Source organism: Streptomyces phaeofaciens (assembly GCF_014648915.1).
Taxonomy (GTDB): domain Bacteria; phylum Actinomycetota; class Actinomycetes; order Streptomycetales; family Streptomycetaceae; genus Streptomyces; species Streptomyces phaeofaciens.
On the sequence record NZ_BMSA01000005.1, the window covers coordinates 57672 to 114125 of the forward strand.

The following is a 56454-nucleotide window of genomic DNA, read 5'->3' on the forward strand; positions in this document are numbered from 1 at the left end:
CGCCGGCCGTCAGCCGGATCTCCCGGCCGCCCGCCCGCAGCCGCCCCACGCACCGGCCGGCCTGCACGAACCGTTTCCCCTCCAGCGTGAGCCGCCCGCCGCGCCGCTGCTGATGGTGCGGCTCCCACAGCGCCGGGAAGTCCGCCGACCAGTGGATGTCGTACGACAGCCCGTCGGGGTCGTCCGGATCCGCCGCGCAGCTCAGGACGAAGTCCCGCAGCGGGCGTTCCACCCGGATGCGCAGGGGGCCGACCTCCAGGCGCATCCGGTCGTCGCCGAGGGCGTCTGAGGCGCGGACGGCGTACAGGGTGTCGCCGAGGCGGAGGGTGGCGTACGCGTCGATCACGCCGAGGTTGGGGTAGACCCCGAGTCCGGCGATCAGCAGGGCGCGGCCCTCGTGGTCGAGGACGTGGAAGATGCAGCGGTCGTAGGCGTTGCGGTCCCCGGTCGCGACGTGCTTCATCGACAGGGGCGCCTGGTGGACGGGGTACTCGTCGAGCGGCACGGGGCGGTCGTCGACCACGGTCACACCTCCCTGGGAGCAAGGAATTTGACGGTACGTCAGTCATTGTCCGGCGGCCAGATGCGTGACCGGCCCAAGCCTGCGCGGGCCGCCGGTCCCCGGCCGGCACCGAACACCGGGGCCCGCCGGGGGCCGGGCTCGGCGGGGCCGGGCGGTCCGCCGCCGCGGCCCGGCGCCACGCCGGCGCGTCCACCGCACCGGGCACACCCCGAACGCACGCCCGACGACCCGAGCCGTGACCTGCCGTCGCACCCCCGCGTTGCCCCGGTATGACCCCCACGTACTCCGCGACGACCACACGGCCCCGGCAGCTCTTCGTCCCCGTGCGCACGGAGGCACCCCGGGCAGAATCGGTTCCGCTGGCCCCACCGGTCCCGCAGGACCCGCCCATCTACCGTGCTCTGCTGCGCACCTGGGCCGAGCGGGGCCGCACCCTGCCGGGCCGGGACGACCCGGAGTGGGTGCGGCTGGTGGCGCCGCAGGTGCGGCCGGGGCAGTTCAGCGGGTCTCCGGACCCAGCAGGTGACGGGCGATGACCATCCGCTGGATCTGGTTCGTGCCCTCGACGATCTGGAGGACCTTGGCCTCGCGCAGATAACGCTCGACGGGGAAGTCGGCGGTGTAGCCGTACCCGCCGAGCACCTGGACGGCGTCGACGGCGACCTGCATCGCGGCGTCGGTGCAGTGGAGTTTGGCCATGGCGGCCTGCCGGACGAAGGGCCGCCCGGCGTCCCGCAGCCGGGCGGCCGCCAGGTACAGGGCGCGGCCGGACTCGATCCGGGTGGCCATGTCGGCGAGCAGGAAGCGCAGCCCCTGGAAGTCGGCGATCGGCCGTCCGAACTGCCGTCGCCGCAGGGCGTACGCGACCGCCTCGTCCAGGGCGGCCCGGGCGAGGCCCACCGCGCAGGCGGCGATGCCGAGCCGTCCGGAGTCCAGCGCGGCCAGGGCGATGGCGAAGCCCTGCCCCTCCTCACCGAGGCGGCGCGTGTCGGGGATCCGCACGCCGTCGAGGTGGATCTGGGCGGTGGGCGAGCCCTTCAGCCCCATCTTCCGCTCCGGCGGCGCGGCCGTCAGCCCCTCGGCGTCGCCCGGCACCAGGAAGGCGGTGATGCCGCGCGGGCCCTCGCCGCCGGTGCGGGCCATGACGGTGTAGAAGTCGGCGATCCCGCCGTGCGTGATCCAGGCCTTGGTCCCGCCGATCACCCATGTGTCGCCGTCCCGCACCGCCCTGGTCCGCAGCGAGGCCGCGTCCGACCCGGAGGACGGCTCGGAGAGGCAGTACGCGCCGAGCAGCCCGCCGCCGAGCATCGCGGGCAGGTGGACGGCCCGCTGTTCCTCGGTGCCGTAGGCCGCGAGCGGGTAGGCGGCCAGGGTGTGGACGCTGACGCCGAGCCCGACCGTGAGACGGGCCGAGGCGAGTTCCTCGAGGACCTGGAGATAGACCTCGTAGGGCTGGTCGCCGCCGCCGTGGGCGGAGGCGTACGGCAGACCCAGCAGGCCGGCCTGCGACAGCAGGGTGAACAGCGCGCGGGGGAAGCGTCCGGCGGCCTCCTCCTCGGCGGCGGCCGGGGCGATCTCGCGCCGCGCGATGTCCCGGACGAGCGTCATGAGGTGCCGGGCCTCGTCCGTGGGCAGGGCGCGGTCCACCGGTGTCGGCGCACGGTCGGGCATGGCGGCGCTCTCCTCCCTGACGGACCAGGGCTTCGCGCTGTGAGTATGCCCCGGGGGCGCCCTCCCCGCACGGGCGGAGCGGCCCCCCACCGCCGCCCCACCGCCCTGCTCCCCACCCCTCGAATTGGTCCGAACCATTGACCCGACTGGTCTAGTCCTCCTACGGTTTCGGACCAACGCCTCCCCGCGTTCATGCCGATCGGCGTGCGTTCGCCTCCCCTTCCCCTGCGAGGAGACACTCCGATGCACACCCCGTCCCGCCCCCGCACCCGGTTCCGGGCGCTGCTCGCCGCCGGATGCTGTGCCGCCCTCGGCGCCGCCCTGCTCGCCGGCGCCGGCCCCGCCACGGCGAACGAGCCCGCCCGCGCCCAGCCCCACGCCAAGAACTCGAAGGTCGTCGGCTACTTCACCGACTGGGGCATCTACGGCCGCCAGTACTTCGTCAAGAACATCGAGACGTCCGGCTCCGCCGACCGGCTCACGCACATCAACTACGCCTTCGGCAACGTCACCGACGGCAAGTGCGCCCTCGGCGACCCCTGGGCCGACACCGACAAGCCGTTCACCGCCGAGGAGTCCGTGGACGGTGTCGCCGACACCGCGGACCAGCCGCTCAGCGGCAACTTCAACCAGCTGCGCAAGCTGAAGAAGCTCCACCCCGGCCTCAAGGTCATCTGGTCCTTCGGCGGCTGGAGCTGGTCCGGCGGCTTCGGCGAGGCCGCCAAGGACCCGGCGGCCTTCGCCAGGTCCTGCCACGACCTGGTCGAGAACCCCCGGTGGGCGGACGTCTTCGACGGCATCGACATCGACTGGGAGTACCCCAACGCCTGCGGCCTCACCTGCGACACCAGCGGCCGCGAGGCGTTCCGGGACGTCATGAAGGCACTGCGCACCACGTTCGGCAGGCGCGAGCTGGTCACCGCGGCGATCACCGCCGACGCTTCCGCCGGCGGCCGCATCGACGCGGCGGACTACGCCGGCGCGGCCCGGTACATCGACTGGTACAACCCGATGACGTACGACTACTTCGGCACCTGGGCGGCCACCGGACCCACGGCACCGCACTCGCCGCTGACCTCCTACCGCGGGATCCCGCAACAGGGCAACGACACCGCCACCACGATCGCCAAGCTCAAGAGCCTCGGCATCCCCGCCCACAAGCTGCTGCTCGGCATCGGCTTCTACGGGCGCGGCTGGACCGGCGTCACCCAGGCGAAGCCCGGCGGCACGGCCACCGGCCCGGCGCCGGGGACGTACGAGGCCGGCAACGAGGACTACAAGGTCCTCAAGGAGAGGTGCCCGGCGACCGGCACGGCCGGCGGCACCGCCTACGCCAAGTGCGGCTCGGAGTGGTGGAGTTACGACACCCCGAGGACCATCGCGACCAAGATGAGGTACAAGGACCGGCAGGGGCTGGGCGGGACCTTCTTCTGGGAGCTGAGCGGGGACACCGCCGACGGTGAGCTGATCGACGCCATCAAGTAGCCCGGCTCATGGGGCATTCGGGGCGGGGGACCACGAGCCTCCGCCCCGGTGCCGGGTCAGTGGTCCCGGCGGGCCGGCTCCGGGGCCGGGAAGGCCGGGTCGATCTCCTCGATGGCGCGCAGGGTGCCGCCCAGGGTCTTCACCAGCAGGTCGCACATGGTGGCGCGGGAGAGTTCGGGGCGGTCGATCCAGTCGAGGGTGGCCCCCTCCACGGCGCACACCCAGGCGAGCAGGCCCATCCGGGGCAGCGGGGGGACGTCACCGCGGCCGTAGGCGCCCTCGGCGATGGTCGCCACGATCGCCGCGCGCACACCGTCCCGGATGGCGTGCACCTCGGTGTCGAAGCCGACACCGCCGCTGACGATCGTGCGGAAGGCGGCCTGGTTGTGCTCGGCGTAGCGCAGATAGCCGTCGATGGTGCGCTGCACCCGGTCCGCCTGCGGCAGTTCGAGTCCGCTCGCGGCGAAGGAGACCAGATCGGCGACGGAGTCCTGGACGATGGCCAGGTAGTACCCGCGCTTGGACTGGAAGTAGTAGTAGATCAGCCCCTTCGCGACATGTGCCTGCCGCGCGATGTCGTCCATCGAGAGCGCGTCGTAGGACGTGTCGGCGAACAACTTGCGCCCGATGGTGATGAGTTCGGCGCGGCGCGCGAGTGAGCGCTCGGTTCCCCGCGCCCGGGGGCGGGCGGTGTCGCGCGGTTGGCTGATATTCACTTTCGACCTGGTCTCCAACGGCCGGTGGGACGACGTCAGTATGTCAGGTCGAACCATGGATCAGGTCACATCGGTCATACCGCGGCAGACAGTGGTCCAGTCCGCTGTCAGAGCAGTCCCAGCTGGGTCACCAGCATCGCGACGACCACGACGAGGACCCAGCCCATGAGGTGCTCGACGACCTTCGGCCCGTCGTTGCGGGGGCCGCCGGTGTCGGTGCGGGCGGCGGTGGCTGCGTGTGCGGTCATGGTGTCTCGCTGAGGTCGGCGGAGCGGGTCGCGTTCTGTCCACCTTGCCACCGTTCAGGGCCTTTACGGCCGAGAGCTTGCTCACAGACCATCGGTCACCGGGACCGCCGCCCCGGTGCACCTTCGGCCGCGCTCCCACGCCTATGCGCGCACCCCCACCACCTCCAGCGCCACGCGCTGCCGGGCCGTCGGACGTGCCGGGAAGTAGAGGTAGCAGACTCCGCCGGTCCCGGAGACGACCGTGCCGCTCGCGTTGTACCGCTTGGTCCGCAGCCAGACGTTCTCGAACTCCCGCCGCCGGTACACGCGCCGCACCGACGCGTCGTCGGCCGCGTTCGGGTCGTTGGCGATCACATCGCCGTCGGCGGTGAAGCCGATCACGGTCATCAGGTGCCCGGCCGTGCCGTATCCGGCGCCGGTCAGCTCCTCCTTGAGGAAGGACTGGGAGGTCATCGCGGGGATACCGGCCGCGATCAGCGTCTCCAGATCGGTGAGGGAGGCGAGCCGGGTGACCACGCCCTGGAGATCCTTGAAGGTGGCCGCGTAGGCCGCGTTGAACGGCCAGTTGCCGCAGCCGCCGTACTGGTGGTCGTACGTGTGGCGGGCCGCGTGGCACACCTGCGGGTCGGAGTAGGCCGGGTCGACCCACTTCAGCTGCGCGGGGGTCAGCCGGCCGCCCCAGTACTCGATGATCATCTGCGAGGAGGTGGGGCTGCACCAGGCTTCGCCGCCGTTGTCGTACTCCGGGTAGCGGCCCTTGTGGATCTCCTGCGAGTAGCGCGGCACGGCCAGCTCCCGGGCGAGGCCGGGCACCGAGGCGGGGACGGTGAAGCGGTCCGGGACGTCCGAGCCCATCACGCCGGCCCGCCACACGGTCGGGGTGAGCCCGGTGCCGGGCCGGCGGTGGAGGGTCAGCCGGATCCGGTACGACACCAGCCGCAGGCCCGTCGCGGTGTCGTCGATCGCGAGGGTGTCCGTCCAGACCGTGCTGCGGCCGTCGGTCTGGCCGTCGACGGAGGTCCGCCTGATGTCCTGGTCGCCGGCCGCCCAGCGGCCCATCACGTACCAGGGGGTGTCCGTGCCGTCGGAGTACGTGCCCGTCAGCTCGATCTGGAGCCAGGTGCCGGCCGGGGTGCTCGCGTTCCAGGAGACGATCGCCTCGGTCGCGGGGACGGCGAGCCGGTGGACGGAGGACGTCCAGGTCGCGTACTCCCAGGCGGCGGTGGTCTTCGTGTGCGGGTCGGTGTGGTCGAGGGTGCCGAGCGGGGCGTCGACGGCCAGCCCCGGCCGGGCTCCCGCGACGGCCCGGGTGCCCTGGGCGGTGCCGGTGATCCAGTCGGCGTACGTGACCCAGGAGCGGTGGTCGACCGGGCGGGCCCGGGCCGCGTCGCCGTCCACGGTCTCGGCGGTCTCATCGGTGCCGGCGGCCACCGCCGCGCCCGTGCCGCCGGCCACGGCCGCGGCCACGGCGGCGGCGAGGACGCTTCTGCGGGACGGCTGTTCTGCCCTGCTCATGAGCGGAGGACCCCCAGGGTGTCCGGTGCGCGGCTGGTGCGGCTGTGCGGCTGTGCGGCTGTGCGGCTGTGCGGCTGTGCGGCTGTGCGGCTGTGCGGCTGTGCGGCTGTGCGGCCACTATGGACGCGGGTGCCCCCGCCCGCCAGCACCTTCGCCCGGGAGCGCCCGTCGTGTCGCACTAGACTGGTCCGCCGCACACCGCCCCGCCCGCTTCCGTCCCCGGGACCCGCCATCCGCCAGCTCGCCGCCCGGCTCCGCCGCCTCCCCCCGTCCTGCGGCCCGGTCCGCCTGGTCGGTATCGACGGGCACGCGGGCTCCGGGAAGTCCACGTTCGCCGGGCGACTGGCCGAGGCCCTCGACGGTGCGCCCGTGCTGCGCCTCGACGACATCGCCAGCCACGACGAGCTGTTCGGCTGGACCGAGCGGCTGCTCACCCAGGTCATCGAGCCCTTCGGCCGCGGCACGACGGCGCACTACTCCCCCTACGACTGGCGGACGCGCCGCTTCGGTCCGCCCCGCGCGCTGCCCCCGGCTCCCGTCGTCCTGATCGAGGGGGTCGGCGCGGGCCGTCGCGCCGTGCGGCCCCACCTGGCGTGCCTGCTGTGGCTGGACCTGCCGCCCGAGACGGCCTGGGCGCGCGGGCGCTCGCGGGACGGGGAGGAGCAACGGGAGTTCTGGGACGGGTGGGTACCGGCCGAGGAAGACCACTTTTCCCGGGATCCGTCAAAACCGTATGCCGACGTTCTGGTACGGCAGTTGGAGGAGGGGTACGAGGTGCTGGCGGGGCCCGTGGGAGACCTTCGACCGCACCAGGATGTCACCCACCGTGAGGGCCCGGCCGCGATGTGGTGAACCTGTGAAGGGCCGTGCGCTCGAACTTCGCCAACTGCTTCAACTGCGCTTGACCGGGGGCCCGGACAGGACTTACGTTCTGAATGTGCGGCAATCGCAGCCGCCCTCAGTCGCGAAGCCCCCGGTTGTTCCCCCGTGATCGGGGGCTTCGTTCTGCCCCGGGCCCGTCTCCCGGACGCCGCGCGCGCCGATCCGCTCACCCTCGGTCACCACCCGCCCGTGCGCCCCGCCCGCTCCCACCTCGTCAAACGGCCTGTGCGGCACCCTTCGGTGCGCACTGCCCCGCAGGTACGATGCCCTCGGTGCGACCTGTCGACAGCTGCTGCGCGCACCTTGCAACTCCGGTCCGCGGCACAGCGGTTCGACCAAGGCAGCCGACGGGCGACGGCCCGGTGGCCGACCGACGGGGGCACGGTTTGTGGGGGACGTGATGGACTTCGGCACGCGGGGCCCCGAGGCTCCGGCCGACCTCGCCTGGCTGCGAGGCGTGGACGCCTACACCATGGGCGCGTATCCACAGGCGGAGGAGGAGTTCCGCACCGCGGTGCGGATCGATCCCGGGATGGCCGACGGCTGGCTCGGGCTGCACGCGCTGCGTGTGGACACGACGACCGCGCTGCTGCGGATGTTCCGGCACCGCGACCGCTTCGGCGAACAGCGGGCCCGGCACCGCCGTCCGCTCAACTCCTGGTACTGGCTGGGCTGGTGGGTGCAGCCGGTCCTGGAGAGCCCGCGCGACCTCTTACTGGCCCATGCCTCGCACTGGCTGGACGGCCGCCATGTGCCCGAGCTGGACCGGGCGCTGGCCGGGCTGCCGCCCGTCGACACCGACCACCAGGTCCGCTTCCTGCACGCCTGCCGCGCCTACCTGGTCAAGGACTGGGAGCAGCTGATCCGGCACACCGACCCGCTGCTGAACGACCCGCTGCTGGGCATCGAGGCCGGACTCTTCGGCGGCATGGCCCGGGTCCGGCTGGAGATGTACGGGCAGGCCGACCCGCTGCTGGCCGCGGCCCTGATGCGCTGCCGCAGCGAGCAGCCGCAGCGCAAGGAACTGCGCTACTGGCTGGCCCGGGCCCACGAGGGAACCGGCCGCTCGGCGGCCGCCTTCCCCCTGTACCGGGCGGTGCACCGCGTCGACCCCGCCTTCATGGACACCTCCGCCCGGCTCGCCGCGATCTCCGAGGGCGACGGGTACGACGATCCCGCCGGCCTCGCGGCGATCACCCTCACCGGTATCGGGCAGGACGCCGTGGACGGGCCCGACGGACTCGACCCGCTGTTCGGCACCGAGGGCCGGGACCTGAAGCTGACCGAACCGGCCGATCTGCCGCCGGTCGGCCCGCTGCCCTCGGCGGCCGACCCCGCGGTGCGGGAGAAGCAGGCGGTGCCCTCGCCACTGCCCGCGGGCCCGACGGACCCCGTGCTCTTGGAGGAGGCGCTCGCCGAACTGGAGCGCATGGTGGGGCTGGAACCGGTGAAACGCCAGGTCAAGGCGTTGTCGGCGCAGCTGAACATGGCGCGGCTGCGCGCCGGGCAGGGCCTTCCGGTGCAGCCTCCCAAACGGCACTTCGTCTTCTCCGGCCCCTCCGGCACCGGCAAGACCACGGTGGCCCGCATCCTGGGCCGTGTCTTCTACGCCCTCGGTCTGCTCGGCGGCGACCATCTGGTGGAGGCCCAGCGGGCCGATCTGGTCGGCGAGTACCTCGGCCAGACGGCGGTGAAGGCCAACGAGCTGATCGACTCCGCCCTCGGCGGCGTGCTCTTCGTCGACGAGGCCTACTCCCTGTCCAACTCCGGCTACGGCAAGGGCGACGCGTACGGCGACGAGGCGTTGCAGGTGCTGCTCAAGCGCGCCGAGGACAACCGGGACCACCTGGTGGTCATCCTGGCCGGCTACCCGGAGGGCATGGACCGGCTGCTGGCCGCCAACCCCGGGCTGTCCTCCCGTTTCACGTCCCGCGTGGACTTCCCCTCGTACCGCCCCCTGGAGCTCACCTCCATCGGCGAGGTGCTCGCCCAGGAGAACGGGGACGTGTGGGACGAGGAGGCGCTCGACGAGCTGCGCTCGATCGCCGGGCACGTCGTCGACCAGGGGTGGATCGACGAACTGGGCAACGGGCGGTTCCTGCGGACGCTGTACGAGAAGAGCTGTGCCTACCGGGACCTGCGGCTGTCGACCTACCCCGGGACACTGACCCGGGACGATCTGTCGACGCTGCGGCTGCCGGATCTGATGCAGGCGTACGGCGAGGTGCTGTCGGGGCGGGGACCGCACGACCCCTCGGCGATGTGAGCCGACCGCGGGCGGGCGCGAAACGCCCGCCCGCGGGGGGCTAGGTGGCCAGCACCTCTTCCGGTGTGCCCGTCGTCCTCGGTTCCGCCAGCCTGACCTCCGCGACCTCCCGGTGCGCGGGATCCCGTACCTCGCCGACCAGCAGCTCCAGTACGTCCTCCAGGGCGACCAGCCCCAGCACCTTGCCTGAGGCGTCCGCGACCTGGGCCAGGTGGGTCGCCGCGCGCCGCATCACGGTGAGCGCGTCGTCCAGCGGCAGTTCCGAGCGCAGGGTGGTCATCGGACGCCACACCTGCTGCGGCACCGCCCGCTCGGAGTCCTCCACGTCGAGGACGTCCTTCACGTGCAGATAGCCCATGAACGCGCCGTTCTCCGCGGCTATCGGGAACCGGGAGTAGCCGGTGCGGGCGGTGAGCTCGACGATCTCGCCCGGGGTGACCGCCGGACCGACGGTCACCAGTGACTCCCGCTTCAGCAGCACGTCCGTCACCGGGCGCGAGCCCAGTTCCAGCGCGTCCTCCAGGCGCTCCTGCTCCTCGGGGTCGAGGAGGCCGGCCTGGCCGGAGTCCTCGAGCAGCCGGTTCAGCTGCTCGCTGGTGACGACGGCCTCGACCTCGTCCCTGGGCTCGACGTGGAAGAGCCGCAGGATGCCCTGGGCGACGGCGCCGAGGGCGACGGTGACCGGCCTGCACAGCCGGGCGAAGGCGACCAGGCCGGGGCTGAGCCACAGCGCCGCCTTCTCCGGGGCCGCCATGGCCAGGTTCTTCGGGACCATCTCGCCGATGACGAGGTGGAGGAAGACCACGGCGGCGAGCGCGACGACATAGCCCAGCGGGTGGATCATGCCGTGCGGGAGGTGGATCGACTCGAAGACCGGCTCCAGCAGCTGCGCCACGGTCGGTTCGGCGACCGCGCCCAGGGTGAGGGAGCAGACCGTGATGCCGAACTGGGCGGCGGCCATCATCTGCGGCAGCCGCTCCAGGCCGTAGAGGACCTGGCGGGCCCGGGCGGTGCCCAGGGGCTCGATCTGGCTGCGGCGGACCGAGACGAGCGCGAACTCGGCACCGACGAAGAAGCCGTTGGTGAGGACGAGCAGCGCGGCGAAGACCAGTTGGAGGACGCTCATCGGGCGACCTCCACGACCACGCCGGTCCGCACCAGCCGGATCCGCTCGGCCCGGTAGTGGCCGACCCGGCGCACCGACAGCCGCCAGCCGGGCAGATCGGCCCGGTCGCCGACGGCCGGGATCCGGCCCAGCAGGTCGGCGACGAGGCCGGCGACCGTCTCGTAGGGCCCCTCGGGCACGTCGAGTCCTATCCGCTGGAGGGTGTCGACCCGGCAGCTGCCGTCGACGTCCCAGGCGGGCCTGCCCTCCTCGGGCGGGGCGGCGGCCAGTTCGGGCGTGTCCTGGCTGTCGTGCTCGTCGCGGACCTCGCCGACGATCTCCTCGACGATGTCCTCCAGGGTGACCACACCGGCCGTGCCGCCGTACTCGTCGACGACGACGGCGATGGGCTGCTCGCTGCGCAGCCGGGACAGCAGGGGCTGGACCGGCAGGGTCTCGGGGACCAGCAGCGCCGGGCGGGCGATGCGCGAGACCGGGGTGCGCAGCCGGTCGTGGACGGGGACGGCCAGGGCGTCCTTGAGGTGGGCCATGCCGACGATCTCGTCGATCTTCTCGCGGTAGACGGGGAAACGGGACAGACCGGTGGCACGGGTCAGGTTGACCACGTCCTCGGCGGTGGCCGACGCCTGGAGGGCGCTGACCTTCACGCGCGGGGTCATGACGTGCTGTGCGGTCAGCTCGGCCAGGGACAGCGTCCGGACGAAGAGATCGGCCGTGTCCTGTTCGAGTGCGCCGGCCTGGGCCGAATGGCGGGCCAGGGAGACGAGTTCACCGGGGGTGCGGGCGGAGGCCAGCTCCTCGGTCGGCTCGACGCCCAGGGCCCGCACCAGCCGGTTGGCGACGGTGTTCAGCGCGGCGATGACCGGCCGGAACAGCCGCGAGAAGGCGTGCTGCGGGCCGGCGACGAAACGCGCGACCTGGAGGGGCTTGGACACCGCCCAGTTCTTCGGCACGAGTTCGCCGACCACCATCTGGACGGCGGAGGCCAGCAGCATGCCGACCACCACGGTGACACCGCCCACGGCGCCCTCGGGGATGCCGATGGCCGTGAACGGGCCGTGCAGCAGCTCCGCGAGCGCCGGTTCGGCGAGCATGCCGACGACGAGGGAGGTGATGGTGATACCGAGCTGGGTGCCGGAGAGCTGGAACGACAGTTCCTTGAGCGACTCCACGACCGTACGGGCTCGTCGGTCGCCTTCGGCGGCGGCCTTCTCGGCCTCCGGGCGCTCGACCGTGACGAGGCCGAACTCGGCGGCCACGAAGAAGCCGTTGGCCAGGATGAGCAGGAACGCGGCTGCCAGGAGCAGCAGGGGGATGGTCATGATGCCGCCGCCTGAACAGGGTAGGGGGCGGCGCAGGTACTACAGGACGAACCGTCCATCGCCGGAGAGGGTCACTCCTCGGGTAGCAGGAACCCCCGTGTGCCCGGCAGGGCACAACAGGGGTGGAGGCACAAGGGGAACGCCTCCGTCACCAGATTAATCAAGACAGGGGCTCGAGCGGCAGGGTGGACGTCCCCGAGTCAGCCCCGATGTTGCGCGGACTCAGCCCTGATCCGTCCCGGGGGCGGCCTCGGGGTCGCGGATCGACCGGGCCTCGGCGAGCGCCCGCAGGGTGCGCGCGTCGGCGATGGCCTGCTTCTTGTCGATGCCCGGCTGGATGCCGAGCGCGGGCAGGCTGGTGCCGTCGCTGAGGTCGAGGAAGACCCAGGCGTCGCCCGGACGGAGGTTCACCCGGAGGATCTCCGCCCAGTCCAGGCGCCGTCGGCCGGCGATGTTCACCACGGTGACACCGGAGTCGTCGGCGACGACCCGGACCCGGGCGAACAGGGCCAGCACCCAGAAGATCAGGGCACCGGTCACGACGAAGCTGAGCTTCTCCCCCGGGCCGAGCTGCTCCAGCAGCAGGGCCACGCCGGAGATGACGAGGAAGATCACCACTCCGGCCGAGAGCAGCACCGCGCGGGTGCGGCCCGGCCGGAAGGTGACGGGGAGGGCGGGAAGGGCGGGGAGGTCGGACATGGTCCCGGGGTCCTCAGAGGCGGCAGGCGTGGATGGCCGTGGTCAGGATGGCCCGCGCGCCGATGTCGTACAGGTCGTCCATGATCCGCTGTGCCTCCTTGGCGGGGACCATGGCGCGGACAGCGACCCAGCCCTCGTTGTGCAGCGGGGAGACGGTCGGGGACTCCAGGCCCGGAGTCAGCGCGACGGCCTTCTCCAGCTGCTCGACACGGCAGTCGTAGTCCATCATCACGTAGGTCCGGGCGACCAGGACGCCCTGGAGGCGGCGCAGGAACTGCTGCACCTTGGACTCGACGGCGTCGTCGGGCTCCCCGCCGGCGCGGCGGATCACGATGGCCTCGGACTTCATGATGGGCTCGCCGAAGACCTCGAGGCCGGCGTTGCGCAGCGAGGTGCCGGTCTCCACGACGTCGGCGATGACCTCGGCGACGCCCAGTTCGATGGCGGTCTCGACGGCGCCGTCCAGGTGGACGACCGAGGCGTCGACGCTCCGCTCGGCGAGGTGCTTGGCGACGATGCCCTCGTAGGAGGTGGCGACCGTGCGGCCCTTGAGGTCGTCGAGGGTGTTCGCCGTGCCGGGCTTGCCGGCGAAGCGGAAGGTGGAGCGGGCGAAGCCGAGCGGGAGGATCTCCTCGGCGTTGGCGCCGGAGTCGATCAGCAGGTCGCGGCCGGTGACGCCGATGTCGAGGCGGCCGGAGGAGACGTAGATCGCGATGTCGCGGGGGCGGAGGTAGAAGAACTCGACCTCGTTCTCCGGGTCGACGATGCGCAGTTCCTTGGACTCGCGGCGCTGCTGGTAGCCGGCCTCATGCAGCATCTCCGCCGCAGGGCCTGACAGGGAACCCTTGTTGGGGACGGCGATGCGCAGCATGAGGTCGGCTTCCTTCTCGTGAAAGGGGCAAAGGGGGATGTAGGCGGCGAAAAAGGGTTCTACAGGTGGGCGTACACGTCGTCCAGTGAGATTCCGCGGGCGACCATCATCACCTGGACGTGGTACAGCAGCTGCGAGATCTCCTCGGCGGCCGCCTCCTTGCCCTCGTACTCGGCGGCCATCCAGACTTCTGCGGCCTCTTCGACGACCTTCTTGCCGATGGCATGGACGCCCTTCTCGACCAGTTCTGCGGTGCGGGAAGTGGCGGGGTCGCCGTTGGCGGCCTTCTGCTGGAGCTCGGTGAAGAGCTCCTCGAACGTCTTCTTGGACATGGTGCTGCCCACCCTAGCCGTAATGCGCCGCGGCCTACCTCCAGGGTTCAGATACTGAGCGGAGGATGGCCGCGGTCGCCAGGGCCGCCGTCACCGCCTCGTGTCCCTTGTCCTCGTTGGAGCCCTCGATCCCGGCCCGGTCCAGGGCCTGCTCCTCGGTGTCGCAGGTCAGGACGCCGTTGCCGACGGGGACGCCGGTGTCGACGGCGACCTGGGTGAGGCCCTGGGTGACGCCCTGGCACACGTACTCGAAGTGCGGGGTGCCGCCGCGGATGACGACGCCCAGGGCGACGATCGCGTCGTAGCCCCGTCCGGCCAGCACCTTGGCGACGACCGGGAGCTCCCAGCTGCCGGGGACCCGCAGCAGGGTCGGCTCGTCGATGCCCAGGTCGTGCAGGGCGCGCAGCGCGCCGTCGACCAGTCCGTCCATCACCTTCTCGTGCCACTGGGCCGCGATGACGGCGACCCGCAGGTCACCCACATTGCGTACGGACAGTTCCGGTGCGCCCTTGCCGCTCACGTCTCTCCTCTTGAGCCGTCGTGCTGTTCTTGAGCCGTCGTGCCGTTCTTACTGGTTGCCGCAGGGGGACACGGGGGCCGTGTCCAGCCAGGGCAGGTCGTGCCCCATCCGGTCCCGCTTGGTGCGCAGGTAGCGGATGTTGTGCTCGCCCGCCTGGACGGGCATGGGCTCGCGCGCCGCGACCACGATGCCGTGCCGGACGAGCGCGTCGGTCTTCTCGGGGTTGTTGGTCATCAGCCGTACGCTGCGCACGCCCAGGTCGGCGAGGATCCGCGCGCCGGCCCCGTAGTCCCGCGCGTCGGCGGGCAGGCCCAGCTCCAGGTTGGCGTCGAGGGTGTCGTGGCCCTGCTCCTGGAGCTCGTACGCCTGGAGCTTGGACAGCAGGCCGATGCCGCGGCCCTCGTGTCCGCGCAGGTAGACCACCACGCCCCGGCCCTCGCTCTGGATGCGTTCCAGGGACGCGTCGAGCTGGGGGCCGCAGTCGCAGCGCTGGGAGGAGAAGATGTCGCCGGTGAGGCACTCGGAGTGGATCCGGACCAGGACGTCCTCGCCCTCGCCGATCTCGCCGTGGACCAGGGCGACGTGCTCGACGCCGTCGGCGGTGGAGCGGTAGCCGTACGCGGTGAAGGTGCCGTGGGTGGTGGGCAGCCGGGTCTCGGCCTCGCGGCGGACGGTCGGCTCGGCGTCGCGGCGGTAGGCGATCAGGTCCTCGATGGAGATGATCGTCAGGCCGTGCTTGCGGGCGAAGGGGATCAGTTCGGGCAGCCGGAGCATCCGGCCGTCCTCGCCGGCGATCTCGACGATCGCGCCGGCCGGGCGCAGTCCCGCGAGGCGGGCGAGGTCGACGGCGGCCTCGGTGTGGCCGTTGCGGGTGAGGACGCCGCCGGCCTTGGCCCGCAGCGGGAAGATGTGGCCGGGCCGGACGAAGTCGGTCGCCTGCGCCTCGCCGCCGGCCAGGAGCCGGAGCGTGGTGGCGCGGTCGGCGGCGGAGATGCCGGTGGTGACGCCGTGGGCGGCGGAGGCGTCGACGGAGACCGTGAACGCGGTCTTCATCGACTCGGTGTTGTCCTCGACCATCTGGGGGAGCTTGAGCCGCTCCAGCTCGTCGGACTCCATGGGCGCGCAGATCAGACCGCGGCACTCGCTCATCATGAAGGCGACGATCTCGGGGGTGGCCTTCTCGGCGGCGACGACGAGGTCGCCCTCGTTCTCGCGGTCCTCGTCGTCCACGACCACGACCGGGCGGCCGGCGGCGATGTCGGCGATGGCCCGCTCGACCGGGTCGAGGGTGAGGTCCTCGAGGCCGTCGGTGCTGTACAGGATCGGTGCCGTGCTCATGCCGGCGCTCCTTCCAGAGCGGGCCGCGTGCCCTTGCGGGAGCGCAGCCACCAGTCGCGCATGCCCCACAGGACGAGCGCGCCGTAGATGACGTAGACGAAGCCGGAGAAGGCGTAGCCGTTGGCGAAGTTGAGGGGGACGCCGACGAGGTCGACCAGGAGCCAGGCGAACCAGAACTCGACCATGCCGCGGGCCTGGGCGTACATGGCGACGATGGTGCCGACGAAGATGTAGGCGTCGGGCCAGGGGTCCCAGGACAGGGTCGGGTAGGCCTTGAAGAGCAGGGCCACGGCGACCGTGCCGACGGCGGCGGCACCCAGCATCGCCGCGCGCTCGCGCCCGGTGGCGAAGCGCGGGGTGATGTGGCCGTCACCGCCTTCCTCGGCCTGCCCCTTGATGCGGTTCCACTGCCACCAGCCGTACAGGGCGACGGCCATGACGACGGCCTGCTTGCCCGCGCTGCCGGTGAGGTGGCCGTAGAAGGCGCCGAAGAGGACGATGCCGGAGAGGAACTGCACCGGCCAGCTCCACAGGGAGCGGCGCCAGCCGAGGGCGAGGGCGATCAGGCCGAGGATATTGCCGATCATGTCCGACCAGAGGATGTGCTGGTCGAACAGGACGAAGGCCTCGGAGTTCAGCCGGTTCACCTGGCCGCTCCCTGCGTGCTCGCCAGCAGCCGCTCGACGTACTTGGCGACGATGTCCACCTCGAGGTTGACCGGGTCGCCGGGCTGCTTGCGGCCGAGCGTGGTCAGTTCGAGCGTGGTGGGGATGAGGCTGACGGTGAAGAAGTCGGGGCCGGCCTCGACGACCGTGAGGCTGATGCCGTCGACGGTGATGGAGCCCTTCTCCACGACGTACCGGGCGAGGCCGGCGGGGAGGGAGACCTTGACGATCTCCCAGTTCTCGGAGGGCCTGCGCTCCAGGACCTCGCCGGTGCCGTCGACATGGCCCTGGACGATGTGTCCGCCGAGGCGGGCGCCGACGGCCGTGGGTCGTTCGAGGTTGACGCGGGAGCCGACGGTGAGGGCGCCGAGGCTGGAGCGGTCGAGGGTCTCGGCCATGACGTCGGCCGTGAACTCGTCTCCCTCGTGCTCGACGACGGTGAGACAGACCCCGTTCACGGCGATGGAGTCGCCGTGCTTCGCACCGTCGGTCACGACGGGGCCGCGCAGCCTGAAGCGGGAGGCGTCGCCGAGATTCTCGACGGCGGTGACCTCACCCAGCTCTTCGACGATTCCGGTGAACACTTCCCGGGTCCTCCTGCCACGATCGGGCACGGACTCCGGGGCCTGTCGAGAGCGACAGAAGGTACGGACGAAAACACCGGGGCGACGCCGGACGTACTCGTCCACGGACGAGTACGTATACGGCGGCGCGCACGAATGCCCGCCCGCCGCGCACTGCCTCCCATCCGGACTTTAACCGTCGGTCCAGGAATTTCACCTGGTCAACCGGTCACTGGAAGTGACCGGGTCGCGGACTGTAACCGCCGGTTCGGACTTTCACCGACCCCGGAGTGCGCTGCTTTAGGTACAGGGCCAGTGTGCCACGCCCGATCGAGGTCCATACGGGCGAGATATGTGGGGTGCCTCACAGGCGGCCTCGCTGGACTTCTCCGCCGTCCCGGAGAGCCCCGACTCCGGTCCAACTCCCCTTCTTTCCCGACGCCTTGAAATTGGTCCATACCTATTGACGCAATGGTCTAGTCCTCTTAAGGTCGGCGAGTGCGGTCCCGGCGGCGGTGACGACGGCCCTTGCCCTCCGCCGGGCCCCCCAACCACGCGGCGTCGGCCCCGACTCGGGGTTCTGGCAGGGTGATGCCATGACGAGCGCGACCGCCGAGGAGTTCGAGAGGCACCGCCCCCGGCTGTTCGGCCTGGCCTACCGGATGCTGGCGTCGGCCCACGAGGCCGAGGACACCGTCCAGGACGCCTACCTGCGGTTCAGCGGCGCCGACCGGACCGAGATCGCCCACCCGGCCGCCTGGCTCGCCACCACCGTCACCCGCCTCTGCCTCAACCGGCTCTCCTCCGCCCGCGCCCGACGCGAGGAGTACGTCGGGGTCTGGCTGCCCGAGCCCGTCCTCACCTCGGACGGCACGCTCGGCCCTCCCCCACCCCCCGAGGAGCGTGGCTCGGGCCCCGCGGAGTCGGCCGAGCGGCGGGACGCCGTCTCGTTCGCCGTGCTGGTGCTGCTGGAACGGCTCACTCCCACGGAACGGGCGGTGTACGTCCTGCGGGAGGCGTTCGCCTACGGGCACCGGGAGATCGCCGGGACGCTCGGCCTGAGCGAGGCCAACTGCCGTCAGCTGTACCGGCGGGCGGAACAACGGCTGGCGGCTCCGGAAGGGCGGTTCGAGGCGACGCCCGCGCGCCGGGAGGAGCTGGTCGACTCGTTCCTCACGGCCGCCCGGGACGGGGACCTCGCCGGGCTGGAGCGGCTGCTCGCGGCCGATGTGACCTGGTGGAGCGACGGCGGCGGACGGGTCAGGTCGGCCCTGCGGCCGATCGAGGGCCGTGCGAAGGTGCTGCGCTTCCTGGCCGGGGCGTTCACCACCTTCGCGGCCGGCATGACCTTCACGGCCGCCGAGCTCAACGGCGGTCCGGGCCTGCTCGTCCGGGACGGCGACGCCCTGGCGGGCACGGTCTCCTTCGAGTGCCACGCGGACGGCATCGCGGGAGTGCGGGTCGTGCTCAACCCGGACAAGCTGGAGTTCGTACGGCGTCAGCTCGGCCCGGCGTGACGGCGGCCGGGGGCTGTCACATTTCGCGGGTGCCGCCCGGTCTCAGCTGACGAGGGGCGTTCCACCCGGGAGCGCCCGGTGTCCGGAGGGACTGAACAGCATGAGCACGATCCTGGTGACCGGCGGTACCGGAACGCTCGGCCGGCTCGTCACCGCGCGGCTGCGCGCGGACGGGCACGAGGTGCGGGTGCTGAGCCGGCACGCCCAGCCGTACGCCGTCGATCTGCGCGAGGGCGGACCGGGGCTGGACGCGGCCGTCGCGGGCGTGGACACGATCGTGCACTGCGCGACCTCGCCGCGCGGGGGTGACGAGCGGCCGGCCGAGGTGCTGATCGCGGCGGCGCGCAAGGCCGGCGTCGGCCATCTGGTCTACATCTCGATCGTCGGCGTCGACCGGGTGCCCTTCGGCTACTACAAGAGCAAGCTCGCCGTGGAGGAGCTGGTGGAGGCGTCGGGGCTGGGCTGGACCGTGCTGCGCGCGACCCAGTTCCACGATCTGCTGCTCCAGCTGTTCGAGGGGCTGGCGAAGGTACCGGTGATGCTGCTGCCGGCCGGGGTCAGCGACCAGCCGGTGGAGACCGCCGAGGTCGCGGCACGGCTCGCCGAGCTGGCGGCGGGCGCTCCGGCGGGGCGGGTCGAGGACCTGGCGGGACCCGAGGTCCGTACCCTCGAGTCGCTGGCCCGCGCCTATCTGAAGGCGAGCGGCCGGCGGCGCGCGCTGGTGAACGTGCCCCTGTGGGGCGCGGCGTACCGGCAGTTCCGCGCGGGCGGCCATCTGGCACCGGAGCACGCGGTGGGCAAGGGGACCTTCGAGCAGTATCTGGCGGCACGCTCCCGCCGTTGAGGCGCGAGAGGACAGCGGGCCGGCGCCCCGGAAGGCCCGGTAAGCCCGGTAAGCCCGGTAAGCCCGGTAAGCCAGCGAACCGTGGGCCGTGCGGCTACGACGCCCCGAACAGCGTCTCCTGGGCGGACTCGCGCGCGGTGAGCAGCGCCCCGCGCAGCACCGCGCCGCCGCCCAGGGCGCTCGGCCGTACCTCGGTGGGCAGCGGCGTCATGCGCTCCAGCCGGCGGGCCACCCGTCCGGCCAGTTCGGCCCCGCCCGTCTGTCCGACCTCGCCGCCGAGGACCACGCAGCCGGGGTCGAGGACGGCGGCGACGGAGGCGGCGCCCAGGGCGAGACGTTCAGCGAGGGCGTCGAGGAAGACGTCGGCGGTGCGCGGAGCCGGGGCACCCTGCGGGACGGACGTGCCCGCGGACACCGCCCGTACCGCCGCCCGCACCACCGCCGCCCCCGTCGGCTCCCCCGCCTCCGGCCGCGCGGTGATCCCGTGCTCCTCCGCCAGCGCGGTGATCGCCGCCGAGCCCGCCAGGGAGTGGAAGCCGCCCTCGCAGTCCGTCGCCGAGGGCAGCCCCGAGGTGCCCGGCACCGGCAGGAAGCCGATCTCGCCGGTGCCGCCGGAGGCGCCGCGGCGCAGCCGGCCGTCGAGGACGACGGCGGCGCCGGTGCCGTGGCCCAGCCAGAGCAGGACGAAGGTGTCGCGGTCCCGGGCGGCGCCCTCGCGCTGTTCCGCCAGTGCCGCGAGGTTGGTCTCGTTCTCGACGCTGACCCGGGCCCGCGGGAGGCGTTCCTGGAGGACGGCCACCAGACGGCGGTGCCACTCGGGCAGGCCGGAGGAGTCGCGCAGCTCGCCGCTCGCGGGGTCGATCAGGCCGGGCGCCCCGATGCCGACGGTGTGCAGCCGGTCGGCCCCCGCCTGCTTCGCCGCCCGCTCGACCAGCGTCACCGCCCGCTCCACCGCGGCCCCGGTGCCGGTGTCGCCGCCGATCGGCACGGAGGCCTCGGCGAGCACCCGGCCGACCAGGTCGGAGACGAGTACGGCGACACCCTCGGTGCGCACGTCGAGCGCCGCGAGCTGGGCACGGTCGGCGGCGATGCCGTAGAGGCGGGCGTTGGGGCCGCGCCGCTGTGCGCCGGCCTCCCCCACGACCTCGATCAGGCCGGAGACGGCGAGGCGTTCGACGAGGTCGGCGACGGTCGGCCGGGACAGGCCGGTGAGCTGCTTCAACTGCGGCGCCGTCAAGGGACCTTCGTCCTGGAGCAGGCGCAGGGCCAGCCGGTCGTTGATGGCCCGTGCGGTGCTCGGTGATGCGGGCATGGCGGGAATCCTCCCACGGGCGACGGAGAGCCCTCCGCACCGCGCTCTATTTATCAGGCAGGGTTCCTGATAGTTTACGTCGGCCGTCCGGCGCCGCAGGTCCGCGGCGCGCGTCGGGGCGGGCACGGATTCCGGAAGGGGCGGGAGAATGAACGCAGTGGTCCACGCACCGACGGAGGTCCGGCGCGCCCGGTACGCCGTGGCGGCCGTCTTCGCCGTGCACGGCGCGGTGACCGGCTCGTTCGCGACCCGGGTGCCCTGGATCCAGGACCACGCCTCGGTGGGCGCGGGGCAGCTCGGCTTCGCGCTGGCCTTCACCGCGTTCGGCGCCTCCTGCTCGATGCCGCTGGCCGGACGGATCACCCACCAGCTCGGCAGCCGTACGGCGCTGCGGGTGCTGATCACCCTGTGGACGCTGTCCCTGACGCTGCCGGCCCTCGCGCCGAACCTGCCGACCCTGTGCCTGGCGATGTTCGTCTACGGCGCCGCCGCCGGCATGGCCGACGTGGCGATGAACGCCCTGGGCGTCGAGGTCGAGCACCGGCTCGGCAAGTCGATCATGTCCGGGCTGCACGGCATGTGGAGCGTGGGCGCCCTGATCGGTTCCGCGGCCGGGACGCTCGCCGCGCACCTGGACGCGGACGGGCGCGTCCATCACACGCTGGCGGCGGCCGTGCTCACCGTGCTGGGCCTGCTGGCCTGCCGCTGGGTGCTGGACCTGCGGCCCACGCAGGACGAGGAGCCGCCGCCGCGGTTCGCGCTGCCGCCCCGCTCGGCGCTGCTGATCGGCGCGGTCGGATTCTGCGCGGTCTTCGCGGAGGGCGCGAGCCTGGACTGGTCGGCGGTGTACCTGGAGGACCACATCGGCTCCTCGGCCGGTCTGGCGGCGGCGTGCACGACCGGGTTCATGCTCACCATGGCGGTGGCCAGGCTCGTGGGCGACGCGGTCGTCGACCGGTTCGGGGCGGTGCGCACGGTCCGGGCGGGCGGGGTGCTGGCCGCGCTCGGCGGGCTGCTGGTCGTGGTCGCCGGCGGGCCCGCGGTGGCGATGACGGGGTTCGGGCTGATGGGCCTCGGGATCGCCGTCGTCGTACCGCTGTGCTTCGCCGCCGCCGGGCACAGCGGGCCGAACCCCAGTCAGGCCATCGCGGGTGTCGCGACGATCACCTACACCTCGGGGCTGATCGCGCCGAGCCTGATCGGCGGGGTGGCCCAGCTGACCAGCCTGATGGTGTCGTTCGTCGTGGTCACGGCGCTGGCCTGCGGGCTCGTGGTGTTCGCGGGCGTACTGCGCGGCGGCGAACGCAAGCGCGCCGAGGTCGGCCGGCCGGCCGCCAGGGTGCCCGACCCTCGCTCCTGAGAAGCTCGCCGCTCCCGTTTTCCTACGGCGAGGCCAGCTCGTAGGCGTATGCCGGGCTGAACTCGCCCGCCGCGCCCTTGCAGCCGTCGGACTCGCCCGGCAGCTTCACCCACAGGTAGGCGTCGATGCGCGGCTCGCCGGTGTCGAGGGTGGGGGCGCGGCCGATCGTCCGGCCGTCCGGGTCGCACCAGGCGCCGTCGGCGGGCGCGCCGTTGCCGTTGCGGCTGGTGTCGATGACGGCGCCCAGGCCGGGAGGTCCGCCGAGGGCGTCCAGCACCTTCCGGTCGTAGGCGATCTCGTCGGCCGTGCGCTGGAAGTTGGAGACGTTGCTGAAGATGCCGGCGCCGGCGGTGGCCCCGGCCCGCTTCAGGAGCGCGGCCTGCTGGGCCGGGGTGTTCCAGCGGGAGTGGCCGGCGTCGTAGTAGACGCGGGCCTTCGGGTTCGCCGCCCTCAGCACCCGGCCGGCGCGGGCCAGGGAGGCGAACCGGGCGGCGCGCTGTTCCTCGTCGAGGCAGTCGGCCTGGGCGACGGAGTCGGGCTCCAGGATCACGACGGTCTCGCGGGAGCCGAGCCCCGCGGCGAACCGGTCGATCCAGCCGTCGTAGGCGCCGAGGTCGGGCGCTCCGCCCTCGGAGGCGCCGCCGCAGTCCCGGTCGGGGATCGCGTAGGCCACCAGGACCGGCACCCGGCCCTGGGCGGCGGCGCCGGAGGTGACCGCGCGCACCCGTGACGTGAGGGTGCCGGGCGCGTACTCGGTGAACCACACCGCCGCCGGGCGGTTCGCGATCCTGGACTCGACGACCGCGCGGCGCGGGTCGTCCGGGTGCTCGCGGACCCAGTCCACGACCTGTGAGTCGGGGTGGTGGTAGAGGCGGGCGGAGGACACGGCGGCAGCCTGCGGCTTCCTCGGGGTCGGGGCGGGCGTGGCGGTGGCGCTCGGCCGCTGCGAGCCGGCCGAAGGGGACGGGGAGGGCGTCGGGGCGGGCGGCCCGGCCGTCACGCTCGTCCGCGGCCGGGCCGCGTGCGGCGCCGGGCCGTCGTCCGCCGCGCTCTGGCCGAGCGCGGTCATCGTGCCGGCCGCGACGGCCACGGCGGCGACGGCCGCGGCGGCCGCCACCATCACGCCGCGCCGGCCGGGCCGTCGCTCAGGCAGTCCTCGCACCGTGCCGTTCCCCTCCCGCGCGACAGAGCCGTTCCCCCGTTCCGGGGAAGCCTCCGGCCCGCCGACGCGCGGGCCAGCCTAGGGCTGCCACCCTTCCCCCATGCCGCGATCGCAACAGTTCACCCCATTCGCCCAACCGCCCGTGGACACCGCGGTCGACGAGGTGCTCGCCCGGATGCGCGTCCTCGACGCGTGCCTGCCGCCGCGGGACGGGATCGCGGTCTTCAACCGCGTCTACCTCGCCGTGACCCGGGAGGTGGACCGGCGGATCGACAGCGGCCGGTTCGGGGACGCACGGGCCGCGGTCACCCTGGACGTACGGTTCGCGGAGCGGTACCTGGCGGCGGTCGACGCGGCCGAGGAGGACCGGCGCCCGCCGGCCTGCTGGCGCCCGCTGTTCCAGATGCGCCGCCATCCCGGCGTACGTCCGCTTCAGTTCGCGCTCGCGGGCATCAACGCGCACATCGGGCACGATCTGGCGCTGGCCGTCGTGGACGCCTGTCGTAGCCTCGGCTGCGAACCGGCCGATCTGGAGGACGAGTACGACCGCGTGGGCGATCTCCTCGTCGCGCTGGAGGAGCGGGTCCGCGAGGAGCTGATGCCGGGCCCCGACCTCCTGCAGATCGCCGACCCGCTCACCCATCTGCTCGGCTCCTGGAGCCTGGAGCGGGCCCGGGACGCCACCTGGACGGCGGCCCGGGCGCTGTGGGCGCTGCGCGGACTCCCGGATGTCGCCCAGGAGTTCACCGAGCGCCTGGACACGGCGGTCGGCTTCGCGGGGCGCATGCTGCTCACGCCCCTGTGAGGCCGGTCAGTCCTCGGGCAGCTCGACCGGGGCGATCTCGTCGTACACGTCACCCGGGCCGGGGTTGGTGGCGTCGGTCGTGCCGCCGAAGTGGTGCATGACGCCCCAGACGGCGTTCAGCGCGGTCTGCACGGCGCCCTCGGCCCAGCCGGCCGTCCAGGAGATGTCGTCGCCGGCCAGGAAGATGCCCCGCTTGTCCTCGGGCAGCCGGTCCTGCATGAAGTGGGTGAACAGGCGCCGCTGGTAGCGGTAGTGGCCGGGCAGGTTGGCCTTGAACGCGCCCATGAAGTAGGGCTCGTTCTCCCACGACACCGTCACCGGGTTGCCGATGACGTGCTTGCGGATGTCGACGTTCGGGTAGATCTCGCCGAGCGACTTCAGCATGACCTCCATCCGCTCGTTCGCGGACAGCGGCAGCCACTTCAGGCTGTCGTCGCACCAGGTGTAGGAGAGGCAGATGACGGCGGGCTTGTCCGGGCCGTCGTCGAGGAGGTAGGTGCCGCGCGTCATCCGGTCGGTGAGCGTCATCGACATGACGTCCCGGCCGGTCTCGTTTCCTTCGGCGTCGACGGCCTTGTCGAGCCAGAAGGGCCGGTCCACGGGCACGAAGAGCTTGGAGCTCTCCATGTAGTGGGTGCGCTCGATCGCCGTCCAGTGGTCGATCGGGAAGAGCGAGTCGTCGCAGGCGATCTTGGAGAGCAGCATCCAGGACTGGGCGGTGAAGATCGCCGCCTGGTAGGTGCGGATGTCGCCGTTCGCGTCGGTCACGGTGATCCCGTTGCCGGCGGTGCGGTGCAGCCGGGTCACGGCCGGGCGGGGCTCGCCGCCCTCGTGCAGGGTCGCCAGCGAGGTGCCCTGCGCCCAGTGGACGATCTTCTCCGGCTCGCGCTCCCACAGGCGCAGCGGCAGTTGCTGGGAGCCGCCGACGATGCCGCGGTGGTGGTCGTCGGCCTCCGTGTAGACGACCCGCAGGATCTCCAGGATGGAGTTGGGGAAGTCGGTGTCCCAGCCGCCGGTGCCGAAGCCGACCTGGCCGAAGATCTCCCGGTGGCGGAAGGACTTGAAGGCCTCGGAGTCGCAGAGGAAGCCGTAGAAGGTCTGGTTGTCGAGCTTCTCGACGAGCTTCGCCCAGATCTCCCGGATGCGCGGCACGTCCCGCTCGCGCATCGCCTGGTTCATGTCGGAGAAGTCGGCGCCCTCTTCGAGGCACTTGTTCCAGGCGTCGGCGACATCGCGGTAGACCTGCGGAAGGTCCTCGACGGTCTCGGCGTAGTGCGACTCGCCCTTGAGGTCGACGACCGTCGAAGGGGTGGTCTCGGCGAGGGGGTTGGGGAACGGGACGGTCTCGAGGCCCACCAGGTCGATGTAGTGCTGGAGCGCCGTGGAGGACGGCGGGAAGCGCATCGCGCCCATCTCGGCGGTGAGCGAGGGGTCGCAGCCGTCGAAGCCCACCGTGCGCAGCCGGCCGCCGATCCGGTCGGCCTCGTAGACGACAGGCTTGAGGCCCATCTTCATCAGCTCGTAGGCGGCCACGATGCCGGAGAGTCCGCCGCCGATGACGGCGACCTCGGTGCCGTGCCCGGTCGCCGGGATCTGGCCGAGCCCCGCCGGATGGGCGAGGAAGTCGTCGTAGGCGTACGGGAAGTCCGGGCCGAACATGGTGATCGGCGGCTGCTGCTCGTCGGTGTGTTCGACGGCGTTGGGCACCATGGACGTCATGGGGTACGGACTCCTTGCGGCAAAGATGAGCGGGGGGGGTGGGGGGCGGACGTCAGACCAGGGACCCGTAGAGGCCGGGGCGGCGGTCCTTCAGATACGGGTTCGCCTCGCGGGAGGCGGCGAGGGCGACGGGGTCGGCGTCGGCGAACACCAGGTCCTCACCGCGCCCGGCCCGGGTCCGGGCGACACCGTCGGGTCCGGCCAGGGTGGAGAGCCCGACGAACTCGAACTCGCCCTCCCGGCCGACCCGGTTGACGTAAGCGACGTACATCTGGTTCTCGAAGGCGCGCACCGGGATCACCGACTCGGCGACGAACTGGAACGGGTGCATCTGGGCGGTCGGGACGAGAAGGAGGTCGGTGCCGGCCAGGGCGTGGGCGCGGACGTTCTCCGGGAACTCGACGTCGTAGCAGATCATGAGGCCGACGCGGACGCCGTCCAGCTCGGCCTGCACGACCGGCTGTCCGCCCGGCGTGAAGTGGTCACGCTCGAAGCAGCCGAAGAGGTGGGTCTTGCGGTAGTTCGCGAGCCGGGTGCCGTCGGCGGAGATCAGCTGCGCGGAGTTGTACACGGCCTCGGGGGCGCGCTCCGGGTAGCCGTACGCGATCGCGAGGCCGTGCCGGCCGGCCAGCTCGGCGATCGCGTCGGCGGAGTCGCCGTCGGCGGGTTCGGCGAGACGGGCGATGTCGTCGCCGATCGCGTACCCGGTGAGGAACATCTCCGGTGCGACGAGCAGCCCCGCGCCCGCGGCGGCGGCCCGGCCGGCGGCCTCGTCGAGGACCTTGAGGTTCCCGGCGACGGATCCGGGGCGGCCGGAGCTCTGGAGCAGGGCGGTGCGCATGCGTGATCCTCACCGGTGCGAAGGAGGGAGTGGGGGGCCACCTAGACCGTACGGTCGGCCGCGCGAGCCGGACAAGGAGGAGCCGTTGCGCGGCGGTGAGCGGAACGTTGCGTGCATGGGGCATCCGGCGGCGATTCGTTGCGTGCCCTCACCGCGCGCCCACCCGGCCCCCACGGCGCGCCCACCTCGCCCCCTGCCGCACACACGCCCTGGCCTCGCCTTTTCCCTTCCCCCCGGGGTCACCCGCCCGGGCCGCGCCGCCGCCCTCGCTTCCCCCTCCCCCGGGCCACGGCCACCGCCGTCAGCAGGTACGGCACCGCGCACAGGGCGAAGGCGGTGCCGTGGCCGCCCGTGGTGGCGAGGGCGGCGTAGGTGCCGTACACGCCGATGGTCACCGCCTCGGTGCCCAGGCTCGCGACCGAGGTGAGGGTGGCCCGGCCGGTGTCCTCGATGCGGTGCTGGAGGCGGACGTCGGCCAGCACGGTGGCCAGCTGGAAGCCGCCGAAGGCGAGGGCGACGAGGACGAGGCCGGCCGGGGTCCCGGCGAGCGCGCCGACGGCGAGGGCGAGCGCGGAGGCCGTGAGCAGCGCGGCGAAGGCGCCCGCGCCCAGCCGCTCGGCGGGTCCGGCGAGCAGGCTGCCGGCCGTGACGCCGGCCCAGATCAGCACCAGCAGGTAGGGGACGGCCGCGTCCGGGACGCCGGTGTCCCGGGCCAGCAGCGGGGTGTACTCGTCGAGGGCGCCCCAGACCGCGGCGACGGCGGGCACGAGCAGCAGCGCGCCCCGGACGGAGCGGTCGCCGCGGGCCACGGTGAGCCCGGCCCGCAGGGTCGCCGCCCAGCCGGGGCCGTCGCCGTCGGCGGCCGGGACGCGGTGCTCGGGGAAACGGGCCGCGGTCGCGGCGCAGAGCAGACAGGCCAGCACGCTGGCCGCGCCGACCGCCGGGTACCCGTGGGCGGCGAAGACGGGTCCGGCCAGGCCCATGGCGGCCATCGCGGCGGCCTGCCCGGCCGCGTGGGCGCGGCCCATGACCCGGGCGTAGCGGTCCGCCGCGCCGAGCCGCTCCAGTTCCTCGTAGACCAGGGCCTCCAGCGCGCCGGAGCCCAGCGCGCCGCGCGCGCCCCACAGGACGAAACCGGCCGCGAACGCCCCGTACGAGGGGACGATCACCCACAGGGCGAAGCCGGCGGCGCCCAGCAGCGGGCCGAGCACGAGCAGCGTCCGGCGGGAGACGGCGTCCGCCCAGGCGCCGGAGGGGACCTCCAGCAGGACGCCGGTCGCCGACCACAGGACGAACAGGGACGACATCCGCCAGACGGACAGCCCGGTGTCGGCGAACAGCAGCGCGTACACCGGGTAGAGCAGGACGAACTCGTCGAGGAACGCGTAGCCGTACAGCGTGGCGGTGAGCCGCCGGACGCCGGTGGCGGGCGCACGCGGGGGTGAGAGTGTCATGGTGCCTTCCCGAGGGGGGCGGATCGGACGTCGTGGGTACGGCGTCCGAGGCGGTCCTCGGGAGGCGCGGCTGGGGGATCAATGTCGCCAGGTCATGCCATCGATGGTAGACAGCCGGGGCCCCGCTGCCCAGCGAGAATCCGCCCGCACCGACGGCCGGGGTGCCGCGCCGCGTACGCGGCGCCGCGATCAGAGCTCCCGGAGCCGGTCGACGATCTCCTTGAGCAGGTCCGGGTCGGCCTCGACGCCGCCGGGCAGGACGCGGCGAGGCTCGTCGATGCGCACCAGCCCGGCCTCGGCCAGGTCGCCGAGCAGTACCCGGACGACGGTCAGCGGCAGGTCGGCGTCCGCGGCGAGTTCGACGACCGGGCGCGGGCCGCGGCGCACCAGGTCGAGCAGGGCGACGCGGGCGTGGTCGACCTCCGGCCCGGCCGGCCGCTCCTGAAGGGCGGTGACCCGGGACATCAGGTCGATGGTGTGCCGGCCGGAGGGCCGGGTGCGGCCCCGGGTGACGGTGTAGGGGCGCACCATCGACCCGGTCTCGTCCTCGTACCAGTGGTCCGTCACCGGCGGATCAGGTGGCCGAGCGTGTGCCGGCGTCCAGGTGGCTGCCCAGACGGCGGACGAGCAGGGCCGTCTCGTGGGCGAGCTGTCCGACGTCGGTCCGCACGTCGCTCAGCACGGCCAGACGGCTGCCGTCACCGGCGGGGGTGATGAAGAGGTAGGCCTCCTCCAGCATCACCATCGTCTGCCGTACCTCTCCCGCGGCGAAGCGCTCCCCCGCCGAGCGGGCCAGGCTGTGGAAGCCGGAGCAGACGGCGGCGAGGTGCTCGATGTCCCGTCCGGACATGCCCTCCGAGTGGCTCAGGGGCAGGCCGTCCGCGGTGAGGAGGACGGCGTGGCGTACGTGGTCGGTCCTGGCCACGAGGTCGTCGAGCAGCCAGCCGAGGCCGGTGCCGGGGGCTCCGGCCGCGGGCTCCGGCGGTTCGGGGATCTGGTCGTCATCGTGCATCGTCGGCCTCCGTGCCTTCGTCGCCGTCCGTACTCGTGGGCAGGCCCTGGCGGCCGCGTTCCAGACCTCGCTGGAAGGCGCCGAAGACGGCCCTCATCTCCTCGGCGTCGACTTCGCGCTCCGGGGTCGTGTCACGGGGTGGTGGCTCGGCGCGCAGCGGGGCGGCGAGCGATGCCTGCCGCACGCGCGTGGGCAGCGCCGCCCCCACGGGCCGTTCGGCCCCGCCGTGCCCGGCCGCGGGGGCCTTCGTGCGGACACCGGCCGTGCCCGGCGCCGGGGCCCGGTCGTGGCCGGCCGACGGCTCCCGCTCGCCGGGGGCGTGCGTGGCCGGGTCCGGGCCCTGCGGGGGCACGGCCGCCAGGACCGTGGACGGGAGCAGCACCACCGCGGTCGTACCGCCGTACGGGGAGTCCCGCAGGGTGACCTGGATGCCGTGGCGCGCCGCGAGGCGTCCGACGACGTAGAGGCCCAGCCGGTCGTGCCGGGTCGGGTCGAAGGCGTCCGGGTCGGTGAGGGTGCGCTGCGCGTCGGCGAGCTGGTCGGGGTCGAGGCCGAGACCCCGGTCGTCGATCTCCAGGACGAAACCGCCGGACACCCGGCCGGTGCGCAGGGTGACCTGGGTGTGGGGTGGTGAGAACACCGTGGCGTTCTCCAGCAGTTCGGCCATCAGGTGCGCCACGTCGGCCACCGCGTCCGCCGCGACACCGACCTCCGGCATCGGCGGGACGACGACACGCGTGTAGTCCTCGATCTCGCCGACGGCGGAGGACACCACGTCCGCCACCGGCACCGGCCGCCGCCATCTGCGCCCGGGTGCCGCGCCGGACAGGATGATCAGGCTCTCCGCGTGGCGGCGCATGCGGGTGGTGAGGTGATCGATCCGGAAGAGCTGGCCGAGCACCTCGGGGTCCTCGGTGCGCCGTTCCAGGGTGTCGACGAGCTTCAGCTGACGGTGGACCAGCGCCTGGTTGCGGCGGGCGATGTTGAGGAGCACGGCGAACAGTCCCCTGCGCAGGCCGGCCTGTGTGACGGCGGCCTCGACGGCGGCCAGGCGTGCGCTGTTGAAGGACCGGCCGACCTGGCCGATCTCGTCGTCCCGGCCCTCCTCGGCGGCCAGCGGCGGTGCCTCGGCGGCCGCGTCCACGTTCTCGCCGGCGCTCAGCCGCCGCATCACGTCGGGCAGCTGCCGGGCGGCCAGCAGGTCGGCGTCGTCCCGCAGGGTCTCCAGCCGCCGCGAGATGCGCCGCGCTCCGCGCACCGCGAACCACAGCGACAGCCCCACGGCGGACAGCCCGGCGACGCCGACCACGGCCGCCTTGGTCAGCTCGCGGTAGGCGAAGGCCCGCCCGCGGGTGGCCGAGTTCTCGGCGGACCGGGTGCACAGCTGCATGTAGCGCTTCACGGCGCGGTCGGTGGTGGTGCGCCAGGTGTCCGCCGCGACGGCCTTCCCGGCGCGCGCCGGACCCGCCCGCAGCAGGGCGTCCTCGCCCTCCACGAGCGAGCGGTGCAGGTCCCCTCGCTGGAAGTCCTCGAAGAGGGTGCGCGAGTCGGACGGCAGGTCCGGCACGTACGTCCGCTCGAAGACCCGCCGGTCCTCGATCGTCGCCGTCAGGGTGTCGTACTGCCGGTCGGTGAGGGTGCCGGCGGCGCGTGCCCCGGCGACCAGGGCGTCCTCGCGGGAGACGAACTCCCTTACCCGTACGAGTTCGATGACGACCTGGGACTCGCGGGCGAGCTGTCCGGCCTGGAGGGCGGTGAGCGCGGACTGGGCGTCGAAGCCGGGTTCCACGAGGGCGCCGTACGCGGTGACGGCCCGGTCCCAGGTGAGCCTGCGGGACAGCACCCGGTCCCGGAGCGCGTCCAGTCCGTCGGCCGCGTGGAGCATCGCGTCCAGCGTCTGGCGTTGCCGGCCGGTCAGCCGGCCGCGGTCGCCGTCCCGGATCGCGTCGTGCATGGCGCTCACGGCGCGGTCGGTGCGGCGCTGCTGGGCGAGGAGGTCTCCGGCGGTGGGCGTGTCGTGGGCCGCGCCGAGGTAGGCCGCCGAGAGCCGCCGTTCGATCTGGATCTGTCCGACGGCGGTGTCGACCGGGGTGCCGAAGTCCTCGTAGACGCCTTGGAGGCGGATCAGGGCGCGCAGCTCGCCCGTGACCGACACCATGGCGAAGCTCCACAGCGCCATCAGTGCTACGACCGGGGCGAGTGCGAGCGCCACGATCCGCGTGCGGACGGTGGTGGGTCGGCCGACGGGCCAGCGCATGGGATACCTGCCGGGGTTACCAGTCAGTAGAAAGTGCGGCACAAGCTACGGGACGATCACTCCGTCCCGCAACGGTTACCGCGGGTTACCTCCGGTCAGCAGTCGGGCACGGCGAACGTGGTGACCACCGCGGCGTGGTCCGAGGGCCAGTCGTTGTCCGCGACGTCGGGCCAGGGGCGCGGGGTGCCGGCGACCACCGTCCGGGAGTCGAGCACCGTCAGGCCGCCCCGGTGGAGCACGAAGTCGATCCGGTCCTGGGGTTCGGGGCGGCCCCCGCCGTCCTCGTGGTCGGTGTGCACCGGCGACCAGGTGTGGCCGGGGTCCCGCGCGGGATCGGGGTGCGCCTCGCGGTAGGAGTCGGCGAAGCCCGCCGCCTCGGCCGCCGTCGTCACCGGCCACGCCACGTCCGGCCGGTCGAGATGGGAGGGGCTGTTGAAGTCACCGGTCAGGACGGCGGGCCCGGTGGTGCCGATGCGGTGCAGCGCGTCCTCGATCCGTGCGAGCCGCCCCGCCTCGTGGGCGATCAGGGCGGGGGCCGAAAGCCCGTCGAAGGCGGCCTCGTAGGGGCCGTACGGCGCGCAGTCGAGGTGGGCCGTCCAGACGTCGACCTCGGTGCCCTCGGCCACCCGGACGCGGGCGCCGGCCGCCCCGTAGAAGCCGACGTCCGGGTCGCCGAGGCCGGCCGTGATCGGGTGGCGGCTGATGATGCCGAGATTCTCGCCGGCCCGGTGCACGTGCCAGCCGAGGGCGTCGGCGAGCTCCTCGGCGGCCGTGCCGTACGTCTCCTGGAGGCCGACCACGTCCACATCGGTCTCGGTGATGACCTTGAGCTGCTTGGCGCGGTGGTCCCGCACCTTGGTGCCGCCGTACCAGAGGTTCCAGGTCATCACGCGCAGCCGGTGCGGCAGCAGGGAGCGCAGGCCGGTGACGGTGACGCCCTCCAGGCTGCTCAGCACGGTCCGGCCGGGCGCGGGCGCGATGGGCGCGAGCGAGGGCACGGCGAGGACGGCGCAGCCGGCCGCCTCGGCGGAGGCGACCCCCGTCTCGGTGTCCTCGACGGCCACACAGGCCGCCGGGTCGACGCCCAGGGCACGGCAGGCGGCGAGGTAGGGGTCGGGGGCGGGCTTGGTGAAGGCGGTGTCGTCGGCGGTGACGGAGACGGCGAAGCGGCTCGCGCCGAGGGCGGCCAGGACGGTGTCGGCGACGGACCGGGGGGAGGCGGTCACCAGGGCGGTGGGCACATCCGCCCGGGCCAGGGCGTCGAGCAGGCGGAGCGCGCCGGGGCGGGGGGCGATGCCGGCGCGGACGCGGTCGGCGAACTCGCGGTGCAGCTCCCGCGCGAGGGCGGCGGCCGGGGTGCCCGTGGCGGCGGCCAGCCAGTCGGCGGTGTGCTCGACCGGGCGGCCGAGCACGTCCGGCCGGTCCGCCTCGGTCAGCGCCCGGCCGGCCACCTGCTCCACCGCCTCCCACCACAGCCGCTCGGTGTCGACGAGCGTGCCGTCCATGTCGAACAGGACGGCCTGGAGGGGGAGTCGAGTCACGGTTCTCTCTTTCATGGGTCGTGGGGGGAGTCGTGTCCGTGGGGATCAGGCGGTACGTTCCGCCACCAGCACCGGCCGCCGGGGCAGGGACACCCGCACCGCGGCGCCCGCGCCCAGCCCGGTGGCCTCGTGTGCGGGCAGATCGGCCTTGGCCTCGGTGCCGTCGGCCAGCCGGACGGTGACGCGGACGGCCGCGCCCAGGAACGAGGTGGCGATCACGCGGGCGTCGCCTTCGTCGTCGGCGCGCACCCCGATCGCCTCGGGCCGGACGAGGACGTCGACCTCGGGCCCCGCCGCCACCGGCCCGTCGACCGGCAGCCGCTGCCCGAGCACCTCGACCTCGCCGCCGGTCAGCCGGCCCGGGAGCCGGCTCATCGTCCCGACGAACTCGGCGACGAAGGGCGTGGCGGGCCGTGCGTACAGCTCGGCCGGCGCCGCGCACTGTTCGAGCCGTCCGGCGTGCATCACGGCGACCTGGTCCGCCATGGACAGGGCCTCCTCCTGGTCGTGGGTGACGAACAGGGTGGTGATGCCCAGCTCCAGCTGGAGCCGCCGGATCTCCTCGCGCAGGGTGAGCCGCACCTTGGCGTCGAGCGCCGACAGCGGTTCGTCGAGGAGCAGGACCCGGGGGCGCAGGGCGAGGGCGCGGGCCAGGGCGACGCGCTGCTGCTGGCCGCCGGAGAGCTGGTGCGGGTAGCGCCCGCCCTGGTCGGTGAGCCCGACCAGTTCCAGCAACTCGGCGGCGCGGGACCGCCGTTCAACGGTGCGGACCTTCCGCATCCGCAGCCCGAAGGCCACGTTGTCGACCGCGTCGAGATGCGGGAAGAGGCTGTACGACTGGAAGACCATCCCGGCGTCGCGGCGGTGGGCCGGGACGCGGGTCACGTCCTCGCCGTCGACCAGCACCGCACCGGAGTCCGGATGCTCGAAGCCGGCGAGCATCCGCAGTGCGGTGGTCTTGCCGCAGCCGGACGGGCCGAGCAGGGCGAGGAGTTCACCCGGCCGGACGGTCAGGTCGAGGCCGTCGAGGGCCACGGTCGGCCCGAACTCCCGGCGCAGGCCGCGGAATTCGACCGTCGCTGCCTTCTGGGTCGTGGTCACGGTCATGGTGGTTCATCCCCGGGAGGTAGTACGGGTACGTCCGCCGACGCCGGCGAGCGCGAGGAGCAGGACCCACGTCACGAGCAGGCTGAGCACGGACACGGCGACGGACAGCTGGGCCTGGGAGCCGCTGACGTTCACGATCCACACGGCGAAGGGCCGGAAGCCCAGCAGCTGCGCGACGGTGAACTCGCCGAGGACCAGGGCCAGCGTGAGGAAGGACGCGTTGAGCAGCGCGCCGCGCAGATTGGGCAGCACCGCCCGCACGAGCGCCTGCGGCCAGCCGGCCCCGCAGCTGCGGGCGGCCTCGACGAGGGTGCGGACGTCGACGGCGCGCAGCCCCGCGTCCAGCGCCCGGTACACGAACGGCAGCGCCATGACGACGTACGCCAGGACGAGGACGACGGGGAAGTCCGGGTTCTGGATCGCCACGAAGGTCTGGAACAGCGGCGTCCGGGAGAGGTGTTCGGGACCCCATTTCAGGACCGTGCCGAGGCCGGCCACGAACGCGATCGGCGGCACGACCAGCGGCAGCGAGCACACCACCTCCACGACCGGCCGCAGCCGGGGCGCGCCGAGCCGCAGCGCGACCATGGCGGGCACCATCAGCAGCAGGACGACGGCGATGGTCGCGGCGGCCAGCTCCAGCGAGAGCAGCAGACTGGAGGTGAAACCGTCGGTGGAGACGATCCGGGTGTAGGCGTCGAAGGTGATCCCCTGCCCGGGCACGTCGACCGTGAAGACCACGGAGGCGGCCAGCGGGAGAAGGAAGTACAGGCCGGCGAGGCCGAGCACGCCCCAGCGCCACAGGTTCAGGCGAGCCATCGCGCGCTCCTTCGCTGAAGGGGCAGGTACACGGCCATGACCAGGCCCGCGACCAGGACCATGTCGAGGCTGAGGGCGAGCGCCACGTTCTCCTGCCCGACCAGCACATTGCCCGAGATCGCGTCGGCGATCTGGAGGGTGACCAGCGGGATCGAGCTGCCGACCATGGCGGCGGCGGTGGCGTACGCCGCGAAGGCGCTGCCGAAGAGCAGGACGAGACCGCCGAGCAGCGAGGGCAGCAGGACCGGCAGGGCCACATGCCGCCAGTACTGCGCGGGAGTCGCCCCGTTGTTCTGCGCGGCCTCGCGCCACTGGGTGCGCAGGCCCTCCAGGGCGGGGGTGATGGTGAGGACCATCAGCGGGATCAGGAAGTACAGGTAGACGATGACCAGTCCCCAGAAGCTGTAGAGGTCCCAGCCCTTGTCGGTCAGGCCCAGGTGCCGGGTGAGCACGCCCGCGTTGCCGAGGGTGGCGACGAACGCGAAGGCCAGCGGCACCCCGCCGAAGTTGGCGAGCACACCGGACGCGGTGAGCACGGCCTGGCGCAGCGCGGGGAACCGGGAGGTCACCACGGCCTGGGCCAGCGGGAGCCCGAGGAGCGCGCCCAGGGCGGCCGACACGGCGGACAGCTTGACGCTGCCGAGCAGGGCCGTGAGGTACGCCCCCCGGAGCGAGGCCGTCAGGTTGTCCGCCGTGTACGCGGTGGCGCCGGTGGCCGGGTCCTTGACGGTGAACGCGCCGTCCAGCATGGCCAGGGCGGGCAGGCCGAAGGCGAGCGCGGTGAAGGCGAGCAGCGGGACGACGGCGATCCAGCCGAGCGACCGGCGCCGCCGCCGCGGTGCGGCAGCGGACACCGTGTCGGCCCGTACGGCGGTGGCCGTCATCCGGAGACGGCCTTCGCCCAGCCCTGCGCGAGGACCGTCTTGGCCTTGCTCTGCTGGTCCTCGGTCGGGAAGGCGGGGGTCCCGGAGACCTCGGGGAGCTTGGCGGCGGCGGTCTTGTCGAGGGTGCCGGCCTGGTCCATGGCGGTCATCAGGACCGGCCGGGCGTACCCCGCGAGCCAGAGGTTCTGGCCCTCGGCGCTGTACAGGTACTCCTGCCACAGGCGGGCGGCCGCGGGGTGCGGGGCGTCCTTGTTGATGGCCTGGGAGTAGTACTGGGAGAACTGGCCGTCGCTGGGCACCGACACCTTCCAGTCGACGCCCTTGGAGGTGAACTCGTCGGCGTAGCCGGCGTTGAGGTAGTCCCAGTCGATGCTGATCGGGGTCTCGCCCTTCTCGACGGTCGCCGGGGTGGACTCGACCGGCGTGTAGTTGCCGTTCTTCTTCAGCTCCGCGAAGAAGTCGAGGCCGGGCTGGATGTCGTCGAAGGAGCCGCCGTTCGCGAGGGCCGCCGCGTAGACGCCGCCGAAGGCGGAGCCGGACTTGGTGGGGTTGCCGTTGAGGGCGACCTGGCCCTTGTACTGCGGCTTCAGCAGGTCGGCGAAGGTCGTCGGGCAGGTCTTGACCCGCTTGGCGTCGCAGCCGATGGAGATGTAGCCGCCGTAGTCGTTGTACCAGCGGCCCTGAGCGTCCTTCTGGCCCTGGGGGATGTCGGCGAAGGCGGCCACCTCGTACGGCGCGAGCAGCCCCTGCTGGGCCGCGCTGAGCGCGAAGGAGCTGCCGAGGTCGAGGACGTCCGGCGCGCGGTCCTGGCCCTTGCGGGAGGTCACGGCGTTGATCTCGTCCTGGCTGGAGCCGTCGGGGTTCTCGACCTCGATCTTGATGCCGTACTTCTTCTGGAAACCGTCGATGAGGGCGCCGTAGTTGGCCCAGTCGCGGGGCAGCGCGATGGCGTTGAGCGTGCCCTCCTTCTTGGCCGCCTTCACGAGGGCGTCCATGCCGCCGAGGTCGGCGGCGGAGGTGGCGGTGGCGGCGTTCTTGCCGTCGGCGGTGGTGGAGTCGGTGTCGGGGGCGGCGCCACAGGCGCTCAGAGCGAGTACGGCGACGACGGCGAGGGCACCGCCACGGACGGCGGTTCTCGGCAGGTGCACGGTCACGGCTTCTCCAGGGGACGCGCGAGAATGCAGGAGATGAGGCGAACTTGTCTGAACAAGTTGGCCTCAGTACGCACGCCGCTGGTGTCCCCTCCGTAAACACTGGTGAAACCCTGAGCCCTGATTTCGCGCACAGTTACGGTCGGCGCCGAGCCGCGCCGCGGGTCGACTAGGCTGGTCAGACTGTGTACAGCAGTCGACTCAGAGGGGAAGTATGGCGGCGCGACACGAGGAGATCGCCGACGAACTGCGCAGGGCGATCGACCGCGAGGAGTACGCGGTCGGGGCGCTGCTGCCCGCCGAGACGGACCTCGCGACCCGGTACGGCGTCTCGCGCGGCACGGTCCGCCAGGCCGTCGCCGCGCTGACCTCCGAGGGGCTGATCGGCTCCCGCCAGGGCGCCCGCCGGGTGGTGCTCGCCAGCCGTCGCAGCCAGAGCTTCGCCGAACTGCGCAGTTTCGCCCAGTGGGCGCGCGCGATGGGCCGCGCGGCGACCGGCCGGGTGGTCGCACAGGAGTACCGGCCGGCCGGCACCGAGGACGCCGTACGGCTCCAACTGCGGGCAGGGACCCCGGTGCTGCACGTGCTGCGGGTGCGCGGGCTGGACGGCGAACCGGTTCTCCTGGAGCGGACCGTGTACGCCGACTGGATCGCCGCCGCCGTCGAGCCGATCGAGCCGGACTGCGCCTCGGTGACGCAGCGCCTCCTGGACGACACCGGTCTGGTCTTCGCCTACGGCGAGCACGTCATCGACGCGGTGGCGGCGGGGGCGCAGGACGCCGAGCTGCTCGGGGTCCGCCGCACGAGTCCGCTGCTGCGGGTGCGACGGGTGACGACCACCTACGAGGGCCGGCCGGTGGAGTGGTCGGACGACCGGTACCGGTCGGACGCGGTGAGCTTCAGCGTGCACAACTCGATCGGCAACAACGCGCTGGCGCGCAAGACGGCGGAGTAGCGCGCGGCCGCGGCGCCTCTCAGGTCGGCGAACCCGAGGAGAAGCGCCGCAGCAGCGGGGACAGGACCAGGACCGACTTCGTGCGTTCCACGAAGGGCTCCCCCGCGATCCGTTCCAGGACCCGCTCGAAGTGGCGCATGTCGGCGGCGAAGACCTGGGCGACCGCGTCCGCCTCGCCGGTGACCGTGGAGGCGGCCACGACCTCCTGGTAGCGCTCCAGGCCCCGCTGGATGGTCTCCGGGGAGGTGTTGCGCCGGCAGTAGATCTCGACGAACCCCTCGGTCTCCCAGCCGAGGGCCGCCGGGTCCACCCTTACGGTGAACCCGGTGATGGCTCCGGTCGCCCGCAGCCGGTCCACGCGCCGCTTCACGGCGGGCGCGGACAGGCCGATCAACTGCCCGATGTCCGCGTAGGAGCGGCGGGCGTCCTCGGCGAGGGCGTGCACGATGCGTTCGTCGAGATCGTTCAGCACAGTGGGATGATCACTTCTCGGATGGTGCGGGTGTGGCGAGTCGGGAGCGGCGATAGCCGTATACGAAGTAGAACACGAGCCCGACCGCCATCCAGACTCCGAAGACCACCCAGGTGACGGCCGAGAGGCTGCCCATCATCCAGATGCAGAAGGCGAATCCCAGGGCGGGCAGGACCGGCGAGAGCGGCACCCGGAAGGTACGGGGCATCTCGGGACGGGACCGGCGCAGCACCACGACGGCCACGTTGACCAGCGCGAACGCGAAGAGCGTACCGATGCTGGTGGCGTCGGCCAGCTGGCCCAGCGGGATCGCCGCGGCCAGCACACCGCAGAACAGGGACACGATCACCGTGTTGGCGCGCGGCGTGCCGGTCTTCGGGTGGACCCGGGAGAACACCTTGGGCACCAGGCCGTCCCGGGACATGGCGAACAGGATGCGGGTCTGGCCGTAGAGCACGGTCAGCACGACGCTGGCGATGGCGATGACGGCGCAGAAGGCCAGCAGGGTGCCCCAGAAGGACTGTCCGGTCACCTCGCGCATGATCTGGGCCAGCGCGGCCTCGGAGTCCCCGAACCGCTGCCAGGGCTTCGCGCCGACGGCCACGGCGGCGACGAGGACGTACAGGGCCGTCACGATGATCAGCGACAGCATGATCGCGCGGGGCAGGTCGCGCCGCGCGTCCTTCGCCTCCTCACCGGCGGTGGAGGCCGCATCGAAGCCGATGTACGAGAAGAACAGGGTGGCCCCGGCGGCACTGACACCCGCCATGCCCAGCGGCATGAAGTGCTCGTAGTTGCCCGAGCGGAAGCCCTGGACGCCGATCGCGCAGAACAGCACCAGCGCGACGATCTTCACGACCACCATCACGGTGTTGGCGCGCGCCGACTCACGGGCGCCGCCGAGCAGGAAGGCCATGGCGAGCAGGACGACGATCAGCGCGGGGAGGTTGAAGACGCCCCCGTCCCCGGGCGGCGCCGACAGCGCGTCCGGGATGGTCACGCCGATCGTGCCGTCGAGCAGCTCGTTGAGGTACTCGCCCCAGCCGACGGCCACGGCCGCGACCGACACCCCGTACTCCAGGACGAGACACCAGCCGCAGACCCAGGCGATCAGCTCGCCCATCGTCGCGTACGCGTAGGAGTACGAGGACCCGGCGACCGGGATGGTGCCCGCCAGCTCGGCGTAGGACAGGGCCGAGAAGAGCGCCGTGAGGCCGGCGATCACGAAGGAGAGGGTGACGGCGGGACCGGCCTTGGGGACGGCCTCGCCGAGGACGACGAAGATGCCCGTGCCGAGCGTCGCGCCGATGCTGATCATGGTGAGCTGCCACAGCCCGAGGGAACGGCGCAGGGAACCTCCCTCGCCCTGGCCCCCCTCGGCGACCAGGCGCTCCACGGGCTTGCGCCGCATCAGCCGGGCGGCCGGCCCCGGGGACGGTGGGGCGGCCTGGGTGCGGTCCTGCGGGGGTGCGCCTTGGTCGAGCACGCGCTGACTCCTTCGTCGCTGCCTCTCGGCGCGAGGGGGACCGGCAAACGCACCTGCGTGAACAGGAGGCCACCGAGCGGGGTCCCCGCCACGCCGCGTACAGCGCACGACCCTATGAGCCAGGGCATCACGGTCGTAATGCAGCAACCTTGCGCGTATCCGCAAGATCGTTGCGTTCCTCGCGGACGGGCGGGTGTTCGTTGCGCGAGGGCTGCCGAGTGTTGCGCGAGCCCTCTGAACAGGCATGTTCGATCACCCGAACGCCGACGGCCCCCGCCGTCTCCTCTCGGGGAGACGACGGGGGCCGTACACGGGGGCGAGCCGGATCAGCTCCAGCTGGCGTGCAGGGGCTTGCCCTCGGCGTAGCCGGCCGCGCTCTGGATGCCCACGACGGCCTTCTCCGCGAACTCCTCCAGGGAGCCGGCGCCGGCGTAGGTGCAGGAGGAGCGGACGCCCGCGATGATCGAGTCGACCAGGTCCTCGACGCCCGGGCGGGCCGGGTCGAGGAACATCCGGGAGGTGGAGATGCCCTCCTCGAACAGCGCCTTGCGGGCGCGGTCGTAGGACGACTCCTCCGAGGTGCGGTTGCGCACGGCGCGCGCCGACGCCATGCCGAACGACTCCTTGTAGAGCCGGCCGCCCGCGTCCTGCTGGAGGTCTCCCGGGGACTCGTAGGTGCCGGAGAACCAGGAGCCGATCATCACGTTGGACGCGCCCGCGGCCAGCGCCATCGCCACATCGCGCGGGTGGCGGACACCGCCGTCGGCCCAGACGTGCTTGCCGTACTTGCGGGCCTCGGCCGCGCACTCCAGCACCGCGGAGAACTGGGGCCGGCCCACACCGGTCATCATGCGGGTGGTGCACATGGCGCCCGGGCCGACACCGACCTTGACGATGTCGGCGCCCGCCTCGATCAGGTCCTTGACGCCCTCGGCGGAGACGATGTTGCCGGCCGCGATCGGGACCTGCGGGTCGAGGGCGCGCACGGTGCGGATCGCGCTGATCATCGACTCCTGGTGGCCGTGCGCGGTGTCGATGACGATCGTGTCGACGCCCGCGTCCAGCAGCTGCTTGGTCTTGCCGGCCACATCGCCGTTGATACCGACGGCGGCGGCGATCCGCAGCCTGCCGTGCGCGTCGGTGGACGGCGTGTAGAGCGTGGCGCGCAGGGCGCCCTTGCGGGTGAGGATGCCCGCCAGCTTGCCGTCCTTGTCGACGGCCGGGGCGTAGCGCCGGTTGGCCGCGTCGAGGGTGTTGAAGGCCTCGCGGGGGTCGATGTCGGCGTCCAGGAGCAGCAGGTCGCGGGACATGACGACCTCGAGCTGGGTGAAGCGGTCGACGCCGCTCAGGTCCTCGTCGGTGACGACACCGACGGGCCGGCCGTTCTCGTCGACGACGACGCCCGCGTTGTGCGCGCGCTTGGGCAGCAGCGCGAGGGCGTCGGCGACGGTCTGGTGCGGGGCGAGCACGATCGGGGTGTCCAGCACCAGATGACGGCTCTTGACCCAGGAGACCACGTCGGTGACGACGTCGATCGGAATGTCCTGCGGGATGACCACGAGTCCGCCGCGGCGGGCCACGGTCTCGGCCATCCGACGGCCGGCGACGGCGGTCATGTTGGCGACGACCAGCGGGATCGTGGTGCCCGTGCCGTCCGGTGAGGAGAGGTCCACGCCCTGACGAGATCCGACCGCGCTGCGGCTCGGCACCATGAAGACGTCGTCGTAGGTGAGGTCGTAGGCGGGCTGGATGTCGTTGAGGAAACGCACGTGCTGCACATCCCGGTCGATCAGAGGTGACCCCCGGACCGGCCGGCCAGAGGGAAAAGCACGTACTTCATTCTCCCATGACGACCGTGGTGGGATGCCCGGACAGAACGTCCAAGCAGCGCACCGGGGCGTTAGGAGGATCCTCCGAGAGACCCCCCGAGCGCGAGCACCACGGAGAGCGCCGGCACCCGGTCCACCCCGGAGGTGAACACCTCCTGCGCGATCTCCCACTCCTCCGGCCGCGCCTTCGCGTACGGCTGCCAGTTCCGTACGACGAGCAGCAGCGCCCCCGCCTCGGGCAGCGCCCGCAGGTCGGTGAGACTGTCGGCGAGCGCGTCCCAGTTCCGGCCGAACCAGTCGGGCAGCTCCAGGTCCCGGGCGCAGCGGTCCATCAGGCCCGCCTTGTCGGTGACCCCGTCGAGGTCCAGCGTGAGCACGAGCTCCGTCATCTCGGCACCGTCCTGAGCAAGTGGTGTTCGGGGCGAATGTTGGGGCGAGGGGGGGGCGGCGAGCGGTGTGCGGGGCGGGAAAGGGGGCGGTCACCGCGACCGCCCCCTCCTGTTCCCGCTCTTCCCGCCGCTCCCCCGCTGCGGGCGTTCCCGCGTCAGATCCCGTCGGGGTCGGCCCGGTTGAGCGCCGGCTTCGGCGTCGGCCCGGCCGCCATCAGATAGTCGGCCGCGGACGTGTCCGTGACCAGGCTGGTGACGAGCCCGGAGCGCAGCACCGCGTCGATGGCGGCCGCCTTGCGCTGCCCGCCCGCGATCGCGACGACCTCGGGCACCCGGCGGAGCTGGTCGGCCTTGACCGTGATGCACCGCTCGCCCAGGTCCCGCCCGACCCTGCGGCCGTCGGAGTCGAAGAGGTGCGCGGACATCTCGGCGGCGACCCCGAGCGAGGCGTAGTGCGCCCGCTCCTCGTCGCTGAGCATGTCGTGCACCGTCGAGATACCGGGCTCCCAGGAGCCGATGGAGACACAGGCGACCGTGACCTTGTCGAAGTACTCGAAGGCCCGGGCGATCCCGGTCTGGTGGCGCAGCGCGGCCGCGGTGGCCGCGTCCGGCAGCAGCATCGGCGCGTAGATCGGGTGCGCGTCACCGCCGGACACCTGGGCGGCGCGGCGGACGGCCTCGACCGAGCCGCGCTCGGCGGTCCCGGCGTCGTACACGCCCGTCAGCTGCACGACCGTGCACGGCGGCAGCCGGTCGAGGGCCGCCGCCATGTTGATGGTGGAGCGGCCCCAGGCCAGGCCCAGCACATCCCCCTCGTTGACCAGTTCGCCGAGCAGGTCGGCGGCCACTTCCCCCAGGTTCTCGGGGTCCGTGGTCTCCTCGGCCTCGGCCGGGGACTCGACCACGACGGCGTGCCTGAGGCCGTAGCGGGCGCGGAGCGCGTCGGAGCGCTCGGCGTCCAGCTCGGCCGGCACGCGGATCTCGATCCGTACGAGATCCCGTTCGAGGGCGGTCTCCAGGACCCGGGCCACCTTGAAGCGGCTGACGCCGAACTCCTCCGCGATCTGGATCTTGGACTTTCCCTCGAGGTAGAAGCGGCGGGCCATGGCCGCCGCCTGCACCAGCTCTGCGGGTCCCATCCGCATGGCTGACCGGCCCGCCGACATACCCGACACGGCGATCTCCTCACTGCTGTTCACACTCTGGATACGCCGTTCATCCTTGCAGATCCGGCGGTCTTGATCAGCCCTGATGGGAGCCGTTCACGTTCCTGTGGCCCAGTGGCCGCATGGGTTGCGTATTCAGCTGGCTGTCCCTTCGGTGGTCCGCCGCTCCGGCGGGCTGTCTCTTCAGTGGGCGCAGGCCCAGCTCGCCCGGGCGGTCGTCGCCTCCGCCTGCGCGCGCAGCGCGCGGACCGCCTCGGCCGGGTCCTCGGCGCCGTACACCGCCGAACCGGCGACGAAGACGTCCGCGCCCGCGTCGGCGCACCGCTCGATCGTCGAGGCCGAGACGCCGCCGTCCACCTGGAGCCACAGCTGGAGGCCGTGCTTGCTGATCAACTCGCGGGTGCGGCGGATCTTCGGGAGCATGATGTCGAGGAACGCCTGGCCCCCGAAGCCCGGCTCGACCGTCATGATCAGCAGCATGTCGAGTTCGGGCAGCAGGTCCTCGTACGGCTCGATGGGCGTCGCGGGATTGAGCGCCATGGAGGCACGGGCGCCCTTGGCCCGGATCTCGCGGGCGAGCCGGACCGGCGCGGCGGCCGCCTCGACGTGGAAGGTGACGGACGAGGCACCCGCTTCGACGTACTGCGGGGCCCAGCGATCGGGGGCCTCGATCATCAGATGGCAGTCCAGCGGGGTATCCGTCGCACGGGCCAGGGACTCTACGACCGGCACACCGAGGGTGAGGTTCGGGACGAAATGGTTGTCCATGACGTCGACGTGGAGCCAGTCGGCTCCCTCGACCGCCTTTGCCTCGTCCGCGAGACGGGCGAAGTCGGCGGACAGGATGCTGGGGTTGATCTGCGCGGCCATGACCCAAGCCTGCCATGCCCTCCGGGGGTTGGCGGCATCGGTCCGCAATGGGTACGGTCGTTTGTCCGGCGCGGGCCCGTCGTGGCAGGTCGCGCAGTTCCCCGCGCCGCTCGCCCGGCGCGGATCCGGGGGTGGGCATGACCGGGAATCGCGGTATCGCGCATCTCGTCTGCGGACGGCGCGCCAAATGGCTGGTTCTGGGATTGTGGCTGGTACTGCTGTTCCTGACGGCACCGTTCGCCCAGAAGCTCACCGACGCCCAGGACAACGACGCGGCCTCCTGGCTGCCGGGCTCCGCCGAGTCCACCCAGGTGCTGGAGATCTCGAAGGACTTCCGCCCGGAGCAGATCCCCGCGGTCGTCGTGTACGCCCGCGACAGCGGACTGACGGCACAGGACCGGGCGGCGATCACCGCGGACGCGGCACAGCTCAGGCAGCTCACCGACCACGGCATCCGGGGCGCAGAGACCCGCGGGCCGGTCTACGACCGGCAGGTGGACCCGCGCGCCGCCCAGATCTACGTCCCGATCACCATGGACGAGAAGGGCTGGGAGCGGATCGCCCCGGCGGTCGACTCGATCCGTGACGTCGTCGGCAGGGGCGGCGACGGACTGGCCGTGCACATCACCGGACCCGGCGGCACCTCGGCGGACTTCTCCGAGGCCTTCGAGGGCATCGACTCGACCCTGCTGCTGTCGGCGATGACCGTCGTCGTCGTCATGCTCCTGATCACCTATCGCAGCCCGACGCTGCTCGTGGTCCCGCTCCTGTCGGTGATCGCCGCCCTGTTCACCGCGCAGTCCCTGATCTACTTCCTGGCGCAGCACGCGGGCCTGACGGTGAACGGGCAGAGCGCCGGCATTCTCACGGTGCTGGTGTTCGGCGCGGGGACCGACTACGCGCTGCTGCTGGTCGCGCGCTACCGGGAGGAGCTGCGCCGGCACGAGGACCGGCACGAGGCGATGGCCCGCGCCCTGCACCGGGCGGGCCCGGCGGTGCTGGCCTCCGGCGCCACCGTCGTCCTGAGCATGCTGATGCTGCTGGCCGCCGAGATGAACTCCACCCGGGGCCTCGGCCCGGTCGCGGCGATCGGCGTGGCGGTCGCCCTGCTGGCGATGATGACGCTGTTCCCCGCCCTGCTGGTGATCTGCGGCCGCTGGATCTTCTGGCCGGTGATCCCGCACCTCGGCGCGCCCGACCCGACCGAACGCGGCATCTGGGCCCGCACGGGCCGCGGTATCGCCCAGCGCCCGCGCATGATCTGGGTCGTGACGTCGCTCGTCCTCGCGCTGTGCTCCCTCGGCCTGATCCAGCTGCGCGCGGCGGGCATCAGCAACGCGGACGCCTTCACCGGAAAACCCGACTCCATCACGGGCCAGGAGGTGTCCGAGGAGTACTTCCCGGCGGGCAGCGGCGATCCGCTCGTCATCGTCTCCAACCAGGCCCAGGCACGTCAGGTGGGCCAGGCCGTCGCGGACACGGAGGGCGTCGTGCCGACGTCCCTCGGCCTCCCGGCGGGCGCGAAACCGGTGTACGAGGGCCAGGTGCTGTTCGAGGCCACCATGACCGCCCCTTCGGACAGCGAGGCCGCGAAACAGACCGTCGAACGGGTCCGGGACGCCGTGCACGCGGTGCCCGACGCCGACGCCCAGGTGGGCGGCGGCACGGCGGCCCTGCTGGACATGGACAAGGCGACCACGCACGACAACCTGGTGATCATCCCGCTGGTGCTGGCCGTGGTCCTGCTGATCCTCTGCGGCCTGCTGCGCTCCCTGATCGCCCCGCTGCTGCTGGTCGGAACGGTGATCCTGTCCTTCGCGGCGGCGCTCGGCATCAGCGCGCTGGCCTTCCGTCACCTCTTCGACTACGCCGGCGAGTCGACGGACTTCCCGCTCTTCGTGTTCGTCTTCCTCGTCGCGCTGGGCATCGACTACAACATCTTCCTGACGACCCGCATCCGCGAGGAGGCGGCCCACCAGGGCACCCGCCGGGGCGTGGTGACCGGGCTGGCGGCCACCGGCGCGGTCATCACCTCCGCCGGCCTGGTCCTGGCCGGCACCTTCGCCGCCCTCGGCACCCTCCCCATGGTCGCCTTCGCCGAGATCGGCTTCGCGGTCGCCCTGGGCGTCCTCCTGGACACCTTCGTCGTCCGCTCCATCCTGGTCACGTCCCTCTTCCTGGACGTCGGCCCGAAGGTGTGGTGGCCGCACCGGCTGGCCCGGGAGGACGACGTGGGCGCCCCGGCGGAGCCGGAGGTCACCCGGTCCGGCGGATGAGCGCCAGATACATGGCGTCGGTCCCGTGCACATGCGGCCACAACTGCACGTCGGGGCCGTCGCCCAGGGCCGGTACACCCGGCAGCAGGGGGCGGGCGTCGATCAGGTCGGCCTCGGGGTAGTGCTTGAGGACGTCGGAGACGACGGCCCGGGTCTCGGCGAGGTGCGGTGAGCAGGTGGCGTACCCGACGACACCGCCGACCCGGACGGACTCCAGCGCGGTCCGCAGCAGGTCGCGTTGCAGGGGCGCGAAGCCGTCGAGGTCCTCCGGACGGCGGCGCCAGCGTGCCTCGGGGCGGCGGCGCAGGGCGCCCAGGCCGGTGCACGGCACGTCCATCAGCACCCGGTCGAAGGTGCCGGGACGCCACGGCGGCCGGGTCCCGTCGGCGGCGATCACCTGAGAGGGGCCGGGGTTCCCGGCGAGCGCCTTCGCCACCAGTCCGGCCCGGTGGGGCTGCTTCTCGGAGGCGAGGAGCAGGGCCCCGCGCTCGGCCGCGAGGGCGGCGAGCAGCGCGGCCTTGCCGCCGGGTCCGGCGCAGCCGTCGAGCCACTTCTCGTCCGGTCCGTCGAGCGGCGCGGCCGCGAGGGCCAGCGCCACGAGCTGGCTCCCCTCGTCCTGCACGCCCGCCCGGCCCTCCCGAACGGCGTCGATGGCGCCGGGCTCACCGCCCTCGGCGAGCCGCACGGCGTAGGGCGACCAGCGTCCCGGGACCGCGGCCTCCTCGTCGAGCAGCTCCTCGGTGGTGGCCCGTCCGGGCCGGGCGACCAGGGTCACCTCGGGCCGTTCGTTGTCGGCCTCCAGCAGCTCCTCGATACCGGCCCGCCCGCCGCCGAGGGAGTCCCACAGCGCGGAGACGATCCAGCGCGGATGCGAGTGCACGACGGCGAGATGGTCCTCGGGGTCGTCGTCGTAGGGCGGCGCGACCTGCGCGATCCAGGCGTCCAGATCCTGCTGGGCGACCTTGCGCAGCACGGCGTTGACGAACTTGGCCCGGCCGTCCCCGAGCACGACCCGCGCCAGCTCGACGGAGGCGGACACCGCCGCGTGCGTCGGGATCCGCGTCCCGAGCAGCTGGTGCACGCCGAGGCTCAGCACGTCCAGGACGGGCGGATCGACCTCCCGCAGCGGCCGGTCCACACAGGCCGCGATCACGGCGTCGTACGTGCCCTGCCGGCGCAGCGTCCCGTAGACCAGCTCGGTGGCCAGCGCCGCGTCCCGCCCGTCGAACTTCTCCGGCCCCTCCTTCTCCCGCGCCTTGCGCAGCAGCGGCGGCAGCACCAGGTTCGCGTACGCGTCCCGCTCGTCCACGGCCCGCAGCGCCTCGAAGGCGAGGATGCGGACGGGATCCTTCTGCGGCCGCCGGTACGGCTTGCCGGGCTGACGAGGACGGCGGGACGGGTCGCTCACGAAAAAGGTGCTCCGCTTCTGGAATGGGGGTGCGTCTCCCAGCGTACGTCGGGGGCGGGACCGGGACCGTACCGGCCCGAGCGCCCGCCCGGCCCGCTAGGGCCTTTCTTTCGGATCAGGCCGGCTCCGGTCCACGGGAGTTGTCGGCGCGGCCGAGCGGGGTCGTGGGGGCCCCTCCCGCTCGAGCGAAGCCGAGAGTGGGGGAGCGTGCAGCTGCAAGGCGGAGGAGGGCGGCAACGCGGTGGGGGCACCCCCGGCCGGAGGCTGGGGGACGTTGACAACCGACGACAACGCCGCTGGGGGTCCCCCCTCCGGGGGAGTGCGTGCCAGACCCCGCGCCCCCGGCAAGATCCGAAAGAGAGGCCCTAGTCCCCCAGCCGCTCGCCGTCGCCGATGCGCACCCCGCGGGCCCAGTCGGCCGCCCGCATCGGCTTCTTGCCCTGCGCCTGCACCCACAGCAGCTCGACGGCGTACGACCCGGTGCCGACGTGGACGCTGTTCTTGCCGACCGCGGGCACACCGGGGGCGAGGTCGTCGCGCCCCGGTACGGGCTGGACGTGGATGAGCTTGAGGCGCTCGCCCCGGAAGGTCGTCCAGGCGCCGGGCGCGGGCGTGCAACCACGCACGACGCGGTCGATACGCAGTGCCGGGGTGGCCCAGTCGAGGTGCGCGTCCTCGGTGGTGATCTTCGGCGCGAGGGTGATGCCGTCGTTCGGCTGCGGTACGGCCTTCAGGGCGCCGTCCTCGATCCCGTCCATGGTCGCGGCGAGCAGCCCGGCGCCCGCGAAGGCCAGCCGGGTCAGCAGGTCCCCGCTGGTGTCGGTGGGGCGGATCTCCTCGGTGACGGTGCCGTAGAGCGGGCCGGAGTCGAGACCCTCCTCGATCAGGAAGGTGGAGGCGCCCGTGATCTCGTCGCCCGCCATGATCGAGTGCTGCACGGGCGCGGCGCCGCGCCAGGCGGGCAGCAGCGAGAAGTGCAGGTTGACCCAGCCGCGGGCCGGGATGTCGAGCGCGGCCTTGGGCAGCAGCGCCCCGTAGGCGACGACGGGGCAGCAGTCCGGTGCGATCTCCCTCAGCCGCTCCAGGAACTCCGGGTCCCGGGGCCGCACGGGCTTCAGCACCTCGATGCCGGCCGCCTCGGCCCGCTGGGCCACGGGCGACGCGACCATCCGCCGTCCTCGTCCGGCATGCGCGTCGGGCCGCGTGACGACGGCGGCCACCTCGTGCCGCCCGGAGGCGATCAGAGCGTCCAGAGCGGGAACGGCGACCTCGGGGGTACCGGCGAAGACGAGCTTCATGAAGGGACACGGGCCTCTCGGACGGAACGGACGACGGGCAACGCACAATTTTATGACGACGGACCGGACGGCCGCCGACGGCGGTGACCACGGTGTCGGCGAAGCCGGGGACCGAGCCGCGCACACCCGGCGCGAGGGGGCGTACGCATATGCCCATACGCCCCCACACCGTGACCAGCGGAGCGAACCCGCGTTGGTCAAGAACGAGTTGACTCCCATCTCTTCAACGCCGGTTCGAGAGGCTTGTTCATGGCCGACCATGCAACCCACGACGCCCAGGCCCGGGCCAGCCTGCACTTGCTGGTGCGGGACATCGAGCGGGTCCGCCGGCAGGTGGACGCGCTGCGCACCCTCACCGCCCAGCTGGGCAACGTCTACCGCCCGCGCCGCTCCGGTCCCTCCACGGGCTTCGTCGTCTACGGACGCGCCCCCGCCCCGACCGTCCGCCTCGCGCAGGAGCTGCGGGACAGCGTCGAGACCCTGGTCACCGCGGCGGTGGACTTCGACCGCTCGCTCGGCTTCTCGTGGGACGCGGTGGGCTCCGCGCTCGGCGTCACCAAGCAGGCGGTGCACCGCCGCTACGGCGCCCGCCGCGCCGCCGCACCGGCCGCCACCGAGACCGAGCTCACGCCGGAGCCGACCGGCAGCCGGGCGGTCGGCGTGAACACGGGCATGCCCACGGTCCCCGCCGCCCGCTCGATGCCGACCCAGCCGACGGCGGGCAGCCCGGCGCTGCGCGACGAGGCAAGACCGACCGCGTTCCCCGGCCCCCGCAACGGCTGACCCACCTTTCCCCCTTGCCCCCTTGCCCCCTTGCCCCCTTCCCCCCTTCTGCCCTCTCGGCCCCCTCCCGAGAGGGCAGCCGCGTTCCCGGCCACCGACCGGACCGCCTCACCTCATCCGATCCGGCCCGTCCGATGCCCGTGATCCGATGCCTGATCCGGTACCCGGCTCATCAGACGCCCGGCTCATCCGATGTCCGGCTCATCCGATGTCCGGCGGATCGATCCGCACCCGCACCGCTTCCTCCCCGCCCCGCGCCATCCGCGCCGCCTGCGCCGCCTTCAGGGCCGAGGCCAGCGCCGCGCCCCTCCCCGGCGGCACCCGGATCAGCATCCGCTCCCAGTGCTCGCCCGGCGGCGGCTCCCCCGGTCTGCGGGGCCGCCCGGCAGGGCTGGGCGGCAGCGGGACCGGACCGAGCGTCTCCGCCTCCCCTGGCAGCTCGACCGCCGCCAGGAACGCGGCCACCGCCTCCCCCTTCCCGGACACCGCCGCCATCCGCGAGACCGGCGGGAACCCCAGCTCGGCCCGCTCAGCGAGTTCACGCACAGCGTGACCGACGGGGTCCCACCGCACCAGCGCCTGCACGGGCCGCAGGGTCGGCTCGGCGACGACGACCACCGTCCCGCCGTCCCCCTGCGGCCGCACCAGCGCAGCCGCCGCGATCCACCGCCGCAGCGCGTCCTCCCCGGCCCGCAGGTCGGGCCGGCCGAGCATGGCCCAGCCGTCCAGCAGCAGCGCCGCCGCGTAGCCGCCCTCCGCGACCGGCTCCGCCCCGGGCGTGCTGACCACCAGCGCGGGCGCCCCCGGCACGGTGTCCAGCACATGCTCACGCCCGGACGTCCGCACCGGTACGGCGGGAAAGGCCCGCCCCAGCTCCTCGGCGGTCCGCCTGGCCCCCACGATCTGGGCCCGCAGCCGGAACGACCCGCACTCCGGGCAGTGCCAGGCGCTCTCCTCACGCCCGCACCAGCCGCACCCCAGCGCCCCGCCGTCCCGCGTCTCCAGCGGACCGGAGCAGTGCCGGCAGCGGGCGGCGGCCCGGCACTGCGCGCACGCCATCCGGGGCACGTACCCGCGCCGCGGCACCTGGACCAGCACCGGCCCCTGCCGCAGCCCCTCCCGGACCGTCTGCCAGGCGAGGGTGGGCAGCCGGGCGGCCCGGGCGGCCTCGTCCCGCGCGAGGTCCTGGTCCCCCACCGTCCGCACCAGCGGAGCGGCCCGCCGCACCTGCTCCCGGGCGGCGACCAGCCCCTGCGCCCAGCCGCTCTCCACGAGCTGGGCGGCCTCCACGGTGCAGCTCCAGCCGCCCAGCAGGAAGCCGCACCGGTCCTGCGCGGCCCGCAGCAGCAGCACCTCCCGGGCGTGCGGCTGCGGGGCGTGCTGCTCGCTGTGGCTGTCGTCCCCGTCGTCCCAGAGGGCGACCAGCCCGAGGTTCTGCACCGGAGCGAACATGGCGGCCCGGGTGCCGACCACCGCCCGTACGCTCCCGCGCCGTACGGCGAGCCATTCCCGGTACCGCTTCTCGGGCCCGGCGTCCGCCGTGAGCAGGGCGTGCCGCCCCTCCCCCAGCAACGCCGTCAGCGCGGCGTCGACCCGCGCCGCGGCCCGCCCGTCCGGTACGACGACCAGGGCCCCGCGTCCCGAGGCGAGGGTCGCGGCGACGGCCCGGGCCAGCTCCTCGCTCCACCCGGGCCCCGGCAGCGCGTTCCACACGGCCCGCGGCGTGCCTCCCGACGCCAGGGACTCCAGGAACGCGCTCCCCCGCTCGTACCGCGCCCAGGACCCGGCCTTGGGGGCCGGGGGCGGTGGCAGCGGGGCGGGCGAGGGCCGCTGCTCGGCGCGCGCGTTGCGCGGGGGCACGGCGAGCTGGAGGACGTCCGCGAGGCTCCCCGCGTACCGGTCGGCGACCGCCCGCGCCAGCCCGAGCAGCTCCTCGCCGAGCACGGGTTCGGGCGACACGACCTGGGCGAGCGCCGCGAGCGGCCCGGAGTAGTCGGACGTGGCGAGCCGCTCGACCAGGAAGCCGTCGATGAGCCCGCCGCCCTCGCGCCGCCCCTCCCGCACCCGGCCGCGCCCGGCGCCGAACCGCACGCGCACACGCACCCCGGGCTGCGCCTCGGCGTCCAGTTCGGCGGGCACCGCGTAGTCGAAGTACCGGTCGAGATGGAGGACGCCCTTGTCGACGAGCACCCGCGCGACCGGCAGCTCCCCGGCCAGCGCGGCCCCCCGCCAGGTCCGCGGCTTGGCCCGGGGCTCCTTGGCCCGCCGCACGCTCTCCCGGATCAGCGCGAGCTGTTCGGGCGGCGCGCCCTCCCCGGCCGCGCCACCGCCCCCCTGCCCGTTCTCGCTGCTCACTCCAGCATTCTTACCAAACGCCACCGACAACGCCCCCTCCCGCACACCCCGCTCCCCCTGCGGCCCCGGGCGCCCCCGCGCACGAGCCGTCCGGCGGCCCGACCGCGCTCGCCCCCTCCGGCCCGGGGCGGCCACGAGGAACCGGTCGGCCCGGACGCCGTGCGCGAGCACGTCCTCGGCCGAGCCGGGGCGCGTCCTCGGCCGAGCCGGGAAGACGCCGAAGCCCGGCCTCCCCTCGGGAAGCCGGGCTCCGTGCGTGATCCGTGCGGTCCTACAGGCCCGCGGCCTTGCGCAGCGCCTCCACGCGGTCCGTGCGCTCCCACGTGAAGTCGGGCAGCTCACGGCCGAAGTGACCGTACGCGGCGGTCTGGGCGTAGATCGGGCGCAGCAGGTCGAGGTCGCGGATGATCGCGGCCGGACGCAGGTCGAAGACGTCGTCGATCGCCTTCTCGATCCGGTCGATGTCGATCTGCTCGGTGCCGAAGGTCTCGACGAACAGACCGACCGGCTCGGCCTTGCCGATCGCGTACGCGACCTGGACCTCGCAGCGGGACGCGAGACCCGCGGCGACCACGTTCTTGGCGACCCAGCGCATGGCGTAGGCGGCCGAGCGGTCCACCTTGGACGGGTCCTTGCCGGAGAACGCGCCACCGCCGTGCCGGGCGAAGCCGCCGTAGGTGTCGATGATGATCTTGCGGCCGGTGAGGCCGGCGTCGCCCATCGGGCCACCGATCTCGAAGCGGCCGGTCGGGTTGACCAGCAGCCGGTAGTTCTCGGTGTCGATCTTGATGCCGTCGTCCAGGAGGGCCTTCAGCTCCGGCTCCACGACGAACTCGCGGATGTCGGGGGCGAGCAGCGACTCGAGGTCGATGTCGGACGCGTGCTGCGAGGAGACGACGACCGTGTCGAGGCGGACGGCCTTGTCGCCGTCGTACTCGATGGTGACCTGGGTCTTGCCGTCGGGGCGCAGGTAGGGGATGGTCCCGTTCTTGCGGACGTCCGACAGGCGCTTGGACAGCCGGTGCGCCAGGAAGATCGGCAGCGGCATCAGGGTCGGCGTCTCGTCGGAGGCGTAGCCGAACATCAGGCCCTGGTCGCCGGCGCCCTGACGGTCCAGCTCGTCCTCGTCGCCCTCGACTCGGGACTCGTACGCCGTGTCGACACCCTGGGCGATGTCCGGGGACTGGGCTCCGATGGACACCGAGACGCCGCAGGAGGCGCCGTCGAAGCCCTTCTTGGAGGAGTCGTAGCCGATCTCGAGAATCTTGTCGCGCACGAGCTGCGGGATCGGCGCGTAAGCCTTGGTGGTGACCTCTCCGGCCACGTGCACCAGGCCGGTCGTGATCAGGGTCTCGACGGCGACCCGAGAGGTCGGGTCCTCGCGCAGGAGCGCGTCGAGAATGGTGTCGCTGATCTGGTCAGCGATCTTGTCGGGGTGACCCTCGGTCACGGACTCCGAAGTGAAAAGGCGACGGGACACAACGCTCCCTGGGGTTGCAGCGGCTGCTGGCTGATCATGGGCGGACGGGACGGGGGCTGCGCCCGGCGTCGTCCGAGAAACAGTTTATCGGTCGCGCTCGACCACCGGCCCACCTGTCTCGCCTCTCGGGAGCCCTGTGACCTGCGGCACAGGCATTCTGCCCAATGCCGGGCACCCTTGGCCAGGGTCGCCACGCCCGAATCGAGAGGAGGCAGGAGAACGGCGTAGCGCATCAAACAGTCACGTCAGGCGTGGCGTCACCAGGTCCCACACGATTTCGGCCAGGTTTTCCTTGGGTCCGTGCGGCACGGGGGTCTCGCTGCCGTCGGCGCCCAGGACGACGGCCTCGTTCTCCTCGGAACCGAATGTCCGGCGTTCCCCCACCTCGTTCACGACCAGCAGATCACAGCCTTTGCGGAGCAGCTTCGCCCGGCCGTTGGCCAGCACGTCGTCCGTCTCCGCGGCGAAGCCGACGACCACCTGTCCGGGGCGGGCGCGGTCGGCGGAGATCTCCGCGAGGATGTCCGGATTCCGTACGAGGACGATCGGCTCGGGCTCCTGGCCGTCCTTCTTCTTGATCTTCCCTGTGGCGTATGTCTCGGGGCGGAAGTCGGCCACGGCGGCCGCCATCACGACCGCGTCGGCGTCGGCGGCGGCCTTGAGGACCTCCTCACGCAGCTGCACGGCCGTGCCGACCGGGACGACGTCGACGCCCGCCGGGTCGGGCAGGCCGGTGTTCGCGGCGATCAGCGTGACCCGGGCGCCCCGGGCGGCGGCGGTGCGGGCGAGGGCGTAGCCCTGCTTGCCGGAGGAGCGGTTGCCGAGGAAGCGGACCGGGTCGAGGGGCTCACGGGTGCCGCCGGCGCTGACCACGACATGCCGGCCGCCGAGGTCGGGTTCACGCACGCCCCTGGCCAGGACGCGTCGGCAGACCTCGAAGATCTCGGCGGGGTCGGGCAGCCGGCCCTTGCCGGTGTCGACGCCGGTGAGGCGGCCGACGGCGGGTTCGACGACGACGGCGCCCCGGCGGCGGAGCGTCGCCACGTTCTCCTGGGTGGCCGGGTGCTCCCACATCTCGGTGTGCATGGCGGGGGCGAAGACGACCGGGCAGCGGGCCGTGAGCAGGGTGTTGGTGAGGAGGTCGTCGGCGAGGCCGTGGGCGGCCTTGGCGAGCAGGTCGGCGGTGGCCGGGGCGACGACCACCAGGTCGGCGTGCTGGCCGATGCGGACGTGCGGGACCTCGTGGACGTCGTCCCAGACCTCGGTGGAGACGGGGTTGCCGGAGAGGGCGGACCAGGTGGCGGCGCCCACGAAGTGCAGGGCGGAGGCGGTGGGGACCACCCGCACGTCGTGGCCGGACTCGGTCAGTCTGCGCAGGAGCTCACAGGCCTTGTAGGCGGCGATGCCCCCGCTGACCCCCAGCACGACCTTCGGCTTGTCCACCGTGTCTCCCCGGCTCTCGGCTCGCGTGCGCCAGGCGGCAGCGCACATCCCCATCACACACCACAGGCCCGGCAGTCGCGCTGCCGGGCCTGTGGAAAAGTCAGCTGCAAGCTGAAGGTACTACTACCGCATCGACACTACTGCGCGGGGCCCTCGATGGCCTCGGAGGTCAGCAGGCCCGCGTTGATCTCGCGGAGGGAGATCGAGAGCGGCTTCTCGTGGACGTGGGTGTCCACGAGCGGACCGACGTACTCGAGGAGGCCCTCGCCGAGCTGCGAGTAGTACGCGTTGATCTGGCGGGCCCGCTTGGCCGCGTAGATCACGAGGCTGTACTTCGAGTCGGTGGCCTCGAGGAGCTCGTCGATCGGCGGGTTGATGATGCCCTCGGGCGCGGAGATGGAAGAGGACACGCTCTACCTTCCGATGGATGGGAAAAGAATGGTCGTGATCACGGGGTATGGATCACATTGCCCGTGATCACACAACATCCACCAAGGCTAGCAGCTCACGAGCCACGTCCTCGACGGAGGTGTTGACGAGGGTCACATCGAACTCCGGCTCGGCCGCCAGTTCGATCTTCGCCGCCTTCAGACGGCGCTCGATCACCTCGGGCGCCTCGGTGCCCCGCCCGGTGAGCCGGCGCACCAGCTCCTCCCAGGAGGGAGGGGCCAGGAAGACCAGCCGGGCCTCGGGCATCGACTCGCGGACCTGCCGCGCGCCCTGGAGGTCGATCTCCAGGAGGACGGGCTCACCCGCCTCCAGGCGCTCCAGCACGGCGGCCCGCGGAGTGCCGTAGCGGTTGCCGGCGAACTCGGCCCACTCCAGCAGCTCACCGTTGGCGATCAGCTTGTCCATCTCGTCGTCGGTGACGAAGAAGTAGTGGACTCCGTGCCGCTCGCCGGGCCTGGGCTTGCGGGTCGTCGCCGACACCGAGAGCCAGACCTCGGGGTGTTCCTTGCGCATATGGGCGACGACCGTGCTCTTACCGACCCCTGAGGGGCCGGAGAGCACGGTCAGCCGCGGACGTACGTCCGGGGGCTCGGGGGTCGTCCCCCGGAATGTTGCAGCCATGCAGCGATTATTCCAGCAATCCCGGAGTGCCCGGGACTCCCTTCCCGGCAGTACCCGGGATCAGGAGCCGGTGCTGCCGAACTCACGCTCCAGGGAGGCGATCTGGTTGGAACCGAGACCGCGCACGCGGCGGCTCTCGGAGATGCCGAGTCGCTCCATGATCTGCTTGGCGCGGACCTTGCCCACGCCCGGCAGGGACTCGAGCAGCGCGGAGACCTTCATCTTGCCGATGACGTCGTTCTCCTGGCCCTGCTTGATGACCTCGTGCAGGGAGGCGCCGGAGTGCTTGAGTCGATTCTTGACCTCGGCCCGCTCCCGGCGAGCCGCGGCGGCCTTTTCGAGCGCGGCTGCGCGCTGTTCGGGGGTAAGGGGCGGAAGAGCCACGCCTACGTCACCTCGGATGTCGAACTGTCGGATACGGACCGGTGAGGAACCTAGTCGCCCCTCACCTAGGGAGCTACGAGCAACACGCTCTGCCCGTTCACTCTGCTCGGAGACTAGCGGGCAAGTCCGCCGGAGTCAGCGAGAACAGCGGAAAAGTCCTGGTCAGCCTCTGTCAGGACGGGATATTCCAGACATATTGCCCCGGATTTGAGGATGTATCCAGCCTCAAATCGGCCGGGAGCCACTCATCGGAGGTTTGAAA

Annotated in this window: 51 protein-coding genes and 1 riboswitch (1 of these 52 cut by a window edge); of the genes, 10 read left to right on the forward strand and 41 right to left on the reverse strand. The window is 72.7% G+C overall.

What is annotated here, in order from left to right:
- Together IE275_RS11740 and IE275_RS11745 are read right to left on the reverse strand one after the other, a co-directional pair.
- Window positions 1–523, reverse strand: partial view of an Rv3169 family protein gene (locus IE275_RS11740; protein ID WP_189710616.1) — the 5' portion only. It extends 602 nt beyond the left edge of the window; only the first 523 of its 1125 coding nucleotides appear in the window; it begins with the start codon at window positions 521–523; its stop codon lies off the left edge, out of view.
- 498 nt (window positions 524–1021) lie between these two features.
- Window positions 1022–2194, reverse strand: coding sequence for an acyl-CoA dehydrogenase family protein (locus IE275_RS11745; RefSeq protein WP_189710619.1), 1173 nt, complete (start codon window positions 2192–2194; stop codon window positions 1022–1024).
- A gap of 243 nt (window positions 2195–2437) precedes the next feature.
- Here IE275_RS11745 and IE275_RS11750 point away from each other — a divergent pair, with 243 nt between their 5' ends.
- Window positions 2438–3679 (forward strand): glycoside hydrolase family 18 protein, encoded by a 1242-nt coding sequence (locus tag IE275_RS11750; protein WP_189710621.1) that lies wholly within the window; start codon window positions 2438–2440, stop codon window positions 3677–3679.
- 56 nt (window positions 3680–3735) lie between these two features.
- On the opposite strand, the gene IE275_RS11755 is transcribed toward IE275_RS11750, so the two are convergent.
- From IE275_RS11755 to IE275_RS11765, 3 genes are all read right to left on the reverse strand, one after another.
- Window positions 3736–4395, reverse strand: coding sequence for a TetR/AcrR family transcriptional regulator (locus IE275_RS11755; protein ID WP_189710623.1), 660 nt, complete (start codon window positions 4393–4395; stop codon window positions 3736–3738).
- A 107-nt stretch (window positions 4396–4502) separates the two neighbouring features.
- A complete protein-coding gene (locus tag IE275_RS11760; RefSeq protein ID WP_189710625.1) occupies window positions 4503–4643 on the reverse strand; it encodes an SCO1431 family membrane protein in 141 nt (46 codons plus the stop codon).
- A 141-nt stretch (window positions 4644–4784) separates the two neighbouring features.
- On the reverse strand, window positions 4785–6158 hold the full coding sequence (locus tag IE275_RS11765) for a C39 family peptidase (protein ID WP_189710627.1): 1374 nt from the start codon (window positions 6156–6158) through the stop codon (window positions 4785–4787).
- Window positions 6159–6389: 231 nt separating this feature from the next.
- Here IE275_RS11765 and IE275_RS11770 point away from each other — a divergent pair, with 231 nt between their 5' ends.
- Window positions 6390–7010, forward strand: a complete 621-nt coding sequence (locus IE275_RS11770; RefSeq protein ID WP_189711112.1) for a uridine kinase family protein — start codon at window positions 6390–6392, stop codon at window positions 7008–7010.
- 430 nt (window positions 7011–7440) lie between these two features.
- On the forward strand, window positions 7441–9306 hold the full coding sequence (locus IE275_RS11775; protein WP_189710629.1) for an AAA family ATPase: 1866 nt from the start codon (window positions 7441–7443) through the stop codon (window positions 9304–9306).
- 40 nt (window positions 9307–9346) lie between these two features.
- On the opposite strand, the gene IE275_RS11780 is transcribed toward IE275_RS11775, so the two are convergent.
- The 9 genes from IE275_RS11780 to IE275_RS11820 form a co-directional block, all read right to left on the reverse strand.
- Window positions 9347–10432 carry a hemolysin family protein gene (locus IE275_RS11780; protein ID WP_189710631.1) on the reverse strand — a complete coding sequence of 362 codons (1086 nt, stop codon included), beginning with the start codon at window positions 10430–10432 and terminating at the stop codon, window positions 9347–9349.
- A complete protein-coding gene (locus IE275_RS11785; protein ID WP_189710633.1) occupies window positions 10429–11754 on the reverse strand; it encodes a hemolysin family protein in 1326 nt (441 codons plus the stop codon). Before IE275_RS11785 ends, IE275_RS11780 begins: the two co-directional genes overlap by 4 nt.
- Before the next feature lie 222 nt (window positions 11755–11976).
- On the reverse strand, window positions 11977–12453 hold the full coding sequence (locus tag IE275_RS11790) for a PH domain-containing protein (RefSeq protein ID WP_189710637.1): 477 nt from the start codon (window positions 12451–12453) through the stop codon (window positions 11977–11979).
- A gap of 13 nt (window positions 12454–12466) precedes the next feature.
- A complete protein-coding gene (hisG, locus tag IE275_RS11795; protein WP_189710648.1) occupies window positions 12467–13324 on the reverse strand; it encodes an ATP phosphoribosyltransferase in 858 nt (285 codons plus the stop codon).
- Window positions 13325–13383: 59 nt separating this feature from the next.
- Complete coding sequence (locus tag IE275_RS11800) at window positions 13384–13656, reverse strand: phosphoribosyl-ATP diphosphatase (protein WP_161310382.1); 273 nt, start codon at window positions 13654–13656, stop codon at window positions 13384–13386.
- A gap of 34 nt (window positions 13657–13690) precedes the next feature.
- Window positions 13691–14176, reverse strand: coding sequence for a 6,7-dimethyl-8-ribityllumazine synthase (gene ribH, locus IE275_RS11805; protein ID WP_189710650.1), 486 nt, complete (start codon window positions 14174–14176; stop codon window positions 13691–13693).
- A gap of 48 nt (window positions 14177–14224) precedes the next feature.
- Window positions 14225–15514 carry a bifunctional 3,4-dihydroxy-2-butanone-4-phosphate synthase/GTP cyclohydrolase II gene (locus tag IE275_RS11810; RefSeq protein ID WP_189710652.1) on the reverse strand — a complete coding sequence of 430 codons (1290 nt, stop codon included), beginning with the start codon at window positions 15512–15514 and terminating at the stop codon, window positions 14225–14227.
- Window positions 15511–16161 (reverse strand): nicotinamide riboside transporter PnuC, encoded by a 651-nt coding sequence (gene pnuC, locus IE275_RS11815; RefSeq protein WP_189710654.1) that lies wholly within the window; start codon window positions 16159–16161, stop codon window positions 15511–15513. Before pnuC ends, IE275_RS11810 begins: the two co-directional genes overlap by 4 nt.
- Window positions 16158–16763: a riboflavin synthase gene (locus tag IE275_RS11820; RefSeq protein WP_189710656.1), complete on the reverse strand. Its 606-nt coding sequence runs from the start codon at window positions 16761–16763 to the stop codon at window positions 16158–16160. Before IE275_RS11820 ends, pnuC begins: the two co-directional genes overlap by 4 nt.
- A 146-nt stretch (window positions 16764–16909) precedes the next feature.
- Window positions 16910–17040: riboswitch (FMN riboswitch) on the reverse strand.
- A gap of 298 nt (window positions 17041–17338) precedes the next feature.
- Here IE275_RS11820 and IE275_RS11825 point away from each other — a divergent pair.
- Together IE275_RS11825 and IE275_RS11830 are read left to right on the forward strand one after the other, a co-directional pair.
- Entirely contained in the window at window positions 17339–18259 is a 921-nt protein-coding gene (locus IE275_RS11825; RefSeq protein ID WP_189710658.1) for an RNA polymerase sigma-70 factor, read from the forward strand.
- A gap of 100 nt (window positions 18260–18359) precedes the next feature.
- Window positions 18360–19103 carry an SDR family oxidoreductase gene (locus tag IE275_RS11830; protein ID WP_189710660.1) on the forward strand — a complete coding sequence of 248 codons (744 nt, stop codon included), beginning with the start codon at window positions 18360–18362 and terminating at the stop codon, window positions 19101–19103.
- Window positions 19104–19197: 94 nt separating this feature from the next.
- Here the strand turns inward: IE275_RS11830 and IE275_RS11835 are convergent, their stop codons facing one another.
- Window positions 19198–20415 carry an ROK family transcriptional regulator gene (locus IE275_RS11835; protein WP_189710662.1) on the reverse strand — a complete coding sequence of 406 codons (1218 nt, stop codon included), beginning with the start codon at window positions 20413–20415 and terminating at the stop codon, window positions 19198–19200.
- Window positions 20416–20563: 148 nt separating this feature from the next.
- Between IE275_RS11835 and IE275_RS11840 the strand changes: the two genes are divergently transcribed.
- Window positions 20564–21775 (forward strand): MFS transporter, encoded by a 1212-nt coding sequence (locus IE275_RS11840; protein ID WP_189710664.1) that lies wholly within the window; start codon window positions 20564–20566, stop codon window positions 21773–21775.
- 22 nt (window positions 21776–21797) lie between these two features.
- Here the strand turns inward: IE275_RS11840 and IE275_RS11845 are convergent, their stop codons facing one another.
- Window positions 21798–22895 (reverse strand): glycoside hydrolase family 6 protein, encoded by a 1098-nt coding sequence (locus IE275_RS11845; protein ID WP_189711114.1) that lies wholly within the window; start codon window positions 22893–22895, stop codon window positions 21798–21800.
- Window positions 22896–23037: 142 nt separating this feature from the next.
- On the opposite strand from IE275_RS11845, the gene IE275_RS11850 reads away from it, so the two are divergent.
- A complete protein-coding gene (locus tag IE275_RS11850; protein WP_189710666.1) occupies window positions 23038–23742 on the forward strand; it encodes a DUF5995 family protein in 705 nt (234 codons plus the stop codon).
- A 6-nt stretch (window positions 23743–23748) separates the two neighbouring features.
- Here the strand turns inward: IE275_RS11850 and IE275_RS11855 are convergent, their stop codons facing one another.
- The 11 genes from IE275_RS11855 to IE275_RS11905 form a co-directional block, all read right to left on the reverse strand.
- On the reverse strand, window positions 23749–25461 hold the full coding sequence (locus IE275_RS11855; protein ID WP_189710668.1) for a flavin monoamine oxidase family protein: 1713 nt from the start codon (window positions 25459–25461) through the stop codon (window positions 23749–23751).
- A 52-nt stretch (window positions 25462–25513) separates the two neighbouring features.
- Window positions 25514–26302 (reverse strand): carbon-nitrogen hydrolase family protein, encoded by a 789-nt coding sequence (locus tag IE275_RS11860; RefSeq protein WP_189710670.1) that lies wholly within the window; start codon window positions 26300–26302, stop codon window positions 25514–25516.
- 239 nt (window positions 26303–26541) lie between these two features.
- Entirely contained in the window at window positions 26542–27756 is a 1215-nt protein-coding gene (locus IE275_RS11865) for an MFS transporter (protein WP_189710672.1), read from the reverse strand.
- A gap of 189 nt (window positions 27757–27945) precedes the next feature.
- Entirely contained in the window at window positions 27946–28323 is a 378-nt protein-coding gene (locus IE275_RS11870) for a DUF742 domain-containing protein (RefSeq protein WP_189710674.1), read from the reverse strand.
- 7 nt (window positions 28324–28330) lie between these two features.
- Window positions 28331–28768, reverse strand: coding sequence for a roadblock/LC7 domain-containing protein (locus IE275_RS11875; protein WP_189710676.1), 438 nt, complete (start codon window positions 28766–28768; stop codon window positions 28331–28333).
- Window positions 28758–31025 (reverse strand): sensor histidine kinase, encoded by a 2268-nt coding sequence (locus tag IE275_RS11880; protein WP_189710678.1) that lies wholly within the window; start codon window positions 31023–31025, stop codon window positions 28758–28760. Before IE275_RS11880 ends, IE275_RS11875 begins: the two co-directional genes overlap by 11 nt.
- 95 nt (window positions 31026–31120) lie before the next feature.
- Complete coding sequence (locus IE275_RS11885; RefSeq protein ID WP_373299201.1) at window positions 31121–32581, reverse strand: HAD-IA family hydrolase; 1461 nt, start codon at window positions 32579–32581, stop codon at window positions 31121–31123.
- Window positions 32582–32611: 30 nt separating this feature from the next.
- Window positions 32612–33673: an ABC transporter ATP-binding protein gene (locus IE275_RS11890; protein ID WP_189710682.1), complete on the reverse strand. Its 1062-nt coding sequence runs from the start codon at window positions 33671–33673 to the stop codon at window positions 32612–32614.
- 6 nt (window positions 33674–33679) lie between these two features.
- Window positions 33680–34492: an ABC transporter permease gene (locus tag IE275_RS11895; RefSeq protein WP_189710684.1), complete on the reverse strand. Its 813-nt coding sequence runs from the start codon at window positions 34490–34492 to the stop codon at window positions 33680–33682.
- Window positions 34480–35376 (reverse strand): ABC transporter permease, encoded by an 897-nt coding sequence (locus IE275_RS11900; protein WP_189710686.1) that lies wholly within the window; start codon window positions 35374–35376, stop codon window positions 34480–34482. The genes IE275_RS11895 and IE275_RS11900 overlap by 13 nt, the downstream gene beginning before the upstream one ends.
- Window positions 35373–36530 carry an ABC transporter substrate-binding protein gene (locus IE275_RS11905; RefSeq protein ID WP_189710688.1) on the reverse strand — a complete coding sequence of 386 codons (1158 nt, stop codon included), beginning with the start codon at window positions 36528–36530 and terminating at the stop codon, window positions 35373–35375. Before IE275_RS11905 ends, IE275_RS11900 begins: the two co-directional genes overlap by 4 nt.
- A 211-nt stretch (window positions 36531–36741) precedes the next feature.
- Between IE275_RS11905 and IE275_RS11910 the strand changes: the two genes are divergently transcribed.
- Window positions 36742–37482, forward strand: a complete 741-nt coding sequence (locus tag IE275_RS11910; protein ID WP_189710690.1) for a GntR family transcriptional regulator — start codon at window positions 36742–36744, stop codon at window positions 37480–37482.
- Between the two features lie 19 nt (window positions 37483–37501).
- Here IE275_RS11910 and IE275_RS11915 read toward each other — a convergent pair whose 3' ends face one another.
- From IE275_RS11915 to rpe, 6 genes are all read right to left on the reverse strand, one after another.
- On the reverse strand, window positions 37502–37954 hold the full coding sequence (locus IE275_RS11915) for an Lrp/AsnC family transcriptional regulator (protein ID WP_189710692.1): 453 nt from the start codon (window positions 37952–37954) through the stop codon (window positions 37502–37504).
- Between the two features lie 10 nt (window positions 37955–37964).
- Window positions 37965–39440 carry an amino acid permease gene (locus IE275_RS11920; protein WP_189710694.1) on the reverse strand — a complete coding sequence of 492 codons (1476 nt, stop codon included), beginning with the start codon at window positions 39438–39440 and terminating at the stop codon, window positions 37965–37967.
- 326 nt (window positions 39441–39766) lie between these two features.
- A complete protein-coding gene (locus IE275_RS11925) occupies window positions 39767–41209 on the reverse strand; it encodes a GuaB1 family IMP dehydrogenase-related protein (protein ID WP_189710696.1) in 1443 nt (480 codons plus the stop codon).
- A 131-nt stretch (window positions 41210–41340) separates the two neighbouring features.
- Window positions 41341–41658: a barstar family protein gene (locus tag IE275_RS11930; RefSeq protein ID WP_189710698.1), complete on the reverse strand. Its 318-nt coding sequence runs from the start codon at window positions 41656–41658 to the stop codon at window positions 41341–41343.
- A 155-nt stretch (window positions 41659–41813) separates the two neighbouring features.
- Window positions 41814–42857, reverse strand: coding sequence for a sugar-binding transcriptional regulator (locus IE275_RS11935; protein WP_189710700.1), 1044 nt, complete (start codon window positions 42855–42857; stop codon window positions 41814–41816).
- A 150-nt stretch (window positions 42858–43007) separates the two neighbouring features.
- Window positions 43008–43694: a ribulose-phosphate 3-epimerase gene (gene rpe / locus IE275_RS11940; RefSeq protein ID WP_189710702.1), complete on the reverse strand. Its 687-nt coding sequence runs from the start codon at window positions 43692–43694 to the stop codon at window positions 43008–43010.
- 137 nt (window positions 43695–43831) lie between these two features.
- Here rpe and IE275_RS11945 point away from each other — a divergent pair, with 137 nt between their 5' ends.
- A complete protein-coding gene (locus tag IE275_RS11945; protein ID WP_189710704.1) occupies window positions 43832–45970 on the forward strand; it encodes an MMPL family transporter in 2139 nt (712 codons plus the stop codon).
- Here the strand turns inward: IE275_RS11945 and IE275_RS11950 are convergent.
- Together IE275_RS11950 and fmt are read right to left on the reverse strand one after the other, a co-directional pair.
- Complete coding sequence (locus IE275_RS11950) at window positions 45951–47378, reverse strand: RsmB/NOP family class I SAM-dependent RNA methyltransferase (protein WP_189710706.1); 1428 nt, start codon at window positions 47376–47378, stop codon at window positions 45951–45953. The genes IE275_RS11945 and IE275_RS11950 overlap by 20 nt on opposite strands.
- 365 nt (window positions 47379–47743) lie before the next feature.
- The gene (gene fmt / locus IE275_RS11955) at window positions 47744–48676 is read right to left on the reverse strand and encodes a methionyl-tRNA formyltransferase (protein ID WP_189710707.1); all 933 of its coding nucleotides are present in this window, start codon (window positions 48674–48676) and stop codon (window positions 47744–47746) included.
- A gap of 249 nt (window positions 48677–48925) precedes the next feature.
- Between fmt and IE275_RS11960 the strand changes: the two genes are divergently transcribed.
- Window positions 48926–49459 carry a hypothetical protein gene (locus IE275_RS11960; RefSeq protein WP_189710709.1) on the forward strand — a complete coding sequence of 178 codons (534 nt, stop codon included), beginning with the start codon at window positions 48926–48928 and terminating at the stop codon, window positions 49457–49459.
- A 201-nt stretch (window positions 49460–49660) separates the two neighbouring features.
- Here the strand turns inward: IE275_RS11960 and IE275_RS11965 are convergent, their stop codons facing one another.
- From IE275_RS11965 to IE275_RS11990, 6 genes are all read right to left on the reverse strand, one after another.
- Window positions 49661–51814 carry a primosomal protein N' gene (locus IE275_RS11965; protein ID WP_189710711.1) on the reverse strand — a complete coding sequence of 718 codons (2154 nt, stop codon included), beginning with the start codon at window positions 51812–51814 and terminating at the stop codon, window positions 49661–49663.
- 271 nt (window positions 51815–52085) lie between these two features.
- On the reverse strand, window positions 52086–53294 hold the full coding sequence (metK, locus tag IE275_RS11970; protein WP_189710713.1) for a methionine adenosyltransferase: 1209 nt from the start codon (window positions 53292–53294) through the stop codon (window positions 52086–52088).
- A 240-nt stretch (window positions 53295–53534) separates the two neighbouring features.
- The gene (gene coaBC / locus IE275_RS11975; RefSeq protein ID WP_189710715.1) at window positions 53535–54737 is read right to left on the reverse strand and encodes a bifunctional phosphopantothenoylcysteine decarboxylase/phosphopantothenate--cysteine ligase CoaBC; all 1203 of its coding nucleotides are present in this window, start codon (window positions 54735–54737) and stop codon (window positions 53535–53537) included.
- Window positions 54738–54874: 137 nt separating this feature from the next.
- Window positions 54875–55147: a DNA-directed RNA polymerase subunit omega gene (rpoZ, locus tag IE275_RS11980; RefSeq protein WP_067025681.1), complete on the reverse strand. Its 273-nt coding sequence runs from the start codon at window positions 55145–55147 to the stop codon at window positions 54875–54877.
- Window positions 55148–55214: 67 nt separating this feature from the next.
- The gene (gene gmk, locus IE275_RS11985; RefSeq protein ID WP_189710717.1) at window positions 55215–55808 is read right to left on the reverse strand and encodes a guanylate kinase; all 594 of its coding nucleotides are present in this window, start codon (window positions 55806–55808) and stop codon (window positions 55215–55217) included.
- 60 nt (window positions 55809–55868) lie between these two features.
- The gene (locus IE275_RS11990; protein ID WP_003977346.1) at window positions 55869–56192 is read right to left on the reverse strand and encodes an integration host factor; all 324 of its coding nucleotides are present in this window, start codon (window positions 56190–56192) and stop codon (window positions 55869–55871) included.
- Window positions 56193–56454 lie beyond the last annotated feature (262 nt).

What these genes read in the sequence shown, in the direction of transcription:
- IE275_RS11760 (WP_189710625.1), bottom strand. Translation starts at nt 4,643, where the DNA reads ATGACCGCACACGCAGCCACCGCCGCCCGCACCGACACCGGCGGCCCC.
- IE275_RS11765 (WP_189710627.1), bottom strand. Translation starts at nt 6,158, where the DNA reads ATGAGCAGGGCAGAACAGCCGTCCCGCAGAAGCGTCCTCGCCGCCGCC.
- IE275_RS11945 (WP_189710704.1), top strand. Translation starts at nt 43,832, where the DNA reads ATGACCGGGAATCGCGGTATCGCGCATCTCGTCTGCGGACGGCGCGCC.
- IE275_RS11890 (WP_189710682.1), bottom strand. Translation starts at nt 33,673, where the DNA reads ATGACCGTGACCACGACCCAGAAGGCAGCGACGGTCGAATTCCGCGGC.
- IE275_RS11900 (WP_189710686.1), bottom strand. Translation starts at nt 35,376, where the DNA reads ATGACGGCCACCGCCGTACGGGCCGACACGGTGTCCGCTGCCGCACCG.
- IE275_RS11860 (WP_189710670.1), bottom strand. Translation starts at nt 26,302, where the DNA reads ATGCGCACCGCCCTGCTCCAGAGCTCCGGCCGCCCCGGATCCGTCGCC.
- IE275_RS11810 (WP_189710652.1), bottom strand. Translation starts at nt 15,514, where the DNA reads ATGAGCACGGCACCGATCCTGTACAGCACCGACGGCCTCGAGGACCTC.
- IE275_RS11790 (WP_189710637.1), bottom strand. Translation starts at nt 12,453, where the DNA reads ATGTCCGACCTCCCCGCCCTTCCCGCCCTCCCCGTCACCTTCCGGCCG.
- IE275_RS11840 (WP_189710664.1), top strand. Translation starts at nt 20,564, where the DNA reads ATGAACGCAGTGGTCCACGCACCGACGGAGGTCCGGCGCGCCCGGTAC.
- IE275_RS11880 (WP_189710678.1), bottom strand. Translation starts at nt 31,025, where the DNA reads ATGCGCTGGCCCGTCGGCCGACCCACCACCGTCCGCACGCGGATCGTG.
- IE275_RS11875 (WP_189710676.1), bottom strand. Translation starts at nt 28,768, where the DNA reads ATGCACGATGACGACCAGATCCCCGAACCGCCGGAGCCCGCGGCCGGA.
- IE275_RS11865 (WP_189710672.1), bottom strand. Translation starts at nt 27,756, where the DNA reads ATGACACTCTCACCCCCGCGTGCGCCCGCCACCGGCGTCCGGCGGCTC.
- IE275_RS11785 (WP_189710633.1), bottom strand. Translation starts at nt 11,754, where the DNA reads ATGACCATCCCCCTGCTGCTCCTGGCAGCCGCGTTCCTGCTCATCCTG.
- gmk (WP_189710717.1), bottom strand. Translation starts at nt 55,808, where the DNA reads ATGGCTGCAACATTCCGGGGGACGACCCCCGAGCCCCCGGACGTACGT.
- IE275_RS11775 (WP_189710629.1), top strand. Translation starts at nt 7,441, where the DNA reads ATGGACTTCGGCACGCGGGGCCCCGAGGCTCCGGCCGACCTCGCCTGG.
- hisG (WP_189710648.1), bottom strand. Translation starts at nt 13,324, where the DNA reads ATGCTGCGCATCGCCGTCCCCAACAAGGGTTCCCTGTCAGGCCCTGCG.
- IE275_RS11895 (WP_189710684.1), bottom strand. Translation starts at nt 34,492, where the DNA reads ATGGCTCGCCTGAACCTGTGGCGCTGGGGCGTGCTCGGCCTCGCCGGC.
- IE275_RS11800 (WP_161310382.1), bottom strand. Translation starts at nt 13,656, where the DNA reads ATGTCCAAGAAGACGTTCGAGGAGCTCTTCACCGAGCTCCAGCAGAAG.
- IE275_RS11850 (WP_189710666.1), top strand. Translation starts at nt 23,038, where the DNA reads ATGCCGCGATCGCAACAGTTCACCCCATTCGCCCAACCGCCCGTGGAC.
- IE275_RS11830 (WP_189710660.1), top strand. Translation starts at nt 18,360, where the DNA reads ATGAGCACGATCCTGGTGACCGGCGGTACCGGAACGCTCGGCCGGCTC.
- IE275_RS11930 (WP_189710698.1), bottom strand. Translation starts at nt 41,658, where the DNA reads ATGACGGAGCTCGTGCTCACGCTGGACCTCGACGGGGTCACCGACAAG.
- IE275_RS11910 (WP_189710690.1), top strand. Translation starts at nt 36,742, where the DNA reads ATGGCGGCGCGACACGAGGAGATCGCCGACGAACTGCGCAGGGCGATC.
- IE275_RS11960 (WP_189710709.1), top strand. Translation starts at nt 48,926, where the DNA reads ATGGCCGACCATGCAACCCACGACGCCCAGGCCCGGGCCAGCCTGCAC.
- IE275_RS11835 (WP_189710662.1), bottom strand. Translation starts at nt 20,415, where the DNA reads ATGCCCGCATCACCGAGCACCGCACGGGCCATCAACGACCGGCTGGCC.
- IE275_RS11825 (WP_189710658.1), top strand. Translation starts at nt 17,339, where the DNA reads ATGACGAGCGCGACCGCCGAGGAGTTCGAGAGGCACCGCCCCCGGCTG.
- IE275_RS11745 (WP_189710619.1), bottom strand. Translation starts at nt 2,194, where the DNA reads ATGCCCGACCGTGCGCCGACACCGGTGGACCGCGCCCTGCCCACGGAC.
- IE275_RS11780 (WP_189710631.1), bottom strand. Translation starts at nt 10,432, where the DNA reads ATGAGCGTCCTCCAACTGGTCTTCGCCGCGCTGCTCGTCCTCACCAAC.
- IE275_RS11855 (WP_189710668.1), bottom strand. Translation starts at nt 25,461, where the DNA reads ATGACGTCCATGGTGCCCAACGCCGTCGAACACACCGACGAGCAGCAG.
- IE275_RS11750 (WP_189710621.1), top strand. Translation starts at nt 2,438, where the DNA reads ATGCACACCCCGTCCCGCCCCCGCACCCGGTTCCGGGCGCTGCTCGCC.
- IE275_RS11845 (WP_189711114.1), bottom strand. Translation starts at nt 22,895, where the DNA reads ATGGTGGCGGCCGCCGCGGCCGTCGCCGCCGTGGCCGTCGCGGCCGGC.
- fmt (WP_189710707.1), bottom strand. Translation starts at nt 48,676, where the DNA reads ATGAAGCTCGTCTTCGCCGGTACCCCCGAGGTCGCCGTTCCCGCTCTG.
- rpe (WP_189710702.1), bottom strand. Translation starts at nt 43,694, where the DNA reads ATGGCCGCGCAGATCAACCCCAGCATCCTGTCCGCCGACTTCGCCCGT.
- IE275_RS11885 (WP_373299201.1), bottom strand. Translation starts at nt 32,581, where the DNA reads ATGAAAGAGAGAACCGTGACTCGACTCCCCCTCCAGGCCGTCCTGTTC.